A 57,671-nucleotide genomic window follows, 5' to 3' on the forward strand; every position below is an offset into this window, starting at 1 on the left:
GCTCATCGATTGTTGTTACATTTTAAAAGCGAATTGACTTCGCAAATATTGTTTGGGTTTGAATAAATTCAAACCGCCCTACACATATTTGGTTTGTCGAAACAATGTTCAGTTTTCAAGGATCTACCAAGTTATCTAATGAAGTGATTGCTTCATGACAACTTTTAAAGTATAGCATGTCATCAATTCCTTGTCAATAACTTTTTTCACCGATAATTTGAATATATATTCAAATTATCACGGAAGCCGTCATCGACTTGATTTCTTGAATTGACAACATAAAACATTGTATCAGTTGCACTTGTCGGCGTCAAGCTTAAATTTAAATTGCGGATAGATATCCATAAATCAAATCTTTATGCATTCAGCTGCTTTGTGACAACAGCTAATATCATATCAATCATTCCCAAGTCGGTCAAGCTTTTTCGTCAATAAATAACTAAAAAGCCTTATTCTCAGTTAATCTCTCACTTTAGACCACTTAAGAGGCTAAACAAAACGGAACCCACAGCACCAGACCATTTAGTCTGGACCGCCGGGTTCCGTTTCGTTATCGCTATAACTTCAATCCAAGAACGACCGCTTGATTAATCACGATACCGTCGAACCGGTCGGTCCCGACTACTCGTGGCCAACTGATTCAAGAAGCGGGCCAACAGCGTGTGCATGGTCTCCTCATCCGTGGCGTCCGCCAACGCAACTTTAGTCCGGGCCGCGTGCGGAATCCCTTTCAGATAGTAGGCCACCTGATTGCGAAAGTCGCGGGGGCCATCTTGGGGGCCCTTGGCTAAACATAGCGCGTGCAAATGTGCCTGGGCCCATTTTACCTTCTGTGTTGGGGTTGCTTCCGGTAAGAGTTCCCCCGTTGTCAGGTAATGATTAACGCGTTTCAATAACCAGGGATTCCCCATGACGGCACGCCCAATCATCACAGCATCCGCGCCAACTTCCGTCAACATGCGTTGCGCATCTTGTGGCGTCCGCACATCGCCGTTGCCCATAAAGGGAATGGTCAGCTGTTGAGCCACTTGCGCCAACAACTCCCAATCGGCGTGTCCCTGATACATTTGTTTCCGTGTCCGCCCGTGCATTGCCAGGGCGCTAGCCCCCGCACTTTGCGCCGCCAACGCGTTATCCACTGCGTACAAGTGGTGGTCATCCCAACCGGTCCGCATCTTGACCGTGACCGGCTTGTCTACGGCCGCCACGACTGCTTTAACCATGTGGTAGACCTTATCTGGATCCAGTAGCCATTTTGCCCCGGCTTCCGTATTAACCACCTTATTGACCGGGCAGCCCATATTAATATCAATGATATCGGCTGGAGTCTGTTGATCCACAAACTGAGCGGCCTGGACCAAAGTTTCCTCGGTACCGCCGAAGATTTGGATGCTCATGGGGTGTTCGTGCGGATTGACCGCCATCATGTCTAAGGTTCGAGGATTCTGGTAGTGAATCCCCGCTCCTGAAATCATCTCGCATTCGACCAAACCAGCGCCAAACTCCTTACAAATGACTCGAAAGGCCACGTTCGTCACCCCCGCCATCGGGGCCACGACCACCCGGTTAGGAATCGTGACGTTGCCAATTTTCCAAGGCGTATCGTTCATTATTTCGCCTGGGCGTGAGCTAAGATTGCCCGCAAGTCATCTTCTGAGAACTGATACTTGTTCCCACAGAAGTGACAAACGGCTTCGGCTCCGTGATCTTGATCGATCATCTCTTGAATAGCGTCGGCTGATACGGACGCCAGTGCGGAAGCAAAGCGGTCCTTTGAACAATCACACTTGAACTCGACCGGCAGCTTTTGCAAAATTTGAATGTCTTCGTCTGGGAATAAGAGTCGTAAAATGTCTTCCGGCTTTTGACCGTCCAAGAGGAGTTCCGACACCATCGGCATTTCCTTGAGCCGTTTCTCCAGTCGCGCAATTGCTTCGTCTGAAGCACCAGGCATCACCTGAATCATAAATCCACCAGCGACTTTGACCGTGTTATCAGGTTCTACGAAAACTGAGACCCCCACGGAACTTGGAATCTGTTCAGACTTCGCCAAATAATAGGTAAAGTCTTCACCCAATTCACCTGAAACCAATGGGACTTGGCCGGTGTACGGTTGACCTAACCCCTGATCCTTCGTGACCGTCAACATCCCGTTAGTGCCAACCGCCTTTTTAACGTCCAGTTTGTGCTTAGGGTTCAACGGCAAGCTCGTGTGCGGGTATTGGAGGTAGCCTTTGACCGTTCCGTCCGCATTGCCGTCCGCCACAATGGCGCCGACTGGACCGTGGCCGTCGACCTTGACCGTTAACTTCTCATCACCCTTAAGCAGTGACGTTGAGAGTAACACTGTCCCAATCAGGGTCCGGCCTAACGCCGCCGTTGCCGCGCTCCAACTATCATGGCGCCGTTGAGCCTCCGCGACCGTATCCGTTGCGTCCATGGCGTAAGCCCGAAACATGCCATCCGCAATTAAACTCTTAATTAAGTAATCTGCCATTCGTTTGTCTTTCCTTTCACCTGTCAGTTTATCATGCCTTACCATACCAAAAAAACGCGCTTTTGCAAATATCCCGCCTCTTAACATCCCAGACCAGAAACACAAAAAGGCCTGGGAAACAGTTCCCAGGCCCCTTGATGGTAGTGCTTATTCGGAATCATCTGAATGGTGCTCATCATCCGCTGCTGAGCTAGCCGCAGAACTCGATGCGGAGGAATCCCCGTCACCAGTTTGGTTGGCTTCGCTGCTGGCTGCTGACGACGCTAATTTCGCTTGCGTGTCGGCGTGACGAGCCGCTTCCCGACGTTCTAGTTCACGCTTGGATTCTTCAAACGTGGCCGCCTTTTCACTCGGAAATTCAGCATCGCTGTCCTTTTCCGGCATCTTCCCAGTCTGATACAAACTGAGAATTTGCTTTTCGTCCAGCGTCTCGTACTTCAGCAAGGCTTCCGCAATAATCTTGTGTTCTGCCTTGTGCTCTTCGAGGATCTTCCGTGCCGTCTCGTGCCCTTCGTTAATCAGGCGCCGGACTTCACTGTCAATCAAGCTGGCCGTGTGTTCAGAGTAAGCGGGTTGGTTATAGTACCCGGCCCCAGCAAATGGTTGGCCACCGGCACTTTCCAACGCCACCGTTCCGACGGCGTCACTCATTCCGTATTGGGTCACCATGGCCCGCGCAATCTGCGTGGCTTGCTCAAAGTCATTCGAAGCCCCGGACGATTCGGAATGGAAAATCAATTCTTCGGCCGTCCGACCACCCATTAACCCGGCAATTTGTTCCATGGCGTTCTTCTTAGACATCAACATTTGATCTTCTCGTGGCAACATGATGGCGTACCCGCCAGCACGGCCCCGCGGAACGATCGTGACCTTATGAACAACCCGGGCGTCGTTCAAGACCAAGCCCACCAGTGTATGACCGGCTTCATGGTACGCCACGGTCTTGCGTTCCTTAGGACTGATGACTCGGTCCTTCTTAGCAGGCCCGGCAATGACTCGGTCTTCGGCTTCGTCTAAGTCGGAAGCATCGACCTGCGTCTTATTCCGCCGAGCAGCTAACAAGGCCGCTTCATTCAAGAGGTTTTCCAAGTCAGCCCCGACAAAGCCCGGCGTCTGCTTGGCGATTTCTTTCAAATCGACATCATTAGCCAATGGCTTGTTCTTGGCGTGGACCTTCAGAATGGCTTCCCGACCCTTAACATCTGGTCGGCCAACCAAGATCTTCCGGTCAAACCGTCCTGGCCGTAGTAAGGCGGGGTCCAAAACATCGGACCGGTTCGTCGCCGCCATGACAATGACGCCTTCGCTTCCGGTAAACCCGTCCATTTCAACCAGTAATTGGTTCAGCGTTTGTTCTCGTTCGTCGTGGCCACCGCCCATGCCGGCACCCCGTTGACGACCAACCGCATCGATTTCATCAATAAAGATGATAGAAGGTGCGGCCTTCTTGGCCTGTTCAAACAGATCCCGGACACGGCTAGCCCCGACACCAACGAACATTTCCACGAAATCAGAACCTGAAATCGAGTAGAATGGAACGCCAGCTTCACCGGCAACGGCCTTCGCCAACAACGTTTTCCCAGTTCCTGGCGGGCCCTCGAGCAAGACCCCGGATGGTATCCGGGCGCCCAACGAAACAAATTTCCGCGGATTCTTCAAGAACTCAACCACTTCGACCAGTTCTTGCTTTTCCTCTTCCTCACCAGCAACGTCCGCAAAGCGAACCTTGTTCTCTTTACTGTCCGCCGGTTTGGCTTTGGACTTCCCAAAGTTCATGACTCGACCATTGCCGCCACCTTGGCCGGCTTGACCCATCATCATGTAGAAGAAGAAGAAGAAAATGACTAGTGGTGCAGCGTAAACTAATAAGTTCAGCCAGAAGCCGCTTGATTCCTCCGCTTTGGTATTCATCTTGACATTGTGCTTCTTGGCAGTCTTATCAATCGCGGAAACCGTCGAGTTGTTAGTCAAGACTTGGGTGCTAAAGGCCGTTACAGCAGTACTCTTCGAACCACCTAGGCTAAAGCCGGTGTTCGTGGTCCGCTTTTGCGCGTTCCGGTACTCCCCGGTAATCTTGTAGACGCCCCCGGAAGGCTGAATAGAAAAACTCTTAATCTTATTCGCGTTCAGGTCTTTGACGAATTGACTCGATTGGATTTCTTGGGATTGTGAGTTGGTGTTATTTCCATTAAATAAATAGAACACACCAATGATCAACAAGAAGACCACAATGTAAAACAGGCTGCTACGAAACAGTCCGTTTCGTCGATTATTCATGTCGTGCCTCCTTTACCCACAGTTCCCAATCTAATCACAGATGGGAACGAAATTTAGAGCTTATGCCCCTTTAACTAAATAAGATGTTATCACAATTGACTATCGTTGACTAATTATTTATCTATAAACTGCCGGCTTCAAAACACCGACGTACGGGAGGTTACGATATTTTTCGTCGTAATCCAACCCGTAACCCACGACAAACTCACTAGGGACGTTGAAACCTACGTAATCCGCCTTGGCTTCAACCACGCGGCCACTCGGTTTATCCATCAACGTGCAGACCTTAATGGACTTGGCTTGCCGTTCCTTCAGTAAGTCTTCCAAATACTTCAAGGTCCGTCCGGTATCGATAATGTCTTCAACTAACAAAACGTCCCGTCCGGCAACGTCTGTGTCTAGGTCCTTCAACAGGGTGATGGTCCCCGAAGAAGCCGTGCCCCCGTGATAACTAGAGACATCAATGAAGTCAATTTCGGCGTAAATATCCATGTCCCGAATCACATCGGTCATGAATAAGATAGCCCCCTTTAAGACACAGATAATCAACGGCGTCTTTCCTTGGTAATCCTTTGCCAACTGGGTCCCTAAACGTTTACAAGCCGCGGCTATGTCTTCCTCGCTGTACAGGACCTTTTCAATATCGTTATTCATGCTGTTCCCCTTTCGCCGATCTTGGCTGAATGCCAATGTGATAGTTTGTCGTGTGTGCCCGTGGCGGTAAGACCGACCACTTCACACCCAGAGCCGCCAAAACGGCGCCCTGCGCGGTGACTAAAACGGCCACCTGCGCCCGTTGCGCTCGGGGCACCTTCGCGTTGATCAGTGCGCGCCGAACCGTCTGATGTTGCCCATTAGCTAACCGCAAAGTATCAGCAGCTTGCCACGAGCGGACCGTCAACGGAAAATCAGCGGTGGTCAACGCGACCACTTGCCGCTGGGGCAACGCCGCGGGTGGCGTTTGAAAAACGCCCAGCAACCGATTGTCCCCAACCGGTTGCCATTGGTTCAAGTCTACCATGAAACTAAATTTCGCCACGGATTTTTCTCCGAATTTTGTGGACTTTTTTAAGTGAAATGTCCGGTACTGCTTCGTCAGGACCCAACCGGCCCCCAAGTCAATCTGGCCTGTGGCTCGTTGCGCGTTCCCTAACAGGTGCAATGCCTGGTCGAGCCGGGTCGCTTGCGTACTTAAAGTGGGCGCTAGTCGCTTGATCAGCCGCGCTAACAATAACCGTTGTTCGCTCACCGGCTGAGCTAGCAGTAACGGGATTCGCCCACTAACCGGCTGCCAATTCGTGACGATGATCGCCAGTTGCGCGTCCAACGCCCGGTCAGCCACTTGCAGGACCGCCGTAAGTTGCTGGCCGTAGTCGACCAGGTGGGCGCCGGCCTGCGGATTTTGCTGGTGTAACACCGGTAGTACCTGGTGCCGGATTCGGTTGCGACTAGCCACTAAATCTTGATTCGTCGCGTCTTCAAACCATGGAATCTGTTGTGTCGTGGCGTACGTGCGTAACTGTTGCTTGGTAAAAGGCAGTAATGGGTGAATCACCCGCCCCACGCCTAACGGTCGACTCGCCGCCATTCCCGTGAGTTGGGCCAGATTGCCGCCGCGCAAAAGCTTGAGCAAAATGGTCTCGGCCTGCTCATCGCTTTGGTGCGCCGTGGCGACCCAGTCAGCGTGCTGTTGCCGGAGTTGTTCGGCAAAGAAAGCGTACCGAAACTGCCGGGCCGCATTCTCCAGTCCCTGTTTGGGGTGTTGGGTACGCGGCCAGTGGGTCACCACTAACGGCAACTGCCGCTCGGCACACCACCGCGTCAAAAAGGCTTCTTCGCGTTGGCTCTGGGCCCGTAGTTCGTGGTTCACGTGCACCACGGTCAACTGGGGCCGCTCAGCCGTTGGCAAGTTTGCCAGTAAGGTCAACAGCACCATCGAATCCACCCCCGTCGACACGGCCACCAATCCCCGCTTAGCCTGAGACCAGGAGTGCTGGCGCCAATGCCGCCGAAATTCAGTTTCCAATGTCACGTGGGCCCTCCCCCTTTACTTGACCCGGCCACTCTAAAACAAAAGGGCCGCAACGGGTGCGACCCTTGTTCGTTCTTGATCGTCAACGTGGCGAGCAGGTTCTAGCTCCGCCGACCGCCACGACCGCCGCGCTTACCTTCAGTATTGCGTTTGATCGTTGCTAACCGGTCTTCACTTTGCTTCAAGAACCCCGACATCATATCGTCAAAATTCTCTTTATGGTTCGAGTGATGCCCAGCAAATCGGCCGTTAGCCGATCCATGGTGGGAGCGTGAGCCATTATTTTCAAAGCGCCGATTACCACCATGACCGTGCTCACCGTGACCGCCGCAGTTATTATGGAAGTTGCCCCGGTGTTCGTTGCCGCCGCGATGATCGTTATTGTGCGGTCGATGGGCGTGTTCAGTTGCTGGGCGATCTTTTGCCTTACGGATCGATAACCCAATCTTCCCATCATTACCCACAGTCAAGACCCTAACTGTGACCTCATCACCTACGGATAAAACGTCGTGAATATCCTTCACGTATCCGTCAGAAATTTCACTAATGTGGACTAACCCGGTCTTGTGGTCACCCAAATCAACAAATGCGCCAAAGTTCGTAATTCCGGAGACCTTTCCGGAAACCTTAGCTCCAACCTCGATTGCCATAAACAAGAAGTTCCTCCTTAAAATAAGTGCCTTCAGTATACCACAACTCAAGCTAATCCCAAACCTTCAAAATCGGGTTTATTTCGCGGTGCGAGTGGGACGACGTCACCGTGAATTTTCCGTGATTTTGGCCTTTCAGTTACACTTGATTGCACCCTGAAAGTGGACTGGTCATTCCCTCCAGCCAACTACCATTCAGTCTAACATGTTTCTTTGGTCCACCCCCAAAAATAATCAGAAAACTTCGGGTTATGGTAACCGTTTTACTAGGTCAGCCACCTAACTGATTGCCCGCTCACTGAACAAGGTGACACGCAAAAAAACGAGCTTCCAGGGGGGGTGCCCCCTAGAAACTCGTTAGTCCGTTTAATTTGTCCCTACTTCTCAGTCACGTCCTTAGCGTGATCTCCGGGTAAGCTATAAATAGTCTCCCCGGACTTCGAGTAGTAATACTTCGAGCGAATCAACTGCCCCAAGTAATCCTTATTATTGAGCTGTTTAACTTTTAACTTCAACTTAGCGTTGGTGTCCTTGGCCTTATCCAAGCGTTGTTCGCTGGCTTCGACTTTCTGGTTAACGTGATGCAGACTTGCGTTCGTCCGGACCAATTGAACCCCCAAGATCAGCGCAAACACAGCAAAAACCGCAAAAATCCGTAATGCTCGCCGCACCCGTCGCCGTTTCAACCCATGATGCTGAATCGACACCGTGGGTTCCTTTTGTCGTGCTAGCTGTCGTGCATACTCATTTTCTAAGTGTTGGACCTTGGTTGTTTGGACCGGTTTATCGTCTGCCATTCTCGTTCACCCCACAGAACTCTACCAGATTAGTTAACTTGAGTATAGCAACTTTCAAATTGACCGTCTAGTTTATTGACCACAATGTAAAACATTCGTCATATTTAATCGGTTAAAGTTGCCGAAAATCTTGAGCGTAGTCTTCCTTGACGATGGTGTACATCCGTTCCGCATCGTCCTTCTTGGTGGTTTCTAACAAAGCGTCAACCTTGACAGTTAACGTCTTATTACCAAACTTGATCACCAACTCGTCGTTCGTCGCCACGTCACTTGAGGACTTGGCGACCTTGCCATTGATCAGAATGCGACCCTTGTCGGCGATTTCTTTAGCGACCGACCGCCGCTTGATAATCCGTGAGACTTTCAAAAATTTATCTAAACGCATTTTATTTTCCTCCATGTTGAGTCAATTTTTGCCAGTAACGTAAGAGCCCCGCCGCGTGCGGTAAGGTTAGCCATTCACGCACGGTGAGTAACCGGCAACTAAGCGCCGCCACGATAAACACCACGACGCCCACGCCAATCACCACGACCAAGGCCCCACCGATTGCTAAGCGACTCTGGGTAAGGGCCGGGATCAGAGCCTGCAAGCTCAGCTTAGCGATCGTTACAGTGGCTACCATCCCGGCTAAACACCCGATGAGTTTCACCCCGAACGCCACGGTCCAGATTCCCCGGCGCAACTGCGGTGCCGAGCCGAACCAAATGATGGCTGTCATGACCGCCAAACTGCCGACGGTCACCAGACTGGCGCCCAGGCCACCCCAAAGGTGCACGGCGGTCTGATTCACGCTAGCTTTGACCACTAAGCCGCTCAGTAACGCGACCACGGTCAATTTAAACTGATTGCGACTCTGTAACACACTATTATAGGTTTGAATCAGCGTCGCAAACACGATGCTGCCCATATAAATCGCCAGCATCTCCGTTCCCTTTGCATCCCCAAAGAGCAACTGGTTGATCCAGGGCATCAGGGTAATCAAGCCTGCACTGGCCGCCGTTGCAATCACCAAAGCCAGCCGCATCATGGTGGTGGTCAGGCGTTTAAAGGTCTGAGCTTGCCGGTGATGGGCCGCACTGGTCAAGGCCGGCAACAATGACGTTGCAAAAGCAACCGCCACGACCAAACCTAATTGGACCAGGGGCTGGGCCCGATCATAGACCCCCTTTAAACTCTTGGCGGCCGAATTACTCATCCCACCAGCGACTAGCCCGTTTTTAACGGTAAAGGAGTCAATCAACTGCAAGACCACCATGATGGCCGTTAACAAGCACAGGGTGCCACCTTCGACCAATAACCGGCGGCCTAAATGTGGCGTTGCCGTTACGGGTCCACTCACCGGTCGGCGCCAATGCGGTAGAGCGGCCCAAGCAGCTAAGGCGGCCAAGGTCCCACTGACCATGGTGCCGGTCCCCATCGCGTAGACTGACCAGTCGTGGGTGGTCGCCCACCAGGCAACCACCAAAATAATCACGACACGCACTAGTTGTTCGATGACCTGTGAGCGAGCCGTGGGGAACATCTGTAACCTTCCCTGGTAATACCCGCGGCTTACGGCTAACTCGGGCATCACCAGAAACATCCAGGAGACCATCCGAATCAAAGCGGTCAACCGGGTGTCCCCCATGCCTAAGGCTAGCCCGGGCGCCCCCAATTGCAATGCCAAGAACAATCCCACGGCCAGCCCCAACGTCCAGTGGTAGACCCGCCGAGCGACCCACTGCTGACTGGCCAGGTCGGGCGCGTCCGCCACTAACTTAGAAATGAACACCGGTAATCCGCTCAAAGCCAAAGTCATGCCAATCCCGTACAACGGGTAGACTTGCTGGTAGACGTAAAAGCCGGTGTCGCCCACCAGGTTTTGAAACGGGACCCGGTAGATTGCACTTAAGACCTTCGCAATGAACGCCGCACTGGATAAGACCAAGGCGCCCCTTAGGGTTTGAGTTACGTTGCGTGCCCCCATGGCCGCCCTCCTTTACTGTGACCTTATTTACTCGTCGATGATTGGTCGGTCGACTTTTGCGGGGCCGTGGTCTGCACCACGATGTCGCGTAACGCCGACACGAACTGTTGCACTTGTGGCAACCAGTCATCGACCGTCATCTTCGGTTGGATGACCAGCTTCACGTGCAGCCGGTCGTCGTTGATGGTGACCGTCGCCTTCAGCTCAGTTGCGGCCAAGGCCTTGAAGACGTCTTCGCCGCCGAGAATATCGGTCCCCTGTTTAGAGACCGTGACGAAGACATCGCCGTTGACCCGCCGCAGCTTTTCAATCAATGCCAAGTCGGCAGCCAGCTTCAACTGGCCAATCGTTAGCAACTGGGCCACGGGCTTCGGGTAGTCGCCAAACCGGTCAATCAGATCAGCTTGAATCTCACTGACTTCATCGTCACTATCCAACTGCCGAATCCGCTTATACATCTCGATTTTCTGTTGTTCGTCTTCGATGTAGTCGCTCGGCAGGTAGGCTTCCACACCCAGTTCTACGGTGGTATCCGTCTTCGGTTGCGCCGTTTGTCCCCGCTTCTTGGCCACGGCATCGCTGAGCATCTGGGTATACAAGTCGTACCCCACGGAATTGATGAACCCGTGTTGTTGCTTCCCCAGCAAATTACCCGCGCCCCGAATCGAGAGGTCCCGCATGGCAATTTTAAAGCCGGACCCTAATTCGGTGAAGTCCTTGATGGCCTCCAGGCGCTTTTCACTGACTTCGGTCAAGACCTTATTCGGTTGATAGGTGAAGTACGCGTAGGCCACTCGGTTGCTTCGGCCAATCCGTCCGCGCAACTGATAGAGCTGTGACAGGCCCATCCGGTCGGCATTTTCCACGAACAAGGTGTTCGCGTTCGGGATATCGATTCCGGTCTCGATGATGGTCGTGGTGACCAACACGTCGTATTCACCGCGCAGAAAGTCAAAGAGGCCCCCTTCAAGCTGGGCCTCGGTCATCTGCCCGTGAATGTAGCCAATCTGCGCTTCCGGCACCAACGCCTGAAGCTGACTAACGGTCTTCTCGATGTCGTCCACCCGGTTATGCAGGTAGAAGACCTGACCGCCCCGTTGCATCTCCCGGCGAATCCCGTCTTGAATGGCCCCCGCATTTTGTTCCATCACGTAGGTCTGAATCGGGAACCGGTTCGCCGGTGGCGTCTCGATCACGGAAAGGTCACGGACCCCGAGCATTGACATGTGCAAGGTCCGCGGAATCGGCGTTGCGGTCAACGTCAACACATCCACGTTGGCCTTCAATTCCTTCAACCGTTCCTTATGCTTGACCCCGAAGCGTTGTTCCTCATCGACCAGCACCAAGCCTAAGTTCTTGAACTTCACGTCTTTCGACAATAACCGGTGGGTCCCCACCACGATGTCGAGTTTCCCACTTTCCAGGTCCTTTAATGATTGGTGGATCTGCTTGGTGGTCCGGAACCGGGAGAACATCTCGACGTTGATGGGGTACCCTTCAAAACGGCTGACCATGGTGTCATAGTGTTGTTGCGCCAAAATGGTCGTTGGCACCAGAAAGGCCACCTGTTTGCCGGCTTCGACCGCCTTAAAGGCCGCCCGTAACGCAACTTCGGTCTTCCCGTAGCCCACGTCACCGACTAAGAGCCGGTCCATCGGCCGCGACTTCTCCATGTCGTGCTTGACTTCCTTGATTGACCGTAACTGGTCCGGCGTTTCCACGTACGGAAAACTTTGGTCAAAGTCGATCTGGAGACTATCATCCGGCGGGAAGGCATAGCCCTTTTCTGCCGCCCGCTTGGCGTAGAGGTCGACCAATTCATCGGCGATATCTTCAATCTTTGCGGCGACCTTGCGCTTAGTCTTGGCCCACTCGGAGCCGCCCAACTTGTTGATGCGGGGCTTCTTGTCTTCCGACGACACGTACTTTTGAATCAGGTTAAGTTGGGTGACCGGAATAAACAACTGCGCGTTGTCCTGATAATCGATGGTCATGTAATCCTGATGGACCCCATCGACGGTCAACGTCTGCATCCCGATGAACTTCCCAATCCCGTGGTTGACGTGCACCACGTAGTCACCGGGTTTTAAATCAGTGTAACTCTTTAAACGTTCCGCGTTGGCCATGTTCTGCCGTCGCGGCCGTTTCTTCGTAATCTTTTGAAACATCTCGGCTTCGGTGATGACCACCAAGTTAGCTTCCGGCAATTCAAAACCGGTCTGCAGCCGTTCCGGGACCAACTGGGTGATTCCTGGCTGGAGATTCTCCCGCTTGGTCAACACCACTTGAATCTCAAAGTCGTCTAGCGTTTTTTCAATCTTCGCCAACCGTTCTTCGTCCTGAACCAATAGCACCACGGTCTGCTTCTGGTGGTGCCAGCGGTCGATTTCAGTCTTCATCACGGGTAACTGGCTAAAGAACTGTTGCATGGCCCGCGTCACCACGTTGGTCACCGCCGTGAATCGGAGATTCCCCATCCCCTTTTGAAACAGGGCCAGCATAATCTGCGCATGGGGATCATCGCGCACGATGGGCCGGAGTTCCCCGCCGAAGGTCTGCTTGGCAAAAATCTGGTGGTGGGCCAGCTTATCAGTCGCCCAATTGGCTTCGTCTTCTAAGAGCTGACGTTCACCATCTTGCAATCGAGCGTAATCGCCGAATAGCACGGTCCCGTCCGCCGCCAGGTAATCCAAGATCTGGTGATGGTCCGGAAACAAGTAATCGGCAAATTCCATCAGTTGCGGGTCGATGGATCCCTTCTTCAAGCCATCGATCAATGGTTGGACCTGGGTGGTCAACGTCGTGGCATCGTCCGCTGATAGCTCAGCGGTCTGCGTCGCTAACGCCTGGCTCAACGCCTGGGCCCCTGCCGTCCGTTCCGCTGCCGTTAAAATAAAGTCGGTCGCGGGTAAGATTTCAACTTGGTCGATGTTTTCCACACTGCGTTGCGTGGCTGGATCGAAGTATCGCAGCGAATCCACTTCGGTATCGAAGAAGTCGATGCGGACCGGATAGTCCGTGCCCAACGGATAGATATCGACAATTGACCCGCGGACCGCGAAGTCCCCGGGTGCTGCGACTAATTTTTGGGGCGTATAGCCCATGGCAAAAAGCTGTTGCTGTAACTGTTCTAGGTCCATGTCGGCACCCACTTTGACGGCAAATCGTGCCGCCGCAAAGTTCGCGGGGGCCGGTAAGAAACGCCGCAAGCCCGATAAGGCCGTGACGACTACGACCGGCCGGTCACTTTGTAACGCCCGTAAAGCAGCGATCCGTTCCGCCCGGTACTCTGGTGAACTGGTCGCGACTTCCGCCGCTAACAATTCTTCCACCGGGAACTCGTACAATTCGTCGTCACCTAAGATATTGGCCAGGTCTTCCACCAATTTCCCGGCGTGGTAGAGAGTATCCGTCACGTACACGATCGATCGTTGCTGGTCATGAAGGAGGCTAGCAATCAGCAACGTCTCGGCCGAACCGTTGAGCCCGGTCACGAGTTGTCGCTGACCCGGCGCAACCGCCTGCCGAATCGCCGTGTAGGCCGGTGTTTGGGTCAAAAATCCTTCTAAATTCACACGAATAACTTCCTATCTTAGTTGTACTGGTTCATTAACTGCGTAAATTCGGTCCCCGCAACCCAGTCTTCCAAGGCAGCAACGGCGTGGTCACTGGCTTGATTGAACAATGGTTGTTGCTCGGCCGTAAAGCGCCCCAACACGTAATCCACGACGGTGTGCTGTTGCGGGTGGGCAATGCCGACTCTGACCCGAGCAAAGTTCTGAGTGCCTACGTGCGCAATCAAACTCTTGATGCCGTTATGGCCACCGGCAGAGCCGTGGTTCCGGAGCCGAATCCGCCCTAATGGCAAGTCCATATCGTCTTGGACGACAATCAAATCACTGACGTCTACTTTGTAGTACTGCATCAGCGGGTGAACGGCCCGACCCGACTCGTTCATAAACGTCGTCGGTTTCACGATCATCACTTTTTCACCGTTGACTAGGCCCGTGCCGTACCGAGCGTTCATCTTGCGGGTCGTCAGGTCAATTTGGTGAGCCCGGGCAAACGCATCGACCACCATAAAGCCGGTATTGTGGCGCGTATTATCGTACTGGGGCCCAATGTTACCCAAACCAACAATCATTTTCATTTTAATTAAGTTCTCCCTTAGCATGCGTTAGATTTTAGACTAGAAACAAAATAGCTGGACGGAAAAATTTCCCGTTCAGCTGGCTGTTAGCCTTACCGTTCTTAGTCAACTGCTCCCAGTATAGCACAGTCCCTAGGCAAGTTCATCCACCACGACCGGGCACAGTCGTTCACCTGGTATTCCCCCTTAGTTTGTGAAATTTCCTCGTTCCAGTCGTAGTCGCTGGTTACGGAACATGTTATACTTACTGATGGGTATTATAGCGTACCTGGATGTCAAAATTTATTAGGAGATGAAGAATTTGACTGCTAAGAATCATCAAAAAGTTGTTTTAGTCGGTGACGGTGCCGTTGGCTCGTCTTACGCCTACTCAATGATGAACCAAGGTATTGCCGAAGAATTCGTAATTGTGGATGTGATTAAGAAGCGGACTGAAGGAGACGCATTGGACCTTGAAGATGCCCAAGTCTTTACCGCTCCTAAGAAGGTTTACTCCGGTGAATATTCTGACGCTAAGGATGCTGACGTTGTTGTCATCACTGCTGGTGCCCCACAAAAGCCCGGCGAAACACGGTTGGATCTGGTCAACAAGAACTTAAAGATCTTGTCTTCCATTGTTAAGCCAGTCGTTGATTCCGGTTTCGATGGTATCTTCGTCGTTGCTGCTAACCCAGTCGACATCTTGACCTACGCTACTTGGAAGTTCTCTGGCTTCCCAAAGGAAAAGGTTATTGGTTCCGGGACTTCTCTGGACACGGCCCGCTTACGGGTTACTTTGGCCAACAAGATTGACGTTGACCCTCGCGACGTGAACGCCTACATCATGGGTGAACACGGTGACTCCGAATTCGCCGCTTACGACGAAGCAACGGTTGCCGGCAAGCCATTGAAGGCCATCGCCAAGGAAAAGGGCTTGACTGACGATGATCTGACTAAGATCGAAGACGCTACCCGGAACAAGGCCTACGAAATCATCAACCGCAAGGGCGCAACTTTCTATGGGGTTGCCACCTGCTTGATGCGGATCACGCGCGCTATCTTGCGTGATGAAAACGCCGTCTTACCTGTTGGGGCCGCATTGAACGGCGAATACGGGTTGGATGACATCTTTATCGGAACGCCGGCGGTCATCAACGCTAACGGTTTGGCTAGCGTGGTTGAAATCCCACTTTCCGACAAGGAAAAGGAAGCTATGGCTAACTCCGCCGCAACCTTGAAGAAGGTTACGAAGGATGGCTTAGCTGCCCTTGAAAACAACTAATTACCACCGTTAAATGCGTCCCGCGAACTACTGGTTTACAGGGCGATAGCAGGCTACCTTGACAGAACATGTTGAGGTGGCCTGTTTTTTTGTGGCGTACAGGTTCCCCGCCCCAGCGGGATTTCTCCACCAAACTAACTCTTCAAGCTGAATGATAATGCCCAGCCAGGATAATTCATCAGCAAAACTTTCAGCCTGCCAAAGTTTTTTCAAAATGAGATGAAGCCTGTTATATCAACGTTGCAACCCCTCACAAAAACTGCGTTTACATTGTCTTTTAAGGCTATTTGAAGTAACCTGATGATATGATATTGGTGACAGTTAAGGATGACGATTTTTCCTCCACTGGCTCATTTCTAGGAGGGGTAATAATATGAAAAAACGAAAAGCAATCGTGATTGGCCTGGTCACCGCCTGTGTTGCGGTGGGCGCCATTTACGTTGGAGAAGCACTCCATTATTCATCCGCTAACGCCTTTTTTAAGGATACAGAAATCGCGGGCGTTAACGTTGGGGGCAGCACAGCCCAACAAGCGGCAGCCAAACTCAAAAGTGCAATGCGTAACCAATCGTTGACGTTGAAGGACGGTAACCAAACCGTTGCCACGTTCAAGACCCAGCAAGCCAACCTCAAGGTCACGTCAACGAAGGCCCTTCAACAACTTATCAATCGACAAAACGTCTGGCAGTGGCCGGCGCATTTGACGACTGCGACCGCGGATAGTTTGAAACTCAACGCTAGCGATCAAAACCAACAAAGCATTTTAGCCCTTGCCAAGCGGCTGACGGCGAAAGCCAACACCAGTCGTAAGGCGGCAAAAGACGCTTCGTTCACCTATCAAAACGGCCATTTCAACGTGACGAAGGAAGTTAAAGGGAACCAATTGGACGCTACTAAGGTCGCCGCGTCCATCACCGCCGCCATCGAAAAGGGAACCTCGACGGTCAACGTGGCGGGTGACTACAAGCAACCCAAGGTGACGACAACTAGCAAGACGTTCAAGACAGCCAAGACCACGGCCGAAAACATCACCAAGCAAAGTTACGTGTACAAGTTAAGTGGCCACAAGATTACCATCCCGGCGGCCACTCTGGGCAGTTGGTTGACCTTTAAGAACGACAAGTTGACGACGAATACCAAGGCCATCAAGACCTACTTGACTAAGCTCAGCCACAAGTACGGGACCATCAACAAGACCCGGTCCTTCAAGTCTACCAAGCGGGGCACGGTCAAGGTCAAGGCAGGTTTGTATGGTTGGAGCATCAACGTCAAGAAGGAAACGCCGGTCCTCAACAAATTGGTCTTAGCTGCCAAGGGGATGTCCCGGACCCCTACGATTCAAGGATCCGGTTACCACAGTAACGGTACGGATATCGGCAACTCCTACGTGGAAGTTGATAAGAAGAACCAGCACATGTGGGTCTACAAGAACGGCAAGGTCGTTGTTTCTACCGACGTGGTCACAGGTAAACCAACTTCAGGGAACCACACGCCATCTGGGGTATGGGTCATCTGGAGTAAGCAACGCAACACTACCCTCCGCGGTGAAAATGACGATGGCTCCAGCTACGCGTCGAAGGTGAAGTACTGGATGCCCGTTGATGACACCGGAGTCGGAATTCACGACTCCTCCTGGCAACCAAAGTATGGGGGCAACTGGTACGTTAAGCACGGCTCCCACGGGTGCATCAACACGCCACCTTCCAAGATCGCGTCAGTTTACGCGAACGTTAAGGTCGGCACGCCCGTCATTATCTTTTAATTAAATTCTCAAAAAGTCAGGTCAAGGTGACCTAGTATGATCACCCTGACCTGACTTTTTTGTGATCCACCCCAATTCGCGCCACTCCTGATTTAGATGGTCACTCACAGTGGGGGAGTTCCCCCCACCTTTACCAACAATTTACTACCGTATTTCGACCGGATATGGTATGATTAGGAAAGATTATGAGAGTTTTTCTAATTTTTTAGGAGGTCATCTGCTATGTTGCTTAAATCCCTAGTGAAACCGAAAGAACGGTTAGTGACGGTTCGCGAGGATATTACCCTGGAACAGGCCTTAAAGGTCTTGGAAGATTCCGGATACCGTTGTGTGCCGATTCTCGATGAAACCGGGCAAATTTTTCGGGGAAACATCTACAAGATGCACATTTACCGCCATAAATCACGGGGCGGCGATATGCAGTTACCCGTGACATCCCTACTGAAGAATGCGACCAAGTTCATTTCTGTGAACGCCGCCTTCTTCAACGTCTTCTTTTCCATTAAAGATTTACCTTACATCGCGGTGTTAGACGACAAAAACGCCTTTTACGGTATCTTGACGCATACTCGCTTGATGGACATGCTGTCCCAATCCTGGAACGTCAACATCGGCAGTTACGTGTTGACGGTGGTCTCCGCCGGTGAACGCGGTGACCTTGAAGGCATGGCTAAAGTCATCACCAAATACACCTCGATTGCCAGTGTGATTAGTCTGGACGCTCAGGAAGGCGAACTGGTCCACCGCACCATGTTCACCTTGCCCGCCGAGGTCGATGAAGACAAACTCAACCGCATCGTCCACGCTCTAGAACGTAAGGAGTTCCACGTACCTGAAATTGAAGACCTCCGCCACGAAAGTTAACTAACGCTAACCAAAATAACCTGAGACGATTTGTGACCAAATCGTCTCAGGTTATTTTGGTGGCCGCACCAACGTCAAAACGCGCCCGCTACTGCACGCGCGTTTGCCGGTTCGGCTGTTGATTGTTATGTAATTTACTTTTATTTCGATTAGGCCGTTTCTTCCGGGACCGATCCGCTAAACCAATGCTGGTCGCTAGCGCGGCATCGACCGCTGCCATCGTCTTGGCATCTAGATGTGTCACCTGATCTTTTAATCGTTGCTTATCGATCGTCCGTACCTGCTCAAGCAAAATGACGGAATCCCGCTCGATACCGGTATCATCCGCCGAAATTGCGACATGGGTCGGCATCTTCGGCTTCTCGATCCGGGCGGTGATTGCCGCCACGATTACGGTTGGACTATAGTGGTTCCCCACGTTGTTTTGAATCACCAACACGGGGCGCATGCCACCCTGTTCCGAACCAACGACCGGTGATAAATCGGCGAAGAAGACGTCACCGCGTTTTATTTCAACACGGGCCATGGGCCGCCATCCCCTATCTTCAATTATAGTTAATGTTGTGTCATCCGAAATTGAGTTAACCGGCGCTCCGCTTCTTCCTCGCAGGGCGTAAAGGCGCGCGTTAAATCCCGATTGATCAACGCCATCGCCTGGTAACCAATAATCAATGCCAACCGCTGTGCAGCTGCCGCGGGTAACGGAACTAACGCCTGACGCCGAACACGGCGAGAAATCTGCACCCGAATTTTAGGGTGGACTGCTTGTTGAGACCGGATCATGGTAACCCTCCTTGTTATGAGACAACCTTCCCATATAGTTTACCACGAATTGCGTACCCGCGAAACGACAATCCTTGTCAACGACTTATCTGCTGACCTAATTACGTCGTAAGCCCAATCCCCCGGGCACACCAACTGGTTTAGCCACCAGCCAAACGTTCCGCATGGTCAAAACGGCTGACCGAGATTTAATTCACATACCGCCGGGGTAACCGACTGGTAAAACCACAAGCAATTTCATAATGAATCGTGTCACAGTAATCGGCTACGTCCTGCAACGTGATCTGCCGCTGGCCATTTCTCCCGACTAACGTGACCCGGGTGCCCCGCACGAAGTTTTGGGGTAACCGAATCATCAACTGGTCCATGCAGATCCGGCCGATAATTTCACAGAACTGGCCGCCAACTAAAACGTGGAACCCTTGCAAACGGCGTTCGTAACCGTCAGCGTATCCAATCGGAACCGTCCCGACCCATTCGTCGGTTGGCGCGGTGTAGGTCGCCCCGTAGCTCACGGATTCCCCAGCTCGTAGACGTTTGGTATAAACCAGTTCACTTTCCAAGCTCATGGCTGGTTGTAACGGATACGGCGTGGTTGGAATCGCCGTACCGGACGGATTCAAGCCGTAACCGGCGACTCCGAAACGAACCATGTTGCCGTTGCAAGCGTCGTGCCACAGACTGGTCGCTGAATTCGACACGTGCACGTAGCGCGGCCGGAACGGCAAAATCGCCACCATTTCCTGCCACTTGGCTACCTGTTGCTTGAAGTAGGCCTGGTCGGGATCATCGGCCGTCGAGAAGTGGGTAAAGATGCCCTCGAAGTTGAAGTCATCCGCCTCGGCCCCCAAAAAGTTCAGGGCGGCTTGTAACTCAGCAGTGGTTCGGAACCCAATCCGCCCCATTCCAGTGTCTAAGCCCAAGTGCACGTTCAGCGGTCGGTTCGGTACCGTTAATTTTAAGTAACGACTGGCCTCGCGCATCCAGTTCAAGTCGGCCACCGTCGCCGAAATGCGGCTCTGGGCCATCAACGGTGCATCGGCTGGTCGGGTCACGCCTAACACCAAGATGGGCTCATTGAACCCAGCTGCCCGTAACTCTAACGCTTCATCTAAAATTGCAACACAAAACCCGGTCGCACCAGCATCTTTGGCGACTTGGGCCACCTGCACGGCACCGTGGCCGTACCCGTTAGCCTTCACGACCATGAATAATTCACAGTCGGCCTTTAAGCGGCTGACTTCTGCTTGAATATTCGCGTGTAACGCCTGACAATCGATCACCAACTGGGTTGGCCGATGTTGTCCTACTGCCATTATGACTGCCCTCTTTCTAAAATAACCTGCGTCATCACCACGGTCGCGGTATGCGAGATCGACACGTGGGCAACGCCCCCAAACGGTTGAAACTTCACGACGGGCCGCCCGGACTCATCGTCACGCACTTCCAGGTCTTGGAAGCTAAACGCGTGGCCGATACCCGTGCCGAGCGCCTTACCGTAGGATTCTTTCACGGACCAGCGCCCCCCCAAATACTCAATGGCGCGTGACCCACTTAATTGCTGATAGTCCACTAATTCACCGGGGGTCAGGACCCGCGCTAAAAAATCGGGGTAACGGGCCACGACTTCCTTGACGCGGGCGAGATCCGTGATATCGATACCGGTGCCATAAATCATGGTGTCACCCCCTAAACATCTAAGCCATATTTTACCACAGCCATCGCTCGATGGGGGCGGTGTTTGATTGGTTCCCCCGAAATATCCCCCAACTGTCCCCGGGAGTAGGCGGTAGACTGCGTCCTAATCTACCAGCCACCGTGTCCCCCAGTTGACAGCCCCTTGCTCTGCGCTACAATGGACCTTATACCTTTTATGAAGGAGTTGGCCTTATTTGAGTAAATTTATCGGTCTGACAGCGGACGTCTTTTTAGATCCCACGTCCGTCATCAATCAACAACGTGCCGATTTCGTCCCCCGCGCGGCCGTCAATGCCGTGTTGGCAGCCGGCGGCATTCCCGTTAGCCTGCCCTACCTTCCCGAAGACCGGGTCGATGCGCTTTTGGAAAAATTGGACGGTGTGATTTTGACTGGCGGCACGGACCTTGACCCGACCTTAGTCGGCGATAACCCCCTTCCCCAACTAGGTCGCACTTACCGGCCCCGTGATCAGTTCGAGATGACTTTGGTCACCCAGGCAGCCGCGCGGCAAATTCCCATCCTAGGCATCTGCCGGGGCATGCAGGTCTTAAACGTCGCGCTGGGCGGGTCGGTCTATCAAGACTTGCCGACCCAATACCCTGGCAAACCACTCTTGCAACACCACCAAAGCGCGCCGGGGGACCTGCCGACTCACCGTGTCACGATTCAGCCGTCCGCGTTGCAAGCGGCCATCGGCACCCACCCACTGGTCAACTCGCGCCACCACCAAGCCGTGAAGGCTCCGGCCGCGGCTTTACGAGTGGTCGCCACCGCACCTGACGGGGTCATTGAAGGGATCGAGTCGTCTGACGCCTTATTGCAGGGGGTCCAGTGGCACCCTGAAAACCTCTGGACGACCCGTCCGGAACAACAAGCCCTGTTTCAGGCTTTTGTTGACCGACTCAACTAAATCATTGATAAAGTAAAACTGGTAATCCTCACGGGGATTACCAGTTTTTTTCATCCCGGACGCGTGGTCATCCTTAATCGTGTGCCCACACGTCACCGCGCGACCGGGACTGATCTTGAGTCATTTCCTATTCCGCCGCAGCACTTGGGTGGACCAAATCCTTGGCGACTAATCGTTCGGCAATCTGGACGGTGTTCCAGGCTGCCCCCTTCAAGAGGTTATCCGAAACGGCCCAGAGATTGAACGCGCCCGGGTTCTCCAAGTCGGGCCGAATCCGGCCGACGAAGGTCTCGCGCTTGCCCGTGGCGTTGATGGGTTGCGGGTACACCTGGTGGGCCGGGTCATCTTCCAAGACCACGCCCGGAGCGGCCTGAATCGCCGCTCGTAAATCAGCGACCGTGGCATCAGGTTTACCGGTGTCAATCCAGATGGATTCCCCGTGGCTGATGGGGACGGGGACCCGCACGCAGGTTGCGGTGACCTTGATCTTTGGTGAATCCATGTCCCCCAACATGATCTTCTTGGTCTCGTGAATCATCTTCCATTCTTCGTGGGAGTACAGATTATCTTCCAAGACGTCGATTTGCGGCAACAAGTTGAAGGCTAACGGGTAATGGTGTGCCTCACCCTTGGTCGGGAAGATTTGCGCTTGCATCTCCTTATGGTCGAGGTAGTCTTGCGCTTCTTGGTAGAGCTCCGTCAACGCCGTTTGTCCGGCGCCAGAAGCGGCTTGGTAGGTCGACACGATAATCTGCTTTAAGCCCACCGCCTGGCGAATCGGCTCCAAGGCCACCATCATCATGATGGTCGAACAGTTGGGGTTGGCAATGATGCCGTGATGCTGGGCTAAAACGTCCTCGTTAACTTCCGGAACCACCAACGGAATTTCCGGATCCATCCGAAAAGCACTGGTGTTATCGACACACACCGCCCCGCGCTTGACAGCTTCCGGCAAAAATTTCTTCGACACGGATCCGCCAGCTGAAGCCAGCACCAGATCCACCCCCGTAAACGATTCGGGCGTCGCTTCTTCCACGGTCACGGGCGTGCCTTTAAACGTTAAGGTCTTCCCCGCTGAACGCTTCGACGCCAACAAATGTAAGTTGGCGACCGGAATCGTCGAGTCCGCTAACTGTTCAATCATGCGGGTGCCCACAGCGCCCGTCGCACCTAGAATCACAACCGTATACCCTTCACTCATAAACCTGTCATCCCTTCATTAATTCTCTAAACTCATTTGTCAAACGCGCTGGGTCAACTTTTCGGTAAAGACTGCCAAGCGCTGCATAGCCGTTTGGATATCGGCCATCGACGCCGCGTACGAAATCCGGAAGTACCCTTCGCCGCTGGCCCCGAAACAGTTGCCCGGAGTCACGCCGACCTTGCCGTCTTCGGCTAACTTTTCCGCAAAGGCCACGGAACTCAGATGAAACGCGGCCGGAATCTTGGAGAAGGTGTAAAACGCGCCGGCGGGCGTCAACGTCTCGTAACCCAACTCGTTTAGCTTAGCGACCACAAAATCACGCCGCTTTTCGTACGCCTCTTGCATGGGCTGCGCGTCGGCTAAGCCAGTCGTTAAGGCCTCTAATGCCGCGTACTGCGCGGGGTTCGACACGCTGGTCACGGCGAACCCATGGAGCTTAGTGGCGTTGGCGATAAAGTCCGCCGGGCCCACGAAGTAGCCGACCCGGTAACCGGTCATCGCGTGCGACTTCGACAAGCCGTTGACCAAAATGCTCCGACCCGGTAAGAGTTCGGCCATCGACACGTGTGGCTGCCCGTACGTCAATTCGGCGTAAATCTCATCGGTCAGCACGTACATCGCGTGTTGTTCGACCACCGCGGCAAGCTCTTCCAGTTGCGCGCGGGTGTATTCGAACCCGGTCGGATTGCCCGGAAAGTTTAAAATCAAGGCCTTGACCTGGTTAGGCCCTTCGCGGTCGATGACCGCTTGCAGGCGCTTGCCGGTCAAGCGAAACCCGTCTTCCGTGGTGTCGATTTCAACGGGGATCGCCCCGAAGAGCTTGACCACGGCCATGTACAGTGAAAACGTCGGCGTCGGAATCAAGACCTTATCGCCGGGGTTCAACATCGCCCCTAACGCTACGAAGATGGCTTCCGTCGCGCCCACCGTGACCAAGACTTCGGTTTTAGGGTCGTAGTTCACGTCAAAGCGTTGTTTCAGGTAACTACTGATAGCGGTCCGCAGGGGTAAGATCCCCTTTTGGGGCGCGTAATGGGACTTGTTGTCCACGATACTTGTGATGGCCGCTTGCTTGACGTGTTCGGGCACGTTGAAGTCCGGTTCCCCTAACGTCAATTTAATCAAGTCAGGAATTTGCGCGAAGTAGCGAATCGGCGAAATTCCGATAGGTGCGATTGTTTGGTTCACAATGGGACGCACGTTTGAATCTAATTGGGGCATTGGCCCTCACCTCGTTCATTAAAATTTAGTCGTTACTGGTCAGTTAAATCAGGTTCTCTAACCCCACAATCAAATCGTGGCGCGTCATCACCGCATCTAGCGCCAGCCGGACGCCCGTCATGAACGAACCCCGGTCGGTGGTACTTTGTTTGATGGTCAAGGTCTCACCCGGTCCCCCGAAAATGGCTTCTTCGTCCGCCACGAAGCCGGGCAGGCGAATCGCGTGAATCTTGATGCCGTGATAATCGCCACCCCGATCACCCAAGTCGTCTTGTTCATCAGGATTATGCGTCTCGGACTTGCCTTGGGCCTGGTAAATCAGTTTGGCGGTATTCAAGGCGGTGCCGGACGGGGCGTCGCGTTTATCGGCGTGGTGGTACTCGACCACCTCAGCGTGGTCAAAGTACTTGGCGGCTAGTTGAGCGAACTTCATCATCAAAACGGCGGAAACGCCGAAGTTGGCGGCGATGACGCCACCGACTTGGTGGTCGGCGGCTAGTTGTTGTAATGCCGCCGTCTGCTCTTCACTCAACCCACTGGTCCCAATAACCGGACGAATCCCGTATTCAATGGCGGTCTTGGTGTTGGCATAGACCCCACTGGGTAAACTAAAGTCGAGCCAGACATCAGCGGGCACGGCCCAATCCGTCAAAGTATTGACGACCTTGACGCTAGCGTCCAAACCGTAGGCGGCTGGATCTAAGTTGGTCACATGGGGGTTGAACACCCCAACGAGTTGTAAATCGTCGGCCGCTTGAATCATGGCCAGCGCTTTTTGCCCCATAGCGCCCGTGAAGCCGGACACGATAATCGAAATCATTGGCGCACTCCTTCCTGAGTCCCTAAGGCCTGGTATAACGTGGCCTTTTCCTGGTCAGTCAACGCCAGGATCGGTAACCGGCACCCACCGACCTGGTAACCCTGGTCGTTCAAGACCGCCTTGACCGGTGATGGTGACGGGTACATGAACAATGCCGCCATCTTCGGGGTCAGTTCCCGCTGGATGGCCCCAGCGTGCTGGACATCCCCCGTTGCCAAATCGTGATACATGGCTGTCATCTGCTCACCATACAGGTGGGAAGCTACCGACACGACCCCGGTCGCGCCAATCGTCTTGGCGAACAACGCTTGGGCGTCTTCGCCGGTGTAGACCAGGAAGTCGGCTGACACGTGGTCTACGATGGTCTGCACAGCCAACGATCCACACTGCTTGATCCCCGCAATATTCGGAACTTGAGACAACGCGATTACCGTTTCCGGTGTCATGGTGACGCCCGTACGACCCGGGATATTATAGATGATGATGGGTAAATCAGACGCCGCCGCGATGGCCTTGAAGTGGGCCTGCATCCCCCGTTGATTAGGCTTGTTGTAGTATGGCACGACCTCTAAGGCGTAATCGATGCCTTTGATTTGGGCTACCTTGCGGGTGAAGTCGATGGTCGCCTGGGTGTTATTGCTCCCAGCCCCCGCAATGACGGGCACCCGGCCAGCCACCATTTGGCCGAAGCGGGTGTACAGTTCTAATTTCTCGGCTTCCGTTAAGGTCGGCGTTTCCCCCGTCGTGCCCCCGATGACGAAGCCCTGGCTACCGGTCTGAAGTAAGTGTTCGGTCAGGCGTGCTAACGCGTCGTAGTTCACGGCCGAACCATCCGCCGTGAACGGAGTGATGATGGCCGTCAATAAAGTTGCTGTTTGTTCCATAATTACGCCTCCATTATGCTTGCATGCGTTCTTCTAAAAAGCCACAAACCGCGTGGACCCCGCCATGATAGCGGCCTCATGAGGCTGAAACTCGGCGGTATGTAAGGCCCCCGGGCTATCGACACCCAACCAAAACATGGTGCCCGGGATTTTAGCCAATAGGTAGCCGAAGTCCTCACCAGTCATCGCCGGGCGGGTCTCTTGATAGGTGACCGTTGGCTCGTGTTGCATATAGGTGATGAACCGCTGGGTCAACGCCGGATCATTCTCGACGGGATAGTACCCCCCCTGCGTAAAATCGACATCGATGGTCGCGTTGTAAGCCGCGCCGATTCCAGCAGCGACTTCACTGACCCGCTGGCGAATCCGCAGTAACATATCCTGGGTCAAGCCCCGAATCGTGCCCTCGATGCGGGCGGTGCCGGCAATCACGTTGCGAATCGTGCCGGCGTTAACCTTGCCCAAAGTGATCACGCCACAACGCGTGGGGTCGATATCACGCGAGATGATGGTCTGCAGTTGGAGGATTAAAGCCGCGGCGATGACCACCGCATCGGTGGCCTGTTGTGGAAAGGCCGCATGGCCGCTCTTGCCGTGGACCGTCAAATTGACCTCGGTAGTCCCGGCGAACAAGGTCCCCAAGCGACAGCCGATGGTCCCGGTCGGTAAAGTCGGATTGTCGTGTAAGCCATAGAACTCATCGACCTGATAATCCCCGGAGAACAGGCCCAAATCGTAGGCTAATTTACCGCCACTTTGGCTTTCTTCGGCTGGTTGAAAGAAGAAGACTAGGTTATCTTTGGGCTGATGGTCGGCAAAGTAGCTCAGAATACCTAAGGCCACCGTCGCGTGTAAATCGTGGCCACAAGCGTGCATCACGCCCGGGTGTTGCGAGCGAAACGCCACGGTCGTGGGCTCGGTGACCGGCAAGGCATCGATGTCCGCCCGATAGCCGATGGTCCGTTGCGGGTCGGCCCCCGCCACTCGAACCAGTAAGGCCGTTTGTAACCGTGGGTCTTCGTGGACTGTCAGATAGGTCTGCGGCAAGGTCGCAATGACCTGTTTCAGGTAGGCCTGCGTTTGGGTCTCCTGCAAAGCTAACTCCGGAATCTGATGCAGATGGCGCCGAATCTTGATCAATTCTGGTTCCGTTAAGGTCATAAGCGTCTCAGATCCTTTTCAATGTGCGTCTTAGCTTCCGTCTGCTGATCTTTGATTTTCAAAACCTTGGCGGGGACGCCCGCCACTACGGCATTTTCGGCCACGTCTTTGGTGACTACAGCTCCGGCACCGACGACCGCATTATCGCCAATCGAGACCCCTTCGAGGACCACGGCGTTGGCGCCAACCGTGACGTTATCGCCAATCGTGACTGGCGTGGCTGAAGCGGGCTCGACTACCCCGGCGAGGACGGCGTTGGCGCCGATGTGGGCGTTTTGTCCCACGATGGCGCGGCCACCCAAGACGGCCCCCATATCAATCATCGACCCGGCCCCAATCTCGGCCCCGATATTAATGACAGCGCCCATCATGATGACGGCATTATCGCCAATCGTCACTTGGTCGCGGATGATAGCGCCCGGTTCGATGCGGGCGTTGACGTGTTCAATCGGCAGCATCGGCACCGCCGAATTCTGGGCGGTTACTTCTAAGTGGTAGTCGGCTGGTTGCTTGTCCGCTAAGAGCGGTTCAATCGCGCGGTAGTCGCCCACCAGGATGGCGAAATCTGGGGCCAAAAAAGACTGCACCCCGCTCGGAATCTGGTCAGCGGTGTAATGCCCCTGCACGGTGACCTTGACCGGTGTAACCTTTTTAGCATTCCCAATGTACGCAATAATTTCTTCAGCACTCATTTTTTGCATTCTCTTTTTCTCCTATCTTATAGGTACGATTGGTCCAAACGGGTCAAATCCGCATAACTTTCACGGGCGACCACGCATTTGGCCTGCCCATTTTCCACGAAAACGACCGCTGGACGTGGGTTACGGTTATAGTTCGACGCCATCGAGTACCCGTAGGCTCCCGTGGCGAGCACCGCGACCAAATCGCCGGGAGCCACGGCCGGCAGGTGCGCCTGGTCGATCAAGATATCCCCGGACTCGCAGTACTTCCCGGCCAGATGGACCGGAGCCACTAACGGCGCGTTGAGATGGTTGGCACAGACCGCCTGGTAGTCGGCTTGATAAAGTGCTGGGCGAATGTTATCGCCCATGCCACCATCGACCGCCACGTACGACGTCAGTTCCGGGATGTCCTTGCGCGACCCTACCGTGTACAGGTTGTAGCCGGCCGGACCCACGATGGACCGACCGGGTTCAAGCCAAACCTCCGGCAACGCCAGGCCACGTAAGGCCACGCGTTTTTTAAACGCCGCGGCGATGTGGTCGATGAACGTTGCCGGACTCAACGGCTGGTCGACATCCGTGTAGCGAATCCCGAAGCCCCCACCAAGATTCAAGACCTCGGGAACGTAATCGAAGCGGTCCCGCCAATCAGCGGCAATGTCGACTAGTTTGTTGGCCAGCAGTTCAAATCCCTGTACCCCAAAAATCTGGGAACCAATGTGGGCGTGAATCCCTATCAGGTGCATCTGGGGGATGGCCAAGACTTGTTGGACCGCTTGGTCGGCCTGACCGGAATCGACGTCGAAGCCAAATTTACTATCGACCTGACCGGTCTGGATGTATTGGTGCGTGTGGGGCGTGATGCCCGGCGTCAACCGCAGCATCACCCAACACGTCGCGTTCTTTTCTAATAAAACGGTGTGCAATAACTCAATCTCGTAAAAGTTATCTAAGATGATGACGCCCACCTGCGCGTCGACGGCCTGTTCCAACTCCGCTCGCGATTTGTTGTTGCCGTGGAAACTAATACGTTCAGCGGGTAAGCCCGCCTGTAACGCCGTGTACAACTCACCGCCGGAGACCACGTCGGTGTGGATCCCCGTTTGGGTCACCAACTGGTACATCGCGACTGTAGCGAAAGCCTTACTGGCGTAACTGACTTGGTAACGCAATCCGTTAGCCTGTAAGCTCTCTTTAAAGGCTTGAATCTGCTGACGTATCGCCGCCACGTCATAGACCACTAACGGTGTGCCGTAGGTCTGCGCCAACTCAACGGTGTCGACGCCTCCCAGAAGTAAATGTCCCGCCGCGTTGGCGGTTAAAGCTGGTTTTTGCATATCGCGATACCTACCCTTCCATTGGGGTTCCGGGGACTAAAAAAGGATCTCTTTGCTCACGAAAACAAAGAGATCCCAGAATTATGCAAATTCTGTATCTTCACTCGTCGCAAGCGCCCCGTAGCCAATTGTTTAATGCTACGACAGTTCGGATCCTCTTGGTGACCCGTCCCAGCTCACTAGGGCCCGTATTCCCTAGCGCTTCGGCGACCGTCCCTTTCCATGCGGTCATGGTCCATACAGGGACTCACACATGTACTGATGTTGGTCGCAACCTCTATTGATGTAATTGAATTAAGATTATAGCAATTCTCATAATCCGTCAAGGGGTCTCATCATTTTTAACCTAGTTCTCACACTTTACAAGCCAATTTATATCGGTCAGACTTGATTTAATCCCAAAAACTGCTAAAGTCGTCATTAAAAATAAATTAGGTTTTTTCAACCTATGAGGTGATAAATGTGAAAGTCGTTAAGTTTGGTGGCAGTTCATTAGCCACCGGCCAACAAGTTAATAAGGTCGTCAATATCATCAAAGCTGATCCGGACCGGCAAGTCATCGTGACCTCCGCCCCTGGCAAACGGTTCAAAGGGGATACCAAGGTGACGGACTTGCTGATTCAATACGCGACACAAGTTCAACAACAAACGGATTACCAGCCCACCGTCCAGGCGATTTTAGCCCGGTACCAAGCCATCAGCGACTACTTTGAACTCCCCGCCGACACCCTGAACCAGATTCAAGCTAAGCTGACCGGACTGGCCACCACGACCTTTACCGATGCGGACCACCAACTAGCCGCCTTCAAGGCTCACGGCGAATGGCTCAACGCCATTTTGATTGCGGCCGTGTTGACCCACCAAGGCATTTCTGCCAAGTTCATGGATCCCAAGACCGCAGGCATCCGCGTTTCGGGTCAGCCCAACGACGCCGACATCTTGCCGGAGACCTACACCAACCTGGCGCAATTGCACGCCGGTGATACCCGGTTGGTCTTTCCCGGCTTCTTCGGTTACACCCCCCAAGGCAGCCTATTTACCTTTGCCCGCGGCGGTTCTGATATCACCGGAGCCATCTTGAGTCGCGGCTTTAGTGCTGACTTATACGAAAACTTTACCGACGTCGACGCCATCTATGCGGCCAACAACCACGTGGTCGACCACCCGGCCATCATCCAGAAGATGTCCTACCGGGAGATGCGAGAACTCTCCTACGCCGGCTTCTCTGTATTCCAAGACGAAGCCATCATTCCGGCGGTCCAAGGACAAGTCCCCGTCAACGTCAAAAACACCAACAATCCCGAGGCGCCGGGCACCCTGATTGTGCCGTCGCAGTTCGTCTTCAATCCCGCTTGTCCCATCACCGGGATTGCCAGTTCGAACCGTTTTTCGGCGCTCTACTTACACCGCTACCTGTTGAACAAGGAAGTCGGCTTCACGCTTAAGCTCCTGGAAATTTTCCAGCGATACAACATCTCTTACGAACACATGCCTTCCGGAATCGATGACCTGACCATCATCTTCGACCGGAGTAAACTGGACGAAGCCACCATCAAGCACCTGTGTGCCGACGTCCGCAAAACGTTGGCTCCGGATTACATGGAATGGATCGACGACTACGCGATCATCATGGTGGTCGGTGAGGGCATCGCCCACAACGTCGACACCATCGGTAAGGTCATCGATTCACTGACCGAAAATAATATCGCCATCCACATGATCAACCAAGGGGCGTCCCGGATTTCTATCATGCTTGGCGTTCAAGCCGGCGATGCCGACAACGCCGTCCGCCAAATCTACCAGACCTTCTTTCAACCTAGCGAGGTGACCACTCATGATTAACCTATTGCGAGCTCACGGCTCCGAAAACCAATTCTTCATTCTTGACCAGACCCAACTTTCAACGCCTTTGACCGACACCGAACTCAGCCACTTGGCCCAAGTCATTTGTCAGCCCCACGCGACTTCTTTGGGCAGTGCCGACGGCGTGTTAGTGGTCAACACCACCACCCACCCCGACTGTCTGGGCGAGATGCGCATCATCAACGCCGACGGTAGCGAGGCCAAGATGTGTGGAAACGGATTGCGGACGGTGACCCGTTATTTAGCCGAAAAATCCAACCAGACCCAATTTAAAATTGCGACCCCGTTCATGGATTTGGCCGTGGAACAAGCGCCTGATTTAGCGCCCAACGTCCCGGCCTTTAGCGTGCAGATTGCCCCCATTTCAATGGCGGCTTCCGATTTACCGTTGCACTACCACGACCAAGCCGTTTTGAATGATCAGGCCGTGCCCGAATTTTTACCCGACCAGACCTTCACGGCCATTGCGGTGCCCAACCCGCACCTCATCAGTTTTGTCGATAAAATCGATGAAGCCGCTCTAGGCCAATTAGGGCAAACGCTGAACGCCCCGAACCCCCATTTCACCGAGGGCGTCAACGTCAGTTTCGCGGAAATTCGGGGGACCAACCACCTTTTCGTGCAGACCTACGAACGGGGCGTGGGCTTCACCAACGCCTGTGGGACCGGAATGTCCGCTACCAGTTTGGCCTTCGCCCGGCAGTTCCCAAGGGCGTTTGATCCCACCACTCCCATCACCGTGCAAAATCCCGGCGGGGTCGTTCAAACCCGGGTGCACCTGGGGAAAACGGCGGCCACCAGTCAGCTTCACTTGATTGGTAATGGCACGTTCACGGCCCGCCTCACCCTGAGTGAAACGGCGCTCCATCAGGCCGATATCACCCAAGTTTTGGTCACCCCAACCACCGAAGAGGCTGCCTACCAGGCCTTTGTCGCCAGCACGGTTCCCGCTACAAAATAAGCTATAATGGCAAAAAAATCCCCCAGCAGGCCAACGCTTGCTGAGGGATTTTCTCAATCATTCTCTTTTTTAGGTGAAGCTAGTCTTTTTTCCGAATCGTAAAGCCGTGCTTACTGCCTTCGGAACGCCGACCACCATTGTCGCGCCGCCGGTCACGGTTGCCACCGCGGTGTTCGTTGCGGTCACTGCCGCCACGCCGGTTTCGGTCGTAGTGCCGGTGTTCGCCGCCACCCCGATGGTTGTTGCCCCGGTGATAACCGCCGCCACGGTGGTAACCACCACCACGCCGCTTGCCACCGCGCTTAGGCAATGGCCGTTCTGGCGTGATCTTGACGGGCACCTGACTGCTGTCGTCCTTGGTGACTTCGTTCAACAAGGCCGCGGCAATATCCGCTGCGTCGTATTCTTCCAACAAAGCATCCGCTGCCTTGCCGTACTTTTCGGTATCCGTCTTCGAAATCAAATCGCTGACGGCTTCCTTAGCCACGCCTAATTGGCCTACAAAAGCCTCTTCAGCCGAAGGTGGCTTCAATGGTAACATCCGCACCCGGGTCAACTTCTCGATTTCACGTAAGTAACCCATTTCGTTTGGCGTCACGAAGGTCATGGATACCCCGTGATTCCCGGCCCGGCCAGTCCGGCCGACCCGGTGCACGTAACTGTCAGGATCTTGTGGGATATCGTAGTTGTAGACGTGAGTCACATCGTTGATGTCGATTCCCCGCGCCGCTACGTCGGTCGCCACTAAGATGTCCAATTTACCGTGCCGGAACTCATTCATGATTTGGGTCCGACGCTTTTGCGTCAAATCCCCATGAATCCCAGCAGCGTTGTAGCCCCGGGCTTTAAGACCGTTGGCGATTTCGTCGACCCGACGCTTAGTCCGCGTGAAGACGATGGTCAAGTCCGGATCTTGGACGTCGAAGAACCGCGTCATGATATCGAATTTCTCAAAATCACGAGACCGGACGTAGTATTGATCGATCAAATCGGTGGTCAATTCCTTGGCCTTGATCTTGACGTGCTTCGGGTCCTGCATGAATTGCACCCCGACCCGTTTGATTTCGGGTGGCATAGTCGCTGAGAATAGCATGGTTTGCCGTTCTTCTGGCAATTGCTTGATGATGTCTTCGATATCATCCAAGAAACCCATGTTCAACATTTCGTCGGCTTCGTCCAGGACCAGCATTTGCACGTGGTCCAGTTTCAGCGTCCGGCGCCGGATGTGGTCTAATAACCGACCAGGAGTCCCGACCACCACTTGAGGATGGTTCTTTAAACTCTTGATTTGCCGGCGAATATCCGCCCCACCGTAAACCACTTGGACGTTGGCCCGTTCAGTCCGGCCTAATTTATAGATTTCTTCTTGAGTCTGGATGGCCAGTTCCCGCGTTGGGGAAACGACAAGGGCCTGCACGTTAGGATTTTTTTTGTCAATCTTTTCCAGAATGGGGAGTGCGAAGGCGGCCGTTTTACCGGTCCCCGTCTGAGCTTGGCCAATCACATCTTGGCCGGCTAACACCATGGGGATGGTCTCAGCCTGAATTGGGGTCGCTTCTTCGTAACCTGCTTCAGTCACAGCTTTCAGTAGGTCTTCGGAGAGACCCAGTTCTTTAAACTTCAAGTATAATTTCCTCCTAAATGAGTACGTCACCCTAGCGCTTCGTTAGTCTTGGAAAAAATCCGTTTTCCATAATAACGACTAACGATTGGCTAGGGCGGAGTAAGTTCGTTTCTTAAATTTTACAACTTAACCATCATACATCGTCACATTAAAATAAGCAACTTCCAAGACTCCGGGAAATTGCTTACATTCAAACTATTTTTCATTTTCTTGGCTCGGCAGTAATTTTGCCAAGACATTTTCGAGGTGAATCCCGTGCGAGGCCTTCAATAGGATCTGGTCGTTGGCCGTCAAAGTGGTTTGTAAGGCGGCCGTCACTCCCGCTAAATCGTCACTAGCAAAATGCGTCACTGGTAAATCCGGCGCCTGGGTGGCTAGTGCCTTTTGTAAGGCCTGCATCTGGGGGCCCACCAAGTAGACCTGCGCAAACTGACCGGTCGCCAGCGCGTCAGCTAAACCGGCATGTAAGGCTGGCGCCTGGTCGCCCAGTTCTAACATGTCACCTAACACCACGAGCCGCCGCCCGTTTGGCTTGAGCGGAGTTTGGGCAAAGGCGTGCAGGACCTGCCGGACCGCCGTGGGGTTGGAATTGTACACGTCACTGAGAATCCGTTCGCCCTGCTTTCCACTCATCCACTCGGCGCGGTTCTCCGTCAACGAGACTGTTTTAAGGGCCCGTTGCGCATTTTCCGGTTGAATCCGATAAATCGTCCCGACCGCGAGCGCCGCCAACGCGTTCTTAACGTTGTATTCCCCAATCATAGGTAACGTAAAAGTCACGTCCGGCCACTTGTTGGTCGTAAAACTGGTGCTGGTGGCCGCACTGGTCACGTCGGTAGCGTAATAGTCATCATCGTCGTGCCGACCAAAGGTGACCTGTTGCTGGGGCAAATCCGTCACCCGCTCACGCAACAACGGTTCGTCACCGTCGTAAACGAAGAGACCATCATCGCTAAGGCCGTGGGTGATTTCAAATTTGGCGTCCGCAATCTTATCGCGGGTCCCAAAGAACTCGATGTGGGCTTCCCCAATCATGGTCACAACGGTCACATCCGGCATCACCAGCTTACTCAAGAAGTCCAATTGCCCCGGGCGGTCCATCCCCATCTCGACGACTAACATCTCGGTGTTGGGTTCCATCGATAGCACCGTCATCGGCACGCCGATTTCGTTGTTGAAGTTAGCGTGGGTCTTGGTCACGTTGAACTGGGTGCTTAAAATCGCCGCAATCATATCCTTGGTCGTGGTCTTCCCGTTACTGCCAGTGACGGCCACCACCCGGGGATTGATTTTGGTTAAATAGTATTGGGCCAGGGTCTGCAAGGCGATCAGTGAATTTTCGACTTGGAGCACCGGAAAGTCAGCCGGCGCCTGGGCGAGATCCTGCGCCCACAAAGTTGCGACCGCACCATGATCAATCGCTGATTGAACAAACTGGTGGCCATCTTGTTCCCCGGTCAACGGGATAAAGAGTCCCCCCGGTTGCAGGTGCCGACTGTCGAACGCAACACTGGTCACGTTCACGTCTGCCCACTGGTCATAATCATTGATTGCTCCAATCGCGTGGGCAATCTCTGCAAGTTGCATCTTCATCTTATTTACTCCCATTTTCGCGGGATGCTTAGGTCCCGCGTCATTCTGAATACCGGCGTCAAACACCGCCGGCCTAAAACTCTGATTTCCATTATACCATTAATTGGCTCAGACTAATAAAAACCCCTGACGGTCACCGTCAAGGGTTCGATTATTAGTTAACGTCAGTCGCGGTCTTATGAGCCGCGCTTGCATCATAACAAAGTTAGATTAAATCCGCAACCGCCCCAAAGGCCTGATTGTCATGAATCGACAACGCCCATTCTCGGGTGGTCAGGTCGTAGCGTAAACTCGCGACTTCCTTGGAGTCGGCGTACACCTCTTCTTGTAGATGCCAAGTTGCCTGGCGCTCCGGGTGTTGAACGGCGCGCACCGGAATCATGTAGACTCGGTGGCGTTCGACCAGCTGATCAAAGGCGATGACCGCCCCGTCCAACAACCCTTCCGTCAGCTGTAACAAGATTTCGTGGGGCACATCGCTGATGGCTAACGGCCGGGCGAAGACCCACCGGTTGTTGTGCATCGACCGCAAGTGGCGCTTAATGCTCACGTCGAGCACGTGGCCGAAGTTGGGTAACTTCCGGTAATAAATCTTGTAAAAGCCGTCGCGCAGGGTCAAAAATGCGTAGTTGTTTTGGAGTTTAGCATAAAATGGCGTCCGCAGATGGGTTTCCATGTGTCCCAGATACAGCAATTCAGCAATCTCACTGGGCAACAGAAAATCTAGATCATCTGCATGAACGTAATCCAGCCACTTGACGGCTTGTTGGTGCTTCGCTAAGAGGTAGCGGCGTACCTGGGCTTGACCGGTCACCGTTTGAAAACGCGTGTGCGGATTCAACGTGACCGCGTCGCCCACTTCCGGATTCAGAAGCAGCAACTGATTGGGGACTTCCGGCACCCCATTTAAAAAATCAGCCGGTGAAATTCCTAACGAGTAAACCATGTTCGTGACGGGCTCTAAACTGAGATAGACAAAATTTCCACGCATGCGCTTTTACACTCTTTCTACTGAAGTTCCCTTTCCATTGTACACCGAAAACTTGCCCAGCTTACCGTTTGCATTGTTACATTTTCTCGAGGCGTTCGATCCGTTTGGCAATTGGCGGGTGGGTCGCAAAGAGGTCGCCAATCTTGTGTTGATGCTTAAACGGGTCACCGATGTACATCGCCGCACTGCTGGGGTCGGCGGCTTGCATCGGTTCGCTATCGTCAATCTTACGCAACGCCATGATCAACCCTTGGGGGTTCCGCGTTAATTCGACGCTCGAGGCGTCCGCCAGGTACTCGCGATTACGCGACAACGCCATCTGGGCGATACTAGCAGCTAACGGTGCCAAGAAGATCAACAGGATGGACACCACCAACTGGAGGATGCCCCCCGCCGAGTTGTCGTCGTCATCGTCACGCCGGCCCGCGCCGAACCACATCAGATTCGAGGCCAGGTTGACCAGAAAACTAATGGCCGCGGACAACGCCAAGGCAATCGTCTGTAAACGAATATCGTAGTTGCGCACGTGTGAAATCTCGTGGCCAATCACGCCCTCGAGTTCCTCGCGGTTCAAGCGTTCCAACAGCCCCGTAGTCACGGCTACCACCGACTTTTCGGGACGGTTACCGGTCGCAAAGGCGTTGGGACTGGGGTCGTCGATGATAAAGACCCGCGGCATGGGCACCTGCCCTACCATGGCCATGTCTTCGATCAGGTGCCAGAGTTGTGGCGCCTGGTCGACCGAGTGAATCTCCTGGGCGTGGTTCAAATCCATGACCACGTTGGTCGAATTGGCGATCATCAGGCCCATGTAAATGGCCGTGACGATGGCTGCCCAAAAACACCCGGCTAACCAGCTACCGGCAAAGAGGTCGCCTAAGGCCGCACCCAACACAACGACTAACGCCGCAAAGCCGGCCATGACGTAGCCCGTACGCCGTTTATTCATGGCAATTTGTTCATACAACATCACAATCGCCTACTTACTTATCGCCGTTCAGGTCGTCAAAGTTGACCTTCGGCGTCGTCTTTTCTTCTTCCGGCACTTCCAAGTAGGCTTCCTGCTGGAAGTGGTGAACCTTCGCCACCAAGTTAGCCGGGAAGGATTGGACCTTCATGTTCAGACTGGCCACGGTACTGTTGTAAAGTTGCCGCGAATAGGCAATCTTATTTTCCGTGTTGGTCAGCTCTTCCATTAAATTACTGAACTACGTGTTCGCTTTTAGATCCGGATAGTTTTCCGCAACCGCGAATAGCGACCGCAAGGACCCAGACAAGGCGTTGGAAACTTCCATGGTCTGTTGCCGGTCCCCCGCCGGCACCTCCGTCAATTGATTCCGCAGGTTGACCACTTTGGTCAAGGTCGCCTGCTCGTATTTGGCGTACCCCTTCGCGGTGGAAATCAAATTAGGAATCAAATCATTCCGTCGTTTGAGTTGCACGTCGATTTGACTCCACGATTCTTGTACGTGCGTGCGGATCTGGACGAAACCGTTATATAGGGCCACGTACCAGATGACCAACACGACCACGATAATAATGGCAATGATCCAAGCCATCGCTACCACTCCTCCAATTAAATTTGTTAGACTAATCATAACAAACGCGGTAGACCGGTACCAGCATCTACGCGCTAATTTAGAAATTCCTTTAGGAGGTTCACCACCTATGCAGCATATCCTATTCGTTTGTCTGGGCAACATCTGCCGTTCCCCCATGGCCGAAGCCATCGCCACTCAGACCATCGACCAACACCACTGGCAAGACCAGTTTCGTGTTGAGTCGGTTGCAACGAGTCCCGAAGAAGAGGGGAACCCGCCACACCCTGGTGCCTTGAAGGCCATGCGCGCTCACGGTCTCGACGCCAGTGCCCACCGTTCGCGCCCCATCACGGCGCAAGACTTCGACTGGGCGGATACCATCATCACCATGGACCACGCCAACGTGGCCAACTTGAAACGCATGGCGCCGTCTCCTACCGACGCGGCCAAGGTCCAGTTGTGCTTGGACATCTTCCCCGACAGGCGGGGCCAAGCCATCGATGACCCTTGGTTCACTCACAAATTCGAGTTGACCTACCAGGAACTGGCCGCGGCCGTCCCGGCGTGGTTGACCAAACTCCAAAATACCGATTAAGCCAGCAGGCCACTAGCCAAAACCGTAACGTATCGTTGCTATTCTTGCTAGTGGCCTGTTCGCAGTTATTTTTGTTTATCTGTCGGCTCCGACGTATCCCTAGACGTCTGATCCTTGTCACGATGGTTCTTCCATAACAGGAACCCAATGATGGCTAACAGCAGCAGGATGATGAGGCCGCCCGCTAAGAACCACCAGAAGTAGCTCGGCGCTTGCGGCTGGTTGTAGCGATTGGCGAACTGCTTCAACTGTTGTTGCGTCACCGTGAAGTTTCTGACGAAGTGCCAGTGGTAGCCGCCCTTGGCCGTGGCGTCCAACGTCATGGTGTATTGGCCCGCTTTCAACTGGGTGTTGCCCCAAGGAAGCGAATAGGTAAAGTGGCTGTTGGGTGCCATTGCCAGGTTGCCCTTGGTATTTTGCAGGAGAATTTTACTGCTGTTGAGTTTGGTAACCTGCGTCTTGATCTTCAGGTTACTCATAATGCCCGGTTCCGGGTTTTGGAGTTTGGCGTTGACTTGGTTGAGCGAATTGCGCTGCCCCGCTTCTACTGATAGTAGATTCAGGTTTGGGGCCACGTCGACGGCTGCTTCGCGCAACCGGACGCCAATGACGTAGGCAAAGCTGTTGGTCAACGACACGCCCTTACTTGACTTGTCAGCGTCCTTCCCCAACTTACGGACGTTGATGCCGCCCAGAATCATCCCGTTAATCCGTTTGGCTGGCATGGTCAAATGAACCGACACGTCTTTGGTCTGCTTCGCGGGTACCGTGACCGTCGGCACCTTTTTCGCCCCGAAGACGTCCTTGATGCTGACCTTAAGTGACGAATCCAACTGCGGGTTAGTTTGGCTATAGTCGATCACCCCGTTGTCATTGGTCACCGCCTGATTCACGTTGACCTGAAAACGCTGGGATTTCTTGGTCTGGTTGGTGATGGCGACCGTCAGCTTTTCGTGTTGCTTAGGTTTCACGCGCAACGCAAAGTACGTTGCGCTACTGTCGTCTTGGTTCTTGGGCAACACGGCATTGACCGTATAACCCACGCTGTCCGCGTGACTGAGTTGCGGCCAGCCTAAAAAGGTTAACCCCACGGCCCCTAATATTAACGCCCATTGCCAAAATCGTTTCATGATTCCCCGCCCCCATAATTGACTCCAAGATGCCCTTATTATAGCAAACTCTAACCCCCGTGTCCCTAATACTAAGTCGCCTATCCGAGGGATTATTTTCGTGACGGAACAAACTAAAAACGGACCAGCAATTAACTGCTGATCCGTAGTGTGTTCCAAGTTGAGTTCGAAGTTAAGAAGCTGGCGTCGTTGCGGCTCCTGATGGGGCGTTGGTCAACGTCCAGGTCAGATTCGACGTGTAAGTGCCCGCAAGGTTATTTTGCGCTACGTTTAGGGTGGCGTTAGTGTACGGCATATTCCAGGTTCCTAAACCAGATTTAACTGCCGCTGTCGCCACTGGAACGTTACCCGATGAACCGTCAGTATTTAGTATTACATTGCTAAACGTTGGCATGTTGGCCGTTGCATCCGCATTATTATCCGTAGTTTCTGATGTTGGTGAACCTGCAGTCAAGTTAAGGTTGCTGGCTTTCAAGACGTCTCCATTTGTAGATGTCATTGGCCCACTTGCTACGGTCACGTTCCACCCAGTCGCAATCCCAGGGTTAATTACCGTTACGGGAGCCAGTGTATTGGCCGTTACATAATGAGCCTCACTCGCGGAGGTGTCGATGGTCTGCGTTCCAAATTGAAACCCCGGCACGCTCTGCAATTTAATCCCGCCAGCTAGTCCGTTAGTGTTTCCATCACTACTATCACCCGAGAAACTTTCAGCATTTAACGTCACATTCGCCGTGGTAGTCGATGTCCCAGAAACGGGACTACTGGAACTAGAACTAGAACTAGCGTCGTCGGCATTTACCGTAATTCCGCCAGCTACCAGGAACCCCGCTAGTGTCGAAGCCGCCACTAGTAGGCGTAAAATTTTCTTAGTCATCATTGCTCACTCCTCAGTTTATGAACACCGGTTTTACCGGCTTAGCTGTCACAACCTCATCTCTCTGTCAGGCGCTCCCTGGCCCCTGTAATCCAAAAGTCAATGACTCGGTAGTGCCAGCAGAAATTCATTTCCACCTTTTAGCAGACGTATAATAAATTAAATCAGTACCTGCAGTCCTTAAGTAACCCCACCAGCCAGTCAAATAAACTAATGGGACATCCCAAACCTTTTTCGCATCATCCGATAATTCAGTAACCTGATTTTCTGTTTAAAGTGGCATGGATTCCTAATCTACCGCGATTTAGCCAATTTTGTAAGTTAACCTACATTTTCGAAATACTGATCGATCAGCGACTCCGCGTCAAAATTAAACGGTTACAAAACCAAATCACCAAGGCCAGCTCGTTCAAGCCATCGATGGTTTATAAGTATAATAGCACGCTCACCTACCATTGTCCATAATTTGTCTGGTGGGTAATTGGCATTTTTATGTTTTTCACCGTTCACTTTGCCAACGGGGCCCAAATCATGCCCGGCAATCAGCGTGATGATGGGCTTTAATCACGACCCTGTATCGCTTGTCCCCGACACTAAAACGGCCCACAATTAAAATTTTAAAGTCTCTGCTAAAAGCCGTTACAGTGTAAACGAGTTTACTGTTAAAACGAAACCGTCCGGACCAGCACTCATGCTAGTCCGGACGGTTATTTGGTTAGGTTTAATTATTGAAGCTACCGGCGAAGCCCTTCCGAACGGATTCTGGCGCTTGCTTGTATGGCATCTTTTGCACGTACTTGCCCCGAATCATCAAGCGGTTGGCCCCAGTCGCATCACAGGTAATCAGCGTCACCAGCTTACGCTTAGTCTGGTTGACTACCTGCACGTCGGTCGGCGGGATAAACTTGCGGACCGTCACCTTGTATTGATAGACCGTTTTGGCGTTGGTCAAATAGATGCTCTGGCCTAACTTGGTCTTGAAATAAAGAGGACTGAACAGCACCGTGTGTGACACCATGTGGTGACCAGCTAACGGGTAGTTACCCTCCCCCATCTTCTGGTCGGGCCGCATGGTCCCCGCTGTGAGGGCCAGAACTTCGTTACTGACTCCTTTGCCGATCGGCAAATGGATATTCGACTGGGGCAAGAGAATCTGTCCCACCACGTGAATATCCTTAGACTTCAACCGGGCTTTCGCCACCGTTGAAAAGTCGAGTGATTTTACTTTTTTAAAGTCATAAGTGGCTTTCTTCTTTTGGTTGCGCCGGACCGACCCGGTCGTGACCTTGGGTTGATAGGAGGACACCATCCAGGTCTTGATCTGTTCGTTAAAGATAAGTCCCAACGAGACCAGGATCAAGAGTAGGAAAATCAGTGTGCCCCACCAGCGGCGGCGCTCGTTCTTTTGACGCATCCTAACCCAACTCCTTCCCCAATTCCCCTTGATTTTACCGCAATTGGTCGAAGAAAGTCTATAGCTAGCCGATGAGCCCCGCAAAAATCACCGCCGCGGCCTTGAAATTTGGCTACCGCTGGACCGAATCGATCAGTTCCTGCAAACTCGCCACGTGGTAGCGGTCCATCACGGCCGGCAGCTGGTCGATGATGTCGACACAGGCCGTCGGGTTGCCGTACGTCGCCGCGCCGATTTGGACCGCATTGGCACCAGCCAGATAAAACTCCAACACATCTTCAGGCGTGAAGACCCCGCCAACCCCGTCAAGGTGTTGATCAGCGTCAAGCCGGCGGCCCCGCCTGCTTCGGCCGCCTGGGCAATCGGCACGATGTCGGTCACGTTCGGCGTCAATTTCACGAAGACCGGCTTAGTCACCGCATCCGTCACCTGTCGGGTCAACGTTTCGACCGTGTGCGGGTCCGTGCCAAAAACCAACCCGCCCCGCTCCACGTTAGGACACGAGATGTTGAGCTCTAACCACTTGACGTTGGGCGCGCTGGCCACTTGTTGGGCCACCGCAACGTATTCGGCAAACGTCGCCCCGGCGATACTGCCCATAACGGGTAAATCCGGGTAATGCGTCGCCAGCCACGGCAACTTCTCCGTCATTACCGTCGTAACGCCCGGGTTCTTCAACCCGATAGCGTTCAGCCAGCCCCCACTGGTCTGCGCTGTAGTCGGGGCTGGGTTCCCTGCCCGCGGGTCTTGAGTGGTCGACTTGATGACGAACGCGCCTAACTGGTCGAGCGCAAGATCTTGGGCCATCTCCTGACCGTACGCGGCGGTACCACTAGCTGGCATCACCGGGTTCTGCAGGGGCACCCCTGCCAGTTGGATACTTAATCGTCCCATACTTTTCCTCCTATTATTAAAGCGCCTGGGTAACAAACGAGCGCGATTCCAAGACCTGTAGAATCGCCGCGACGGTATCGAGTGCCGTGAACAACGGAATGCCGTGGGTGATCGAGGTGTTGCGAATCAACGTCCCGTCATCGGCAGCGTGTCCTGAATCGGAAATCGTGTTGATGACGACCTGAATCTCGCCAGCTTCCATTTGTTGCAAGAGGTCGTGTTCGCCGGTCGCAATCTTATCGACCGTTTGGACCGGTAGCTTGTGCTGTTGTAAGCACGCCGCGGTCCCGGGGGTCGCCAGTAACTGGTATCCCAGGTCGTGAAAGCGTTGAGCCAGTTGGACGGCTTCCGGCTTATCGGCGTCCTTGACGGTGATCAAGACGTGGCCGTGACTCGGCACGTGAAGTTTCGCCGCTTCAAATGCCTTGTAAAGGGCCTTGGCCAGAGTCCGATCACTGCCCATGACCTCACCGGTAGACTTCATTTCTGGGCCCAACAGACTGTCGACTTGGTTGAGTTTCGAAAACGAGAAGACCGGCGCCTTGACGTGAACCAATTTGCCAGGTTGGACCAAGCCGTCCTGGTAACCCTGCTCGGCCAGTGACTGGCCTAAAATCACCCGGGTAGCGACTTGAGCCATCGCGATGTTGGTGACCTTGCTCAAGAACGGCACCGTCCGGCTGGCTCGTGGGTTGACTTCAATGACGTAGACTTGCTGGTCGTGAATCACGAACTGGATGTTCATCATCCCCACGCAGTTCAAAGCCTTCGCCAGTTGCTTGGTATAGTGCACGATTTGGTCTTGGACCGCCGCCGACAACGATTGGGGCGGGTACACGGCCATCGAGTCACCGGAATGGACCCCGGCGCGTTCGATGTATTCCATGATGCCCGGAATCAACACGGTCTGGCCGTCACAAATCGCGTCGACTTCGCACTCTTGCCCGACCAGGTAACGGTCGATCAAGACTGGGTGGTCGTGCGAGACCCGCACGGCGTTATGCATATAGTGGTCGAGGTCGGCACGTTGGGTCACAATCTCCATCGCCCGACCACCCAAGACGTAACTGGGCCGCACTAACACGGGATAGCCGATTCTATCAGCAATCGCGAGGGCCGTTTGTTCATCGCTGGCCGTCGCCCCTTTGGGTTGGAGAATCTGCAGGTCTTCGATCACCTGGTTAAAGGCGTCACGATCCTCGGCGCGGTTGACGTCTGCCACGCTGGTCCCTAAGATTTTAACGCCTCGGGCAGCTAGGGGTTCTGCCAAATTGATGGCCGTTTGTCCGCCGAACTGCACGATGACGCCTGCGGGGTGTTCCAAGTCGATGACGTTCAACACGTCTTCTAAGGTCAACGGATCGAAGTATAGCTTATCGGAGATGGAAAAGTCGGTGGAGACTGTTTCGGGGTTACTGTTCATGATGATGGCTTCGTAGCCCGCCTTTTGAATCGCCTTAACCGAATGGACCGTGGCGTAATCGAACTCGACGCCTTGGCCGATGCGAATCGGACCGGACCCTAAGACTAAGACCGATGGCCGCTTCGTGACTTCACTTTCGTTTTCCGTTTCGTAAGTCGCGTAGAAGTACGGCGTCGTGGACGCAAACTCGCCCGCACAGGTGTCGACCATCTTGTAGACTGGCGCCAGGTGGTGAGCCAAACGTAACTTACGAATCTGGTCGGGCGTTTCGTACCAAAGGTCAGCCACCGTGGCGTCGGCAAAACCGTTGCGCTTGGCGGTGGTCAAGACAGCCATGTCGTTTACATGGCTGGTCAGCGCCTGCTCCAGTTCCACGATGTGCGCCAATTTGTCCAAGAAGAACGGGTTGATCTGGGTGAGCGCAGTCAATTGGTCCAACGAATAGCCACGGCGCAAGGCTTCGGCCAGGTAAAACAGCCGGTCATCTTGCGCGTGGACCAGTTTATCTTCCAGCGTGGCGGTCGTGACACTTTCTAGTGCCGGTTCACTGATGTGGTGAACGCCAATCTCTAGGGAACGGACCGCCTTCAACGTTGCTTCTTCAATGTTGCGGCCAATCGCCATGACTTCACCGGTGGCCTTCATCTGGGTGCCTAGGCGCCGGTCGGCCTGGGTGAACTTGTCAAACGGCCAGCGGGGAATCTTGCAGACTACGTAGTCCAACGCCGGCTCGAACGCTGCGTAGGTGGTCCCGGTTACCGGGTTCTTAATTTCGTCAAGGTGCAGACCGACCGCAATCTTAGCGGCCATCTTCGCAATCGGATACCCGGTCGCCTTGGAGGCCAACGCCGACGAGCGACTGACCCGCGGGTTGACTTCGATGATGTAGTACTTGAAGCTCTGTGGGTCGAGGGCCAGTTGGACGTTACAGCCCCCTTCGATTTTCAGTGCGCGAATGATCTTCAACGCCGCGTCCCGTAACAGCTGAACTTCGCGGTCCGCCAAAGTTTGGACCGGCGCGTAAACGATGGAGTCCCCCGTGTGGATGCCCACCGGATCGAAGTTTTCCATGCTGCAGACCACCAGTGCGTTGTCGGCGGCATCACGCATGACTTCGAATTCGATTTCCTTGTAGCCGGCAATGCTTTGTTCAATCAAGACTTGGGTGACCGGTGATAAGGTCAACCCGTTTTCGGCAATCTGGCGCAATTCTTCGGCGTTGGCAGCAATCCCACCCCCGGTACCGCCCATGGTAAAAGCGGGCCGCACGATGACCGGGTAGCCGGTCTTGTCCGCAAACGCTAACGCGTCGTCGACGGTGTGGGCAATGCCCGAAGCCGGGACCGGTTCACCGAGTTGTTGCATCAAGTCCTTGAATTGCTCGCGGTCTTCGGCCTGGTCGATAGCGCTCAACTTGGTGCCCAGAAGCTCGATTCCCAAATCATCTAACACGTGGGCGCGCGACAATTCCATGGCCATGTTTAACCCCTGCTGGCCGCCCAACGTGGGCAAGATGGCGTCTGGGCGTTCCTTGCGCAGAATCTGCGACACGAACTCTAACGTGATGGGTTCCAGGTAAACTTTATCGGTGATTTCCTTGTCGGTCATGATGGTTGCCGGGTTCGAGTTCACCAACACCACCTGGTAGCCCAGCTCCTTCAAGGCCAAGCAGGCTTGGGTCCCCGAGTAGTCAAATTCGGCGGCTTGGCCAATGATGATGGGACCGGACCCAATCACCATAATTTTATGAATATCGGTTCGTTTGGGCATTTTAATTGCGCTCCTTTCGCTGGGCCTTGGTGGTGGTCATCAGGTCGATAAACTCGTCAAAGATATGGACCGCGTCGTGCGGACCGGGCGCGGCGTCCGGGTGGTACTGGACGGAAAACGCTGGGTACTGGGTGTGGCGCAAGCCTTCGACCGTGTCGTCGTTGATCTCTTCGTGGGTCACCTCAAGGGCCGTAGCTGCCAACGAGTCGCGAGCGACCGCGTAGCCGTGGTTCTGCGAAGTGAAGTCGATGCGGCCGGTCTGCAGGTCTCTAACCGGATGGTTGAACCCGCGGTGGCCGAATTTCATTTTAAAAGTGTCGGCCCCGTTAGCTAAGGCAAACAATTGGTGCCCCAGGCAAATCCCAAATAGTGGGACTTGTTGTTCAACGGCGCGAATCATTGGTAAGGCGCTCGGCACGTCCTTGGGGTCGCCGGGGCCGTTGGTCAACATCACGCCATCGGGATTCAACGCCATGATCTCCCCGGCCGTGGTGTTGTACGGTAACACGGTCAAATTACAGTGACGTTTCGCCAGTTCGCGTAAAATCGAGTGCTTGAGGCCAAAATCGACCACCACTACGTTCAAGCCGGTAGCGGGGTTCGGATAAGCGTTGGCCGTAGAACTCTCCGCCACCTCTAAGGGCGCGTCGGTCGCGGGCGTTTGCAAGTCGTGCACCACCTTATCGGTCACCGTGTCGACGATGGCCGCGCGCATGGCGCCTTGCGTCCGGATATGCTTGGTCACTGCGCGGGTGTCGATGTCGGTGATGCCCGGAATCTGGTTAGCCGTCAGGTAATCGGCTAACGTCTCTTGGGCCCGCCAGTTACTCGGGCGGCGCGCCACCTCGTGGACGATGACGCCCCGGCACGTGGGTTTGATAGATTCATGGTCGTCGCGGTTGACACCGTAGTTACCAATCAAGGGGTAGGTGAACATCAGGAGTTCTCCGTTATAGGATTGGTCGGTAATGGATTCTTGGTAGCCACTCATCCCCGTATTGAACACTAATTCACCGCTGGTGGCCGCACTTGCCCCGAAGCCGGTACCGGCATACACGGTGCCGTCCGCTAACACTAAGTATCGTCGCATCTTAATCTTCCTTTCTGTAAGCCACCCGGCCGCCCACTAGTGTCAGCAGGGTCGTCCCCACCACGGGCCAGCCGATAAACGGCGAGTTCTGCGCTTTGGATAACATTTGGTTGCCATCGATGACTGCCGGATGCGCTAGGTCAAAGACTGCTAGATCGGCCGGTGCCCCGACTTTGAGTTGCCCCGCCCCCGGCAAATTAAAGAGCTGGGCTGGTTTGGTGCTCATCAAATCGACCAGTTGGCCCAGCGTCAAAATTCGTGGTTGGACCAACTGGGTGTACAGGACGGCAAAGGCGGTCTCTAACCCGGTGATGCCAAACGCCGCGGTCGCCATCGAGCCCTTTTTATCGGCGCGGGTGTGCGGCGCGTGGTCAGTCGCCACCATGTCGATGGTGCCGTCCAAAACCCCGGCCAGTAATGCGGCCCGATCCCGCGGCGCGCGCAACGGCGGGTTCATCTTGAGTTGCGGGTCGTCGTGGACGATGTCCTCGTCCGTAAGCAACAGGTGGTGGGGACTGACCTCACAGGTCACGTGGATACCGGCCCGTTTGGCATCGCGGATCACGCGAACGCTTTCGGCGGTCGAGACATGACAAACGTGGTAGTGCACGCCACTGGCTTCGGCCAACATCAAGTCCCGTGCCAGTTGCGCCGATTCGGCTACGTTGGGGATACCGGGCAACCCTAAGCGTTACGCAATCGGGCCGGCATTCATCACGCCATGGGCCGTCAACGAGTCGTCTTCGACGTGGGCCGCTAGGGGCAATCCCGCCTGCGCAGCCCCACGCATGGCCTGTAGCATGGTGCCAGCCGTTTGGACGCCTGAACCGTCGTTACTGACGGCAAAGGCCCCAGCCGCTTTGACCCCAGCGAAGTCGACCAGCTCATCCCCGGTTCGATCGGTGGTAATGCTGGCGTACTGGGCGATGTGGACGTGTCCTTCGGCCTGGTTGCGGGCGACCTGTGCGGCCACCCGTTGCGGCGTATCCGGCACCGGGTCGACGTTGGGCATCGCGCCCACGGTGGTGAACCCACCTCGCGCCGCGGCCAACGTTCCGGTCGCCAGAGTTTCCTTCGCCGTGAACCCGGGGTCACGCAAATGCACGTGGACGTCGACTAAGCCGGGACTCACGAAAGCGCCCCCCACATCGAAGCGTTGGTCGATGGTACTTGCTTCGACCGCAACTTGCGGGGCGATAGCGGCGATGCGTCCCGCTTTAATCAGGATTTCCATGGACCGTAACTGCCCGTCACGCAGAATCTTAGCGTTGGTAATCAGCACTGTCGTCATGGCTAGACCTCCAACGGCGCGTGCGCCAGTAAGCCGCGGTGCGCCAGCAGTTGAGTGATCATCGCCATCCGCACGTAAACGCCGTTAGTCATTTGTTGGAAGATCCGCGATTGCGGCGCTTCGACCAGGCTGTCGGCCAGTTCGACGCCACGGTTGACCGGTGCCGGGTGCATGATGATGGCGTGAGCCGGCATCCGCTTGGCCCGTTCAACCGTCAGCCCATAGCGTTCGTGATACGCCTGTGCATCGAAGCTGACATTATTGGCCTGGGCCAAACGTTCGTGCTGGACCCGCAGCAGCATCATGACGTCCACGTCTTCCACGAGGTCGTCTAAATCACGATACTCGCCGTAAGCTGTGAAATCTTCCGTCAGCCATTCCTTGGGGCCGTTGAAGTAGACCGTCGCGCCCAGTTGCGTCAAAAGCCGCATGTTGGACCGGGCCACCCGCGAATGGTCGATGTCTCCCACGATAGCAACCTTGAGGCCGGCGAAGTGCCCGAATTCCTGGTAAATCGTCAGCATGTCCAGTAAGGATTGCGACGGGTGCTGGCCACTACCATCCCCCGCGTTGATTAGACTCAGCGTGAGATTTGCCGCCACTAACGGGTCGTAGTAGGCGTTTTGTGGGTGGCGAATCACGGCTAAATCGACGCCGATGGCCTGGACCGTCTTTAAGGTGTCGAGCAACGTTTCGCCCTTGGTCATCGAACTAGATTGGGCGTTAAAGGCCAAGGGTTGCAACCCTAAGCGCCGTTCGGCCATCTCGAAACTGGTATGCGTCCGGGTGCTATTTTCAAAAAAGAGGTTCATCGCGTAGACCGGCCGGGTGAGTTCGACCGTTTGCCCGTTTTGAAAGGCCTGGGCCTGCTTCAACAGCGCCATCACGTCTTGATTACTGAATTGATCTACACTTACCAGATTGTTTACTTGGTCCATGATTGTCGTCTCCTTTAAGTTTTCTGCCAACTGGCCGCGGTCAACCAAAATGGCCAACGACGTCCGGGCCGGACGCCCAACTGTTGTCAAGGCATCCAAGGCCGCGCGGACCGTCCGGCCAGTAAACAGCACATCATCCACTAAAATCACGTGTTGGTCGGTGATGCCGACCGGTAAATCCGTCCCGGTCACCTTGGCTGGACCGGGCACGTCGATTGTGTGCGGCCGGTCATCGCGGTACAAAGAAATGTCTAACGTTCCCACCGGTACCGTCACGTGCTCCAACTGTTGCAGTCGCGCCGCAATCCGTTGGGCTAAGTAGATTCCCCGGGTCTTGATGCCCACTAACACGAGTGAGGCCACGCCTTGATTCTGTTCGATGATCTCATAGGTCATCCGTGCCAACGCCCGGCGCATCCCTAAGGCATCCATCACGTCTCGTTCCATTCGTGTCACCTACTTTCTGTTCGTTGTCGCCAAGTCAGGGCACAAAAAAGTCCCCACACTTCGCCTGTGAAAGTGTTAGGGACTTCCTCAAAAAACACGTTCCCTTCTCAGTCTCACAGGACTAATTTAAAGGCGCTGGTTTAATTGGACTAAGTGTACCCAACTCTATCGGGGATGTCAATAGGCAATCTTTGGGTCGCCACTCACACCCCATTAGTTCGTGGTGATGTCACTGCCAAAGTACTTGACCGATAATTTTTTCAATGTCCCATCTTGACGTAACTGCTTCAATACGCGGTTGAACTTGGTCCGCAGCTTAGGATTTTTCTTATTGAACAACGCCGAAATCTTGGCCGGTGCTTGTTCCTTGTTGGTCAAAACTCGATATTTCAAGCCGTTTAAATTATTGCTCTTCTTGTAGGTCAACAGGGCTGATTCGGCGTTGATGGTCGCGTCTGCGCGCCCTTGACGTACCAGGTCCAAGGTTGACGATAACTCACCCGATGGTAAAATCTTGGCCCCAAGTTTCTTGGCCAATAGTTCGTTATCCGTCCCGGTTCCTTCGGCCAGTTTCTTGCCCTTCACGTCACTCGTTGTTTTCAAACTTGTGTTGCTCTTAGCCGTCACTAACGCGTACTTCGAATAAACGTACGGCGTGGAGAACAGGTACTGTTTCTTTCTAGCTGGGGTCTGAGTGATGTTGTTGACCACCACGTCAAACTTAGAACTGCCCAAACCGGCAACTAAACTATCCCACTTGGTCGGAACGAACTTAGTTTTCAACCCCATTTTCTTGGCGACAGCTTTAGTCAAATCCACTTCAAACCCGGTTAGTTTACCGTTCTTACGATATGAATACGGCGGATAAGTGCCTTCCAAGCCAACGGTCAACGTTTTAGACGTCTTCAACTCAGACTGATAACCACTATTGGCCGAACTTGATGACTTTGAACCGCAAGCCGTCAATAAACTCCCAACGGTCACGACCGCCAAGCCCAACGCTAACACATGCCAAATCTTTCCTCGTTTCATTTCCACACGCTCCTCACAAATTTTTAACTCATCACGTTAAGATGTTTTTCCAGTCGCAGTCAAATCCGCAAAGGTCATCGCCGAAATAAAAGCTAAAATCCGGTGATTCGTCGTGGCAAAGAAGTCCTGGCTAGACCCGTCGAATAAAATCTTCCCGTGCTCGATAAAAATGATTTTATCGGCTACCTGCCGAGCAAAAGCGAGGTTATGGGTGACGATGATCATCGATTGTTTTTCCTGCGCAATTTGGAGCAACACCTTCAGCACCCCTAGTTCCAGTTCCGGGTCCAAGGCACTGGTCGGTTCATCCAAAAAGATGTATTCCAGCTGCATCGCTAGTGACCGAGCAATGGCCACTCGTTGTGCCTGACCACCCGACAACTGATTCGGGTAACTATCGGCTTTGTCTGCCAAGCCGACCTTGGCCAACAACTGTTTGGCCGTAGTTTGGGCACTGTCCTTGGCTTGATGCCGCACGTAGATTGGCCCTTCCGTCACGTTCTTCAAGACCGACAGATGGGGAAACAGGTTATACCCTTGAAAAACCATTTCCGTTTGCCGGCGAACCTTCAAAATGGTGGCCTGCGAGACGGGCTGGCTCAAATCAATCTGAAGGCCGTCAAAGTCATACTGGCCGCTTTCGGGTCGTTCCAGAAAATTCAGAGACCGTAACAAAGTTGATTTTCCTGACCCGGACGGACCCAAAATCACCGTGGTCTGTTGTTCCGGAAAACTAGTCGTCAAACCATGCAGCACCTGTTGGGAGCCAAAACTCTTGGTCAATCCTGTAATTTTTAGCATAGCAGCCTCCTTACTTGGTCACGACATAACGCGATGTGACCTTCTCCAGGTATCCCTGTAGCCAAGTCAACACGGTACAGCAGATGGCGTAGTAGACCGCCACTAACATGTACATAATCAGGGGTTGATAGTTCTGGGCCGCAATTTGTTGGCTGACTTCGAACATTTCCACGATGGTGATCGATGCGGCCAGCGACGTGTCCTTGACCAGGCTAATGAAGCTGTTGGCCAACGGCGGTAACGAGATGCGGACGGCTTGGGGCAAGATGATCCGAAATAATGCCATGCTACGGGTCATCCCAATGGAGTACGCGGCTTCCCATTGGCCTTGATTGATGGACAAAATAGATGCCCGAATCGTTTCCGAGCAATAAGCCCCAGTATTGAGTGAAAACGTCAGAATTCCAGCGAAAACCGGGTCAAGTTGAATCCCGTTGGGCGTAAAACCCTGAATTTTCAGATATGGTAAGCCAAAGTAAACGATAAACAATTGGACCAGTAACGGCGTGCTCCGAAAGACCCAAACGTAAAAGCGAAAAATCAGTTTCAAAATCAGGAAAGCGCCCCGTTTTTGGGACAAGCGAATCAGCGCGGTGAGTAATGCAATGACTAACCCAATCGCAAACGAAACCACCGCGATGGGAATCGTATAGGTCAACCCCGCTTTAATCAGTTGGGGACTAGCTGTTTGAACGATCTGCCACAAGCGCATCGCCTCCCTTAGCCTGCGTAACTTGTTCCAACCCCTGTTTCAAATCGGCAATCAAATCGCTGGCGTCTTCCAACCCCACTGACAACCGAACCAGCTGGTGGGTGATGCCCGCCGCTACTTGTTCATCGGGGGACAGTTCCGCGTGCGTCATCTTGTACGGTAGCTCAATCAAACTTTCCACGGCGCCTAAGCTTTCCGCCAGTAAAATCAACTTAAGACTCTCCACAAACTTGATGCTGTCAAGACCGGGCGCTAAGTCGAAGGAGACCACGCCACCGTAACCATCCGTTTCCGCCGTGGCGATTTGATGGTCCAACGTGCCGTCCAAACCGGGGTAGTAGACCTTGCTGATCTCGTCACGGGAATCTAAAAATTCCGCAATCTTTTGGGCATTGCTAAGGTGCCGGTCCATCCGCACGGCCAGCGTTTGAATCCCGCGCCGGACCAAGTTCGCGTCCTCCGGGGATAAGACCCCACCGATACCGTTTTGGTTGAAGTAAATGGCGTCACCCAACTCGGTGGTCTTGGTGACCACTAATCCGGCAATGACGTCGGAATGGCCGCCTAAGTACTTGGTCGCCGAATGCAAGACGATGTCGGCGCCTAAATCTAAGGGGCGTTGTAAGTATGGGGTCAAGAAGGTGTTATCCACGATGGTCAAAATATCGTGGGCCCGGGCTACCGCCGCTACAGCCTTCACGCTGGTGACCTTCAGCAACGGGTTGGAGACCGGTTCGAAATAAATCGCCTTGGTGTTGGGCCGAATCGCCGCCTTGATGGCGTCTAAGTCTTGAGTATCCACCGCGGTGAAATCGAGTTGCCAGCGTTTAAAGAACTCGTTGATCAGCCGGAAAGTCCCGCCGTAAATGGTGTCGGCCACGATGATGTGATCGCCGGGCTTAAAGATAGCCAGGACCGCGTGAATGGCGGCCATCCCCGACGAAAAGGCAAACCCGCGCGCCCCGTTTTCCAGGTCAGCAATCTGGTCTTCCAAATACCCCCGCGTGGGGTTCCCTGACCGGGAATAGTCCCAGTTCAACGTGGCTTCCACGCTGGGGAACTTGTAGGTCGACGAGGTGTAAATCGGCACGTTCACCGCACCGGTGCTGTTGTCGTGTTGGTCTTGGCCGTGAATCAATTTCGTGTTGAATTTTGTCATGCTAAACTTCCTCTCAAATGGTGTTTTTCAGTTGCGACTTACGCTTGGGCGCCCCAAACTTTCTTGGCGGTTTTAACGGTCAACGTGACCTTGCGCCACTGGTCGTTGGCACTCAGGTGATTGCCCTCTTCCGTGGAGGCAAACCCACACTGTGGTGACAACCCTAATTGGTCTAACGGCACATACTGGCTGGCTTGTTTAAGACGGGTGGTCAAGGTCGCGGCGGCTTCCAATTCTGGCTTTTTGGTGGTAATCAAGCCTAAGATGATTCGCTGGTCCCGTCCGTTAGCCGCAATCTTAGCTAACGGTTCAAACCCGCCGGAGCGTTCGTCGTCGTATTCCAAAAAGTAGCCATCGATATGCAACTGCGCCAGGTAGTCGGCGACCGGATCATAGGCGCCGGCCCCCGCCCAATTGGAATCGTAGTTGCCCCGACAGACGTGCATGGTCAGCGTCAAGTCGTCCGGCTTGTTGTCGGCAATCGCGTTGATGGCTTTGACCGCCGCTTCACACAGGGGCTTTAATTCCGGTTTGATGACTTTATCGGAAAAGCTGGCCCACATCCCCCAGGAGGTGTCGTCGAGTTGGAGATAGCGACAACCCAAGTCATAAAAGTGTTGGACGGTGTCCTGGTAGGCTTTGATCTCATCGGCTAAGAAGGCGTCGAAATCATGGTCATAGTACTCGTCAAAGATTTCGGCCGCTTCGTTGGGGAATAGTACTGACGGACTCGGAATCGTTTGTTTGGCTGTAATGCCTTGGGGCACGATGCCGTTCAGGTAGGTGAAGGCCTGGAAAAACGGGTGGTCGGGGTTGTATTGCAAGGGGCCGGTAATCCGAATACCGCCCTTACGCGTTTCCTGGCCATTAAAGATGAACCCGTGCGCCGGGGTAAAGAACTCGGCCCCGGTCAACCCGGCCAGAAAGTCCAGATGCCACCAGCTCCGCCGCAACTCGCCATCGGTCACGTCCTTTAAGCCCAGGTCGATTTCCTTGCTGACTAACCGTTCGACTTCTTGGTCCTCCACTTGGGTTAACCCGACGCGGTCTAAGTCCCCCGCCTGGTAAGCGGCACGCGCCCGCTTGAGGCGTTCGGGGCGTAAGAAGCTCCCCACAATATCGAAACGGTTAGGAAATTTTATTTGGGTCTGTACAGTCATGATGCAACATCCTCCTTTTTGATGATCAAGCCATAAAAAAACGCCCTTGACTATGACTAGTCAAGGGCGAACGATTGTCGCGGTACCACCTTAATTCTTACCCGGCTCACACCGGATAACTTACAAAGTACAACGTGAGTTATACTCGGGTTGGATAATGGGAACCAGGCCAAGACCGCCTCACCGCAAGGGCTCAACGACCTATCGCTCAAAGACCATTCTTCACCCTGACGACATCACCCAGTTCCATCACCCCTGGGCTCTCTTGGCATGCCGGCCAGTGCTACTCATCTTTTCACCGCGAACTATCATTCAATTTTCATTGCTATCTCATTTGAATGTCATCAATTTAAAACTTATTCGCGAACTTGTCAAGCCGTGCCACAAAAAACACCGTCCCTTGCAAGCTCATTTTCTCGCGCTCCTCGCTCGCCAACACTCACGTTAGGCCCCATTAAAAATATTTTTATTTTTGGCGATTCAACACTGGCTGAGCGGTCGGCCCATTATTACTATCTGGTCGTCACTAATCTCTAAACCATCAGGTCACCTAGTTCGTCTAAATTTCACGAAAAAAAGCTTCAATTCAGCAATGAATTGAAGCTTTATCAGCATCTTTAATAATATTTATCTCACGACTGAACTCTACTCGTCCGTAACCTCCGCCTGCCGCATAATCCGACTGACCGTCGCAATGTCGTGCGGCGTCGTCCGGCAGCAGCCACCGACGATTTGTGCGCCATTGGCCAACCAATCCCCGACGTAATCATCGAACTGGTGACTGCGAGCGGTCCGTTGCCAGGTCTTGGTCGTAGGGTCGTACTGGTCGCCCGAATTCGGGTACACGATCAGTGGCAAATCAACAGCTGAAGCCAGCGTTTTGAGGGCGGGCGTAATGTTTTCCAAAGCCGTACAGTTGACACCGACCGCCACCGCGTTGAGTTGCTGGGCGACCCACTGCGCCGCCTCAGCCAGTGGCGTCCCATCACACAGCGTTTGCGGGTCGGCAATGCTGAAGCTGACCCAGAACTTTTGTTGCGGGTGTGTCTTAGTCAGCAGATCAACTAACGCTTGGACCTCTTCTAGTTTCGGCATGGTTTCCAAGGCCATCAAATCGACCCCGACCCCCGTGATCAAATCAAGGCGTTCGCGATGAAACTCCTGGTAGGCCGCCGGTTCCAAATGGTACTTGCCAGTGTACTCACTGCCATCTGCCAGATAAGCCCCGTAGGACCCGATACTGCCAGCAATTACAGCCTGAAATCCAGGGTGACTAGCCGCGTAATCGGCCCGGGCGTCCTTAGCAATCTGGACCGCCTGTTGAATCAACTGCCGCGCTTTTTTGGCGGCAATGCCCGCCTTCACGAAGGCCGGTACGTTGGCCTGATAAGTATTAGTAATCGCAATCTGGGCACCGGCCGCAAAATAACTTTGATGGACCGCCGCAATCGCGTCTGGGTGGTCGAGCATTGCCGTGGCCGACCATAACGCGCTATCGGTCGCTACGCCGCGCTTTTCGAGTTCCGTGGCCATCGCGCCGTCTAAGACGACCGGGCCTTGATCCAATAAAGTTTTCAGTGTTAAATCCTGCATTTAAATTTCCTCTCTACCTGTGACTTATGTTATTCTTATAGCATTGTCGATTTCCTCATTCTATTTTAATCATCTTAGGCTAATCAACGAAATCTTGCAAGTAAGGAAGGCCTTTGTACCATGTCAAAAGAAACCCATTTAAACCGCCAAATGGAGCCCCGTCACGTGTTGATGATCTCCTTAGGTGGGGTAATCGGGACGGGACTGTTTTTAAGTTCCGGTTATACGATTCATCAGGCCGGCCCGATTGGGACCCTGATTGCCTACACGGTCGGTGCCCTACTGGTCTACCTCGTGATGCTATGTCTGGGTGAGCTGGCCGTTGCGATGCCCTACACCGGGGCATTTCACGTTTATGCCAAGCGCTACATCGGACCGGGGACCGGCTTTACGGTCGCGATCCTCTACTGGCTGACCTGGACGATTGCCCTAGGGTCGGAATTCACCGCAGCTGGACTGATCATGCAAAACTGGTTCCCGCACGTGGCGACCTGGATCTGGAGCCTGCTGTTCATGGTCGTCATCTTCACCGTTAACGCGCTATCGGTCCGCTGGTTTGCCGAAGCAGAATTTTGGTTTGCCAGCATCAAAGTCATCGCCATCGTCGCGTTCATTATTCTGGGCGGGTTGGCGATGGTCGGCCTACTGCCGCTACACGGCCACAGCAGTGCGCCGTTTCTGACTAACTATTACGCGCACGGCTGGTTCCCCAACGGTTTTGGCGGTGTCTTCACCACGATGTTGACCGTGAACTTTGCCTTTTCGGGGACCGAACTGATCGGCATCACGGCCGGTGAGGCCAAGAACCCCGCTAAGACGATTCCAACGGCCATCCGCACCACGCTCTGGCGGCTCATCATTTTCTTCGTCGGCAGTATGTTCGTCATGGCCGCTTTGATTCCGTACAAACAGGCCGGTGTCACGCAAAGTCCGTTCGTGCTGGTCTTTAAATCGATTGGGATTCCCTACGCGGCCGACCTCATGAACTTCGTGGTGTTAACGGCCATCATGTCGGCCGCTAATTCCGGGCTGTACGCCTCCACGCGGATGCTCTGGTCACTGGCCAATGAACACACGATTCCGGCAGTCTTCAAAAAGACGACCCGGCGTGGGGTCCCACTGATTGCGTTGATTACCAGTATGCTGGGCGGGATTTTGGCCCTGTTGTCTAGTATTTACGCGGCCGGTTCGGTCTACCTGGTCCTGGTTTCCATCTCGGGATTGGCCGTTGTACTAGTCTGGATGGCCATCGCGCTATCCGAGATCAACTTCCGCAAGGCCTACCTTAAAAGCGGGCACTCACTGGACGAGTTGGCATACAAAACGCCTGGTTACCCACTGATTCCCTGGCTCGCCTTTATTTTGAGTGGTCTGTCCTGCCTGCTGATCTGGTTCGATCCCAATCAACGAATCGCTTTGTACTACACGATTCCATTCGTGGTCCTCTGTTATCTGGGCTACTACGTGAGTCAACACCTCAAAAAGCACCGGGCTAATCATTAACGCCATCTATAAGCCCAGGTTCGTTTCCCGCCCGCGGAAGCAACCTGGGCTTTTTGTTGTTCCCGCTCTTAGCAGGCGAGTCCTGTTGCATCGCCAATTGCCTACAACTAGTTTTACATGACTTGATGGCACAAAAAAAGCCACCAGCAAAAGCTGATGACCTCTAAAATTCGGTTTAGTTGTTGGTAAGACCATACTTCTTGTTGAACCGGTCGACCGCACCATCGGCTTGAGTAAACTTTTGCTTACCCGTGTAGAATGGATGTGAGTCAGACGTTACTTCAACCCGAATCAATGGGTAGGTGTTGCC

At 53.8% G+C, this 57,671-nt stretch carries 46 protein-coding genes, 5 pseudogenes and 1 riboswitch (1 of these 52 running past the window's edge); of the genes and pseudogenes, 8 read left to right on the forward strand and 43 right to left on the reverse strand.

The window, feature by feature from the left end; all coding sequences use genetic code 11:
• Positions 1-587: 587 nt before the first annotated feature.
• The 11 genes from dusB to pth all read right to left on the reverse strand — a co-directional run bounded on the left by dusB (position 588) and on the right by pth (position 14,370).
• Complete coding sequence (gene dusB / locus DXH47_RS06980) at positions 588-1,610, reverse strand: tRNA dihydrouridine synthase DusB (RefSeq protein WP_129032646.1); 1,023 nt, start codon at positions 1,608-1,610, stop codon at positions 588-590.
• Positions 1,610-2,497 carry an Hsp33 family molecular chaperone HslO gene (gene hslO / locus DXH47_RS06985; protein ID WP_129032647.1) on the reverse strand — a complete coding sequence of 296 codons (888 nt, stop codon included), beginning with the start codon at positions 2,495-2,497 and terminating at the stop codon, positions 1,610-1,612. The genes dusB and hslO overlap by 1 nt, the downstream gene beginning before the upstream one ends.
• A 147-nt stretch (positions 2,498-2,644) precedes the next feature.
• On the reverse strand, positions 2,645-4,774 hold the full coding sequence (ftsH, locus tag DXH47_RS06990; RefSeq protein WP_129032648.1) for an ATP-dependent zinc metalloprotease FtsH: 2,130 nt from the start codon (positions 4,772-4,774) through the stop codon (positions 2,645-2,647).
• A 117-nt stretch (positions 4,775-4,891) separates the two neighbouring features.
• A complete protein-coding gene (gene hpt, locus DXH47_RS06995; RefSeq protein WP_129032649.1) occupies positions 4,892-5,428 on the reverse strand; it encodes a hypoxanthine phosphoribosyltransferase in 537 nt (178 codons plus the stop codon).
• Positions 5,421-6,806, reverse strand: coding sequence for a tRNA lysidine(34) synthetase TilS (tilS, locus tag DXH47_RS07000; RefSeq protein ID WP_129032650.1), 1,386 nt, complete (start codon positions 6,804-6,806; stop codon positions 5,421-5,423). Before tilS ends, hpt begins: the two co-directional genes overlap by 8 nt.
• Positions 6,807-6,907: 101 nt before the next feature.
• Positions 6,908-7,456, reverse strand: coding sequence for a S1 domain-containing RNA-binding protein (locus DXH47_RS07005; protein ID WP_129032651.1), 549 nt, complete (start codon positions 7,454-7,456; stop codon positions 6,908-6,910).
• A 377-nt stretch (positions 7,457-7,833) separates the two neighbouring features.
• Complete coding sequence (locus DXH47_RS07010) at positions 7,834-8,253, reverse strand: FtsB family cell division protein (RefSeq protein ID WP_129032652.1); 420 nt, start codon at positions 8,251-8,253, stop codon at positions 7,834-7,836.
• A 112-nt stretch (positions 8,254-8,365) separates the two neighbouring features.
• On the reverse strand, positions 8,366-8,638 hold the full coding sequence (locus DXH47_RS07015; protein ID WP_129032653.1) for an RNA-binding S4 domain-containing protein: 273 nt from the start codon (positions 8,636-8,638) through the stop codon (positions 8,366-8,368).
• A gap of 1 nt (position 8,639) precedes the next feature.
• Complete coding sequence (locus DXH47_RS07020) at positions 8,640-10,220, reverse strand: polysaccharide biosynthesis protein (protein WP_129032654.1); 1,581 nt, start codon at positions 10,218-10,220, stop codon at positions 8,640-8,642.
• 23 nt (positions 10,221-10,243) lie between these two features.
• Positions 10,244-13,795: a transcription-repair coupling factor gene (mfd, locus tag DXH47_RS07025; protein ID WP_129032655.1), complete on the reverse strand. Its 3,552-nt coding sequence runs from the start codon at positions 13,793-13,795 to the stop codon at positions 10,244-10,246.
• Positions 13,796-13,812: 17 nt separating this feature from the next.
• Positions 13,813-14,370: an aminoacyl-tRNA hydrolase gene (pth, locus tag DXH47_RS07030; RefSeq protein ID WP_129032656.1), complete on the reverse strand. Its 558-nt coding sequence runs from the start codon at positions 14,368-14,370 to the stop codon at positions 13,813-13,815.
• Positions 14,371-14,662: 292 nt separating this feature from the next.
• On the opposite strand from pth, the gene DXH47_RS07035 reads away from it, so the two are divergent.
• The 3 genes from DXH47_RS07035 to cbpA all read left to right on the forward strand — a co-directional run bounded on the left by DXH47_RS07035 (position 14,663) and on the right by cbpA (position 18,257).
• Complete coding sequence (locus DXH47_RS07035) at positions 14,663-15,631, forward strand: L-lactate dehydrogenase (RefSeq protein ID WP_129032657.1); 969 nt, start codon at positions 14,663-14,665, stop codon at positions 15,629-15,631.
• Positions 15,632-16,004: 373 nt separating this feature from the next.
• Positions 16,005-17,393 carry a L,D-transpeptidase family protein gene (locus DXH47_RS07040; RefSeq protein ID WP_129032658.1) on the forward strand — a complete coding sequence of 463 codons (1,389 nt, stop codon included), beginning with the start codon at positions 16,005-16,007 and terminating at the stop codon, positions 17,391-17,393.
• Between the two features lie 222 nt (positions 17,394-17,615).
• A complete protein-coding gene (cbpA, locus tag DXH47_RS07045) occupies positions 17,616-18,257 on the forward strand; it encodes a cyclic di-AMP binding protein CbpA (RefSeq protein WP_129032659.1) in 642 nt (213 codons plus the stop codon).
• An 88-nt stretch (positions 18,258-18,345) separates the two neighbouring features.
• Here cbpA and DXH47_RS07050 read toward each other — a convergent pair whose 3' ends face one another.
• The 4 genes from DXH47_RS07050 to acpS form a co-directional block, all read right to left on the reverse strand.
• Positions 18,346-18,783, reverse strand: a complete 438-nt coding sequence (locus DXH47_RS07050) for a type II toxin-antitoxin system PemK/MazF family toxin (protein WP_129032660.1) — start codon at positions 18,781-18,783, stop codon at positions 18,346-18,348.
• Between the two features lie 29 nt (positions 18,784-18,812).
• Complete coding sequence (locus DXH47_RS07055; protein WP_129032661.1) at positions 18,813-19,040, reverse strand: hypothetical protein; 228 nt, start codon at positions 19,038-19,040, stop codon at positions 18,813-18,815.
• A 188-nt stretch (positions 19,041-19,228) separates the two neighbouring features.
• Positions 19,229-20,356 (reverse strand): alanine racemase, encoded by a 1,128-nt coding sequence (alr, locus tag DXH47_RS07060; protein WP_129032662.1) that lies wholly within the window; start codon positions 20,354-20,356, stop codon positions 19,229-19,231.
• Entirely contained in the window at positions 20,356-20,718 is a 363-nt protein-coding gene (gene acpS, locus DXH47_RS07065; protein WP_129032663.1) for a holo-ACP synthase, read from the reverse strand. The genes alr and acpS overlap by 1 nt, the downstream gene beginning before the upstream one ends.
• 214 nt (positions 20,719-20,932) lie before the next feature.
• Between acpS and DXH47_RS07070 the strand changes: the two genes are divergently transcribed.
• Positions 20,933-21,649: a gamma-glutamyl-gamma-aminobutyrate hydrolase family protein gene (locus DXH47_RS07070; protein ID WP_129032664.1), complete on the forward strand. Its 717-nt coding sequence runs from the start codon at positions 20,933-20,935 to the stop codon at positions 21,647-21,649.
• 127 nt (positions 21,650-21,776) lie between these two features.
• On the opposite strand, the gene DXH47_RS07075 is transcribed toward DXH47_RS07070, so the two are convergent.
• The 7 genes and pseudogenes from DXH47_RS07075 to lysA form a co-directional block, all read right to left on the reverse strand.
• Entirely contained in the window at positions 21,777-22,850 is a 1,074-nt protein-coding gene (locus DXH47_RS07075; protein ID WP_129032665.1) for an aspartate-semialdehyde dehydrogenase, read from the reverse strand.
• Between the two features lie 39 nt (positions 22,851-22,889).
• Complete coding sequence (locus tag DXH47_RS07080) at positions 22,890-24,074, reverse strand: aminotransferase class I/II-fold pyridoxal phosphate-dependent enzyme (RefSeq protein WP_129032666.1); 1,185 nt, start codon at positions 24,072-24,074, stop codon at positions 22,890-22,892.
• Positions 24,075-24,117: 43 nt separating this feature from the next.
• Positions 24,118-24,894: a 4-hydroxy-tetrahydrodipicolinate reductase gene (gene dapB, locus DXH47_RS07085; protein ID WP_129032667.1), complete on the reverse strand. Its 777-nt coding sequence runs from the start codon at positions 24,892-24,894 to the stop codon at positions 24,118-24,120.
• Positions 24,891-25,778: a 4-hydroxy-tetrahydrodipicolinate synthase gene (dapA, locus tag DXH47_RS07090; protein WP_129032668.1), complete on the reverse strand. Its 888-nt coding sequence runs from the start codon at positions 25,776-25,778 to the stop codon at positions 24,891-24,893. The genes dapB and dapA overlap by 4 nt, the downstream gene beginning before the upstream one ends.
• A 13-nt stretch (positions 25,779-25,791) precedes the next feature.
• Positions 25,792-26,939 (reverse strand): annotated as a pseudogene (locus DXH47_RS07095) (N-acetyldiaminopimelate deacetylase).
• Positions 26,936-27,640: a 2,3,4,5-tetrahydropyridine-2,6-dicarboxylate N-acetyltransferase gene (gene dapD, locus DXH47_RS07100; RefSeq protein WP_129032670.1), complete on the reverse strand. Its 705-nt coding sequence runs from the start codon at positions 27,638-27,640 to the stop codon at positions 26,936-26,938. Before dapD ends, DXH47_RS07095 begins: the two are co-directional and overlap by 4 nt.
• 17 nt (positions 27,641-27,657) lie before the next feature.
• Positions 27,658-28,959 carry a diaminopimelate decarboxylase gene (lysA, locus tag DXH47_RS07105; protein ID WP_129032671.1) on the reverse strand — a complete coding sequence of 434 codons (1,302 nt, stop codon included), beginning with the start codon at positions 28,957-28,959 and terminating at the stop codon, positions 27,658-27,660.
• A 103-nt stretch (positions 28,960-29,062) separates the two neighbouring features.
• A riboswitch (Lysine riboswitch) is annotated at positions 29,063-29,247 on the reverse strand.
• 174 nt (positions 29,248-29,421) lie between these two features.
• On the opposite strand from lysA, the gene DXH47_RS07110 reads away from it, so the two are divergent.
• Together DXH47_RS07110 and dapF are read left to right on the forward strand one after the other, a co-directional pair.
• A complete protein-coding gene (locus DXH47_RS07110) occupies positions 29,422-30,801 on the forward strand; it encodes an aspartate kinase (RefSeq protein ID WP_129032672.1) in 1,380 nt (459 codons plus the stop codon).
• Positions 30,794-31,783 (forward strand): diaminopimelate epimerase, encoded by a 990-nt coding sequence (gene dapF / locus DXH47_RS07115; RefSeq protein ID WP_129032673.1) that lies wholly within the window; start codon positions 30,794-30,796, stop codon positions 31,781-31,783. The genes DXH47_RS07110 and dapF overlap by 8 nt, the downstream gene beginning before the upstream one ends.
• A gap of 79 nt (positions 31,784-31,862) precedes the next feature.
• On the opposite strand, the gene DXH47_RS07120 is transcribed toward dapF, so the two are convergent.
• The 5 genes and pseudogenes from DXH47_RS07120 to DXH47_RS07140 all read right to left on the reverse strand — a co-directional run bounded on the left by DXH47_RS07120 (position 31,863) and on the right by DXH47_RS07140 (position 37,550).
• Positions 31,863-33,407: a DEAD/DEAH box helicase gene (locus tag DXH47_RS07120; protein WP_129032674.1), complete on the reverse strand. Its 1,545-nt coding sequence runs from the start codon at positions 33,405-33,407 to the stop codon at positions 31,863-31,865.
• A gap of 195 nt (positions 33,408-33,602) precedes the next feature.
• Complete coding sequence (locus tag DXH47_RS07125) at positions 33,603-35,000, reverse strand: UDP-N-acetylmuramoyl-tripeptide--D-alanyl-D-alanine ligase (protein ID WP_129032675.1); 1,398 nt, start codon at positions 34,998-35,000, stop codon at positions 33,603-33,605.
• Positions 35,001-35,205: 205 nt separating this feature from the next.
• The gene (locus tag DXH47_RS07130) at positions 35,206-35,991 is read right to left on the reverse strand and encodes a hypothetical protein (protein WP_129032676.1); all 786 of its coding nucleotides are present in this window, start codon (positions 35,989-35,991) and stop codon (positions 35,206-35,208) included.
• 76 nt (positions 35,992-36,067) lie between these two features.
• Entirely contained in the window at positions 36,068-36,961 is an 894-nt protein-coding gene (gene htpX, locus DXH47_RS07135; RefSeq protein WP_129032677.1) for a zinc metalloprotease HtpX, read from the reverse strand.
• Between the two features lie 13 nt (positions 36,962-36,974).
• A pseudogene (locus DXH47_RS07140) lies at positions 36,975-37,550 on the reverse strand (LemA family protein).
• A gap of 109 nt (positions 37,551-37,659) precedes the next feature.
• On the opposite strand from DXH47_RS07140, the gene DXH47_RS07145 reads away from it, so the two are divergent.
• The gene (locus tag DXH47_RS07145; RefSeq protein ID WP_129032678.1) at positions 37,660-38,127 is read left to right on the forward strand and encodes a low molecular weight protein-tyrosine-phosphatase; all 468 of its coding nucleotides are present in this window, start codon (positions 37,660-37,662) and stop codon (positions 38,125-38,127) included.
• A 65-nt stretch (positions 38,128-38,192) separates the two neighbouring features.
• On the opposite strand, the gene DXH47_RS07150 is transcribed toward DXH47_RS07145, so the two are convergent.
• From DXH47_RS07150 to mmuM, 15 genes and pseudogenes are all read right to left on the reverse strand, one after another.
• Complete coding sequence (locus tag DXH47_RS07150) at positions 38,193-39,257, reverse strand: DUF916 and DUF3324 domain-containing protein (RefSeq protein WP_129032679.1); 1,065 nt, start codon at positions 39,255-39,257, stop codon at positions 38,193-38,195.
• A gap of 172 nt (positions 39,258-39,429) precedes the next feature.
• Positions 39,430-40,134 (reverse strand): WxL domain-containing protein, encoded by a 705-nt coding sequence (locus tag DXH47_RS07155; RefSeq protein ID WP_170954979.1) that lies wholly within the window; start codon positions 40,132-40,134, stop codon positions 39,430-39,432.
• Positions 40,135-40,855: 721 nt separating this feature from the next.
• Entirely contained in the window at positions 40,856-41,548 is a 693-nt protein-coding gene (locus tag DXH47_RS07160) for a class A sortase (RefSeq protein ID WP_129032681.1), read from the reverse strand.
• Positions 41,549-41,660: 112 nt separating this feature from the next.
• Positions 41,661-42,442 (reverse strand): annotated as a pseudogene (locus DXH47_RS07165) (dihydroorotate dehydrogenase catalytic subunit).
• Between the two features lie 16 nt (positions 42,443-42,458).
• Positions 42,459-45,635 carry a carbamoyl-phosphate synthase large subunit gene (carB, locus tag DXH47_RS07170; RefSeq protein ID WP_129032682.1) on the reverse strand — a complete coding sequence of 1,059 codons (3,177 nt, stop codon included), beginning with the start codon at positions 45,633-45,635 and terminating at the stop codon, positions 42,459-42,461.
• Position 45,636: 1 nt separating this feature from the next.
• Positions 45,637-46,725, reverse strand: a complete 1,089-nt coding sequence (locus tag DXH47_RS07175; RefSeq protein ID WP_129032683.1) for a carbamoyl phosphate synthase small subunit — start codon at positions 46,723-46,725, stop codon at positions 45,637-45,639.
• 1 nt (position 46,726) lies between these two features.
• Positions 46,727-48,016 (reverse strand): annotated as a pseudogene (locus DXH47_RS07180) (dihydroorotase).
• A 2-nt stretch (positions 48,017-48,018) separates the two neighbouring features.
• A complete protein-coding gene (locus DXH47_RS07185) occupies positions 48,019-48,954 on the reverse strand; it encodes an aspartate carbamoyltransferase catalytic subunit (RefSeq protein WP_170954981.1) in 936 nt (311 codons plus the stop codon).
• A 21-nt stretch (positions 48,955-48,975) separates the two neighbouring features.
• A pseudogene (gene pyrR, locus DXH47_RS11870) lies at positions 48,976-49,401 on the reverse strand (bifunctional pyr operon transcriptional regulator/uracil phosphoribosyltransferase PyrR); the annotation flags it as partial.
• A gap of 213 nt (positions 49,402-49,614) precedes the next feature.
• A complete protein-coding gene (locus DXH47_RS07190; protein ID WP_129032685.1) occupies positions 49,615-50,433 on the reverse strand; it encodes a transporter substrate-binding domain-containing protein in 819 nt (272 codons plus the stop codon).
• A gap of 36 nt (positions 50,434-50,469) precedes the next feature.
• Positions 50,470-51,234 (reverse strand): amino acid ABC transporter ATP-binding protein, encoded by a 765-nt coding sequence (locus DXH47_RS07195; protein WP_129032686.1) that lies wholly within the window; start codon positions 51,232-51,234, stop codon positions 50,470-50,472.
• 10 nt (positions 51,235-51,244) lie between these two features.
• The gene (locus tag DXH47_RS07200) at positions 51,245-51,940 is read right to left on the reverse strand and encodes an amino acid ABC transporter permease (protein WP_170954980.1); all 696 of its coding nucleotides are present in this window, start codon (positions 51,938-51,940) and stop codon (positions 51,245-51,247) included.
• Positions 51,915-53,105, reverse strand: a complete 1,191-nt coding sequence (locus DXH47_RS07205; RefSeq protein ID WP_129032688.1) for a trans-sulfuration enzyme family protein — start codon at positions 53,103-53,105, stop codon at positions 51,915-51,917. The genes DXH47_RS07200 and DXH47_RS07205 overlap by 26 nt, the downstream gene beginning before the upstream one ends.
• Before the next feature lie 38 nt (positions 53,106-53,143).
• The gene (locus DXH47_RS07210; RefSeq protein ID WP_129032689.1) at positions 53,144-54,265 is read right to left on the reverse strand and encodes a 5-methyltetrahydropteroyltriglutamate--homocysteine S-methyltransferase; all 1,122 of its coding nucleotides are present in this window, start codon (positions 54,263-54,265) and stop codon (positions 53,144-53,146) included.
• A gap of 645 nt (positions 54,266-54,910) precedes the next feature.
• Entirely contained in the window at positions 54,911-55,858 is a 948-nt protein-coding gene (gene mmuM / locus DXH47_RS07215; RefSeq protein ID WP_129032690.1) for a homocysteine S-methyltransferase, read from the reverse strand.
• A 120-nt stretch (positions 55,859-55,978) separates the two neighbouring features.
• Between mmuM and DXH47_RS07220 the strand changes: the two genes are divergently transcribed.
• Positions 55,979-57,361 carry an amino acid permease gene (locus tag DXH47_RS07220; RefSeq protein WP_129032691.1) on the forward strand — a complete coding sequence of 461 codons (1,383 nt, stop codon included), beginning with the start codon at positions 55,979-55,981 and terminating at the stop codon, positions 57,359-57,361.
• 175 nt (positions 57,362-57,536) lie between these two features.
• On the opposite strand, the gene DXH47_RS07225 is transcribed toward DXH47_RS07220, so the two are convergent.
• Positions 57,537-57,671 carry the 3' portion of a type B 50S ribosomal protein L31 gene (locus tag DXH47_RS07225; RefSeq protein WP_129032692.1) on the reverse strand. The gene runs 117 nt beyond the window's last position, so 135 of the gene's 252 nt are visible here — the last part of the coding sequence; the start codon falls outside the window, past its right edge; its stop codon occupies positions 57,537-57,539.

This window comes from Levilactobacillus suantsaii (genome assembly GCF_004115745.1).
Classification (GTDB): domain Bacteria; phylum Bacillota; class Bacilli; order Lactobacillales; family Lactobacillaceae; genus Levilactobacillus; species Levilactobacillus suantsaii.

Excerpts from the sequence above, each read along its gene's own strand:
- carB (WP_129032682.1), bottom strand. The coding sequence starts at position 45,635 with ATGCCCAAACGAACCGATATTCATAAAATTATGGTGATTGGGTCCGGT.
- dusB (WP_129032646.1), bottom strand. The coding sequence starts at position 1,610 with ATGAACGATACGCCTTGGAAAATTGGCAACGTCACGATTCCTAACCGG.
- DXH47_RS07195 (WP_129032686.1), bottom strand. The coding sequence starts at position 51,234 with ATGCTAAAAATTACAGGATTGACCAAGAGTTTTGGCTCCCAACAGGTG.
- dapF (WP_129032673.1), top strand. The coding sequence starts at position 30,794 with ATGATTAACCTATTGCGAGCTCACGGCTCCGAAAACCAATTCTTCATT.
- cbpA (WP_129032659.1), top strand. The coding sequence starts at position 17,616 with ATGTTGCTTAAATCCCTAGTGAAACCGAAAGAACGGTTAGTGACGGTT.
- hpt (WP_129032649.1), bottom strand. The coding sequence starts at position 5,428 with ATGAATAACGATATTGAAAAGGTCCTGTACAGCGAGGAAGACATAGCC.
- DXH47_RS07205 (WP_129032688.1), bottom strand. The coding sequence starts at position 53,105 with ATGACAAAATTCAACACGAAATTGATTCACGGCCAAGACCAACACGAC.
- DXH47_RS07175 (WP_129032683.1), bottom strand. The coding sequence starts at position 46,725 with ATGCGACGATACTTAGTGTTAGCGGACGGCACCGTGTATGCCGGTACC.
- htpX (WP_129032677.1), bottom strand. The coding sequence starts at position 36,961 with ATGTTGTATGAACAAATTGCCATGAATAAACGGCGTACGGGCTACGTC.
- DXH47_RS07075 (WP_129032665.1), bottom strand. The coding sequence starts at position 22,850 with ATGAGTGAAGGGTATACGGTTGTGATTCTAGGTGCGACGGGCGCTGTG.
- alr (WP_129032662.1), bottom strand. The coding sequence starts at position 20,356 with ATGGCAGTAGGACAACATCGGCCAACCCAGTTGGTGATCGATTGTCAG.
- dapD (WP_129032670.1), bottom strand. The coding sequence starts at position 27,640 with ATGCAAAAAATGAGTGCTGAAGAAATTATTGCGTACATTGGGAATGCT.
- DXH47_RS07035 (WP_129032657.1), top strand. The coding sequence starts at position 14,663 with ATGAAGAATTTGACTGCTAAGAATCATCAAAAAGTTGTTTTAGTCGGT.
- dapB (WP_129032667.1), bottom strand. The coding sequence starts at position 24,894 with ATGATTTCGATTATCGTGTCCGGCTTCACGGGCGCTATGGGGCAAAAA.
- DXH47_RS07080 (WP_129032666.1), bottom strand. The coding sequence starts at position 24,074 with ATGCCCCAATTAGATTCAAACGTGCGTCCCATTGTGAACCAAACAATC.
- lysA (WP_129032671.1), bottom strand. The coding sequence starts at position 28,959 with ATGCAAAAACCAGCTTTAACCGCCAACGCGGCGGGACATTTACTTCTG.
- DXH47_RS07210 (WP_129032689.1), bottom strand. The coding sequence starts at position 54,265 with ATGACTGTACAGACCCAAATAAAATTTCCTAACCGTTTCGATATTGTG.
- DXH47_RS07040 (WP_129032658.1), top strand. The coding sequence starts at position 16,005 with ATGAAAAAACGAAAAGCAATCGTGATTGGCCTGGTCACCGCCTGTGTT.
- mmuM (WP_129032690.1), bottom strand. The coding sequence starts at position 55,858 with ATGCAGGATTTAACACTGAAAACTTTATTGGATCAAGGCCCGGTCGTC.
- DXH47_RS07005 (WP_129032651.1), bottom strand. The coding sequence starts at position 7,456 with ATGGCAATCGAGGTTGGAGCTAAGGTTTCCGGAAAGGTCTCCGGAATT.
- DXH47_RS07160 (WP_129032681.1), bottom strand. The coding sequence starts at position 41,548 with ATGCGTCAAAAGAACGAGCGCCGCCGCTGGTGGGGCACACTGATTTTC.
- DXH47_RS07185 (WP_170954981.1), bottom strand. The coding sequence starts at position 48,954 with ATGGACCAAGTAAACAATCTGGTAAGTGTAGATCAATTCAGTAATCAA.
- dapA (WP_129032668.1), bottom strand. The coding sequence starts at position 25,778 with ATGGAACAAACAGCAACTTTATTGACGGCCATCATCACTCCGTTCACG.
- DXH47_RS07055 (WP_129032661.1), bottom strand. The coding sequence starts at position 19,040 with ATGATCCGGTCTCAACAAGCAGTCCACCCTAAAATTCGGGTGCAGATT.
- DXH47_RS07010 (WP_129032652.1), bottom strand. The coding sequence starts at position 8,253 with ATGGCAGACGATAAACCGGTCCAAACAACCAAGGTCCAACACTTAGAA.
- DXH47_RS07020 (WP_129032654.1), bottom strand. The coding sequence starts at position 10,220 with ATGGGGGCACGCAACGTAACTCAAACCCTAAGGGGCGCCTTGGTCTTA.
- hslO (WP_129032647.1), bottom strand. The coding sequence starts at position 2,497 with ATGGCAGATTACTTAATTAAGAGTTTAATTGCGGATGGCATGTTTCGG.
- DXH47_RS07220 (WP_129032691.1), top strand. The coding sequence starts at position 55,979 with ATGTCAAAAGAAACCCATTTAAACCGCCAAATGGAGCCCCGTCACGTG.
- DXH47_RS07050 (WP_129032660.1), bottom strand. The coding sequence starts at position 18,783 with ATGGCCCGTGTTGAAATAAAACGCGGTGACGTCTTCTTCGCCGATTTA.
- DXH47_RS07190 (WP_129032685.1), bottom strand. The coding sequence starts at position 50,433 with ATGAAACGAGGAAAGATTTGGCATGTGTTAGCGTTGGGCTTGGCGGTC.
- acpS (WP_129032663.1), bottom strand. The coding sequence starts at position 20,718 with ATGATTTATGGCACCGGTATCGATATCACGGATCTCGCCCGCGTCAAG.
- DXH47_RS07150 (WP_129032679.1), bottom strand. The coding sequence starts at position 39,257 with ATGAAACGATTTTGGCAATGGGCGTTAATATTAGGGGCCGTGGGGTTA.
- pth (WP_129032656.1), bottom strand. The coding sequence starts at position 14,370 with ATGAAAATGATTGTTGGTTTGGGTAACATTGGGCCCCAGTACGATAAT.
- DXH47_RS07125 (WP_129032675.1), bottom strand. The coding sequence starts at position 35,000 with ATGAAGATGCAACTTGCAGAGATTGCCCACGCGATTGGAGCAATCAAT.
- DXH47_RS07145 (WP_129032678.1), top strand. The coding sequence starts at position 37,660 with ATGCAGCATATCCTATTCGTTTGTCTGGGCAACATCTGCCGTTCCCCC.
- DXH47_RS07155 (WP_170954979.1), bottom strand. The coding sequence starts at position 40,134 with ATGACTAAGAAAATTTTACGCCTACTAGTGGCGGCTTCGACACTAGCG.
- ftsH (WP_129032648.1), bottom strand. The coding sequence starts at position 4,774 with ATGAATAATCGACGAAACGGACTGTTTCGTAGCAGCCTGTTTTACATT.
- DXH47_RS07015 (WP_129032653.1), bottom strand. The coding sequence starts at position 8,638 with ATGCGTTTAGATAAATTTTTGAAAGTCTCACGGATTATCAAGCGGCGG.
- DXH47_RS07130 (WP_129032676.1), bottom strand. The coding sequence starts at position 35,991 with ATGCGTGGAAATTTTGTCTATCTCAGTTTAGAGCCCGTCACGAACATG.